This window comes from Vibrio sp. 10N.239.312.D08, from assembly GCF_041466145.1.
Taxonomy (GTDB): domain Bacteria; phylum Pseudomonadota; class Gammaproteobacteria; order Enterobacterales; family Vibrionaceae; genus Vibrio; species Vibrio crassostreae_C.
This window is the reverse complement of record NZ_JBFSSD010000023.1, coordinates 1-57,671: the sequence shown is the minus strand read 5'-3', so window position 1 is coordinate 57,671 and position 57,671 is coordinate 1. Positions and strand designations below refer to the sequence as shown.

The 57,671-nt window shown below is 45.1% G+C and carries 43 protein-coding genes and 2 tRNA genes (1 of these 45 running past the window's edge); 18 read left to right on the top strand and 27 right to left on the bottom strand.

Annotated elements, in window-relative coordinates; all coding sequences use genetic code 11:
* The 17 genes from AB6D58_RS13735 to rlmE all read right to left on the bottom strand — a co-directional run.
* Positions 1–253, bottom strand: the start of a protein-coding gene (locus AB6D58_RS13735) for an MATE family efflux transporter (RefSeq protein ID WP_136981643.1). The gene continues 1,085 nt to the left of window position 1, outside the view; 253 of the gene's 1,338 nt are visible here — the first part of the coding sequence; its start codon is at positions 251–253; the stop codon falls past the left edge of the window.
* A gap of 89 nt (positions 254–342) precedes the next feature.
* Positions 343–750, bottom strand: a complete 408-nt coding sequence (locus AB6D58_RS13730) for a MarR family winged helix-turn-helix transcriptional regulator (protein WP_017056675.1) — start codon at positions 748–750, stop codon at positions 343–345.
* A gap of 153 nt (positions 751–903) precedes the next feature.
* Positions 904–1,827 carry a lipoprotein NlpI gene (gene nlpI, locus AB6D58_RS13725; protein ID WP_372157549.1) on the bottom strand — a complete coding sequence of 308 codons (924 nt, stop codon included), beginning with the start codon at positions 1,825–1,827 and terminating at the stop codon, positions 904–906.
* A 124-nt stretch (positions 1,828–1,951) separates the two neighbouring features.
* A complete protein-coding gene (gene pnp / locus AB6D58_RS13720; RefSeq protein ID WP_019819855.1) occupies positions 1,952–4,072 on the bottom strand; it encodes a polyribonucleotide nucleotidyltransferase in 2,121 nt (706 codons plus the stop codon).
* Positions 4,073–4,450: 378 nt separating this feature from the next.
* The gene (gene rpsO, locus AB6D58_RS13715; RefSeq protein ID WP_010436144.1) at positions 4,451–4,720 is read right to left on the bottom strand and encodes a 30S ribosomal protein S15; all 270 of its coding nucleotides are present in this window, start codon (positions 4,718–4,720) and stop codon (positions 4,451–4,453) included.
* Positions 4,721–4,933: 213 nt separating this feature from the next.
* Complete coding sequence (gene truB, locus AB6D58_RS13710) at positions 4,934–5,887, bottom strand: tRNA pseudouridine(55) synthase TruB (protein ID WP_017059233.1); 954 nt, start codon at positions 5,885–5,887, stop codon at positions 4,934–4,936.
* Positions 5,887–6,300, bottom strand: a complete 414-nt coding sequence (rbfA, locus tag AB6D58_RS13705) for a 30S ribosome-binding factor RbfA (RefSeq protein ID WP_017065964.1) — start codon at positions 6,298–6,300, stop codon at positions 5,887–5,889. The genes truB and rbfA overlap by 1 nt, the downstream gene beginning before the upstream one ends.
* Positions 6,301–6,434: 134 nt before the next feature.
* On the bottom strand, positions 6,435–9,125 hold the full coding sequence (gene infB / locus AB6D58_RS13700; RefSeq protein ID WP_017059231.1) for a translation initiation factor IF-2: 2,691 nt from the start codon (positions 9,123–9,125) through the stop codon (positions 6,435–6,437).
* 22 nt (positions 9,126–9,147) lie between these two features.
* Positions 9,148–10,635, bottom strand: coding sequence for a transcription termination factor NusA (gene nusA / locus AB6D58_RS13695; protein WP_017059230.1), 1,488 nt, complete (start codon positions 10,633–10,635; stop codon positions 9,148–9,150).
* 35 nt (positions 10,636–10,670) lie between these two features.
* On the bottom strand, positions 10,671–11,126 hold the full coding sequence (gene rimP, locus AB6D58_RS13690; protein ID WP_004738265.1) for a ribosome maturation factor RimP: 456 nt from the start codon (positions 11,124–11,126) through the stop codon (positions 10,671–10,673).
* Positions 11,127–11,360: 234 nt separating this feature from the next.
* Positions 11,361–11,437 (bottom strand) — tRNA-Met (locus AB6D58_RS13685).
* A gap of 53 nt (positions 11,438–11,490) precedes the next feature.
* Positions 11,491–11,575 (bottom strand) — tRNA-Leu (locus tag AB6D58_RS13680).
* Between the two features lie 16 nt (positions 11,576–11,591).
* Positions 11,592–11,924 carry a preprotein translocase subunit SecG gene (gene secG, locus AB6D58_RS13675; protein WP_017059392.1) on the bottom strand — a complete coding sequence of 111 codons (333 nt, stop codon included), beginning with the start codon at positions 11,922–11,924 and terminating at the stop codon, positions 11,592–11,594.
* Between the two features lie 294 nt (positions 11,925–12,218).
* On the bottom strand, positions 12,219–13,559 hold the full coding sequence (gene glmM / locus AB6D58_RS13670) for a phosphoglucosamine mutase (protein WP_017059393.1): 1,341 nt from the start codon (positions 13,557–13,559) through the stop codon (positions 12,219–12,221).
* Between the two features lie 21 nt (positions 13,560–13,580).
* A complete protein-coding gene (gene folP / locus AB6D58_RS13665; protein WP_102393175.1) occupies positions 13,581–14,411 on the bottom strand; it encodes a dihydropteroate synthase in 831 nt (276 codons plus the stop codon).
* Between the two features lie 88 nt (positions 14,412–14,499).
* A complete protein-coding gene (gene ftsH, locus AB6D58_RS13660) occupies positions 14,500–16,467 on the bottom strand; it encodes an ATP-dependent zinc metalloprotease FtsH (protein ID WP_017068905.1) in 1,968 nt (655 codons plus the stop codon).
* A 107-nt stretch (positions 16,468–16,574) separates the two neighbouring features.
* Positions 16,575–17,204, bottom strand: coding sequence for a 23S rRNA (uridine(2552)-2'-O)-methyltransferase RlmE (gene rlmE / locus AB6D58_RS13655; protein ID WP_017059396.1), 630 nt, complete (start codon positions 17,202–17,204; stop codon positions 16,575–16,577).
* Between the two features lie 114 nt (positions 17,205–17,318).
* On the opposite strand from rlmE, the gene yhbY reads away from it, so the two are divergent.
* The gene (gene yhbY / locus AB6D58_RS13650; protein ID WP_004738252.1) at positions 17,319–17,615 is read left to right on the top strand and encodes a ribosome assembly RNA-binding protein YhbY; all 297 of its coding nucleotides are present in this window, start codon (positions 17,319–17,321) and stop codon (positions 17,613–17,615) included.
* A 125-nt stretch (positions 17,616–17,740) separates the two neighbouring features.
* On the opposite strand, the gene greA is transcribed toward yhbY, so the two are convergent.
* On the bottom strand, positions 17,741–18,214 hold the full coding sequence (gene greA / locus AB6D58_RS13645; RefSeq protein WP_017059397.1) for a transcription elongation factor GreA: 474 nt from the start codon (positions 18,212–18,214) through the stop codon (positions 17,741–17,743).
* A 513-nt stretch (positions 18,215–18,727) separates the two neighbouring features.
* On the opposite strand from greA, the gene AB6D58_RS13640 reads away from it, so the two are divergent.
* The gene (locus tag AB6D58_RS13640) at positions 18,728–19,807 is read left to right on the top strand and encodes a porin (RefSeq protein ID WP_102319905.1); all 1,080 of its coding nucleotides are present in this window, start codon (positions 18,728–18,730) and stop codon (positions 19,805–19,807) included.
* Between the two features lie 112 nt (positions 19,808–19,919).
* Positions 19,920–21,347 carry a serine-type D-Ala-D-Ala carboxypeptidase gene (gene dacB / locus AB6D58_RS13635; protein WP_372157547.1) on the top strand — a complete coding sequence of 476 codons (1,428 nt, stop codon included), beginning with the start codon at positions 19,920–19,922 and terminating at the stop codon, positions 21,345–21,347.
* A 125-nt stretch (positions 21,348–21,472) separates the two neighbouring features.
* Here dacB and AB6D58_RS13630 read toward each other — a convergent pair whose 3' ends face one another.
* Positions 21,473–22,318 carry a magnesium transporter gene (locus tag AB6D58_RS13630; RefSeq protein ID WP_372157545.1) on the bottom strand — a complete coding sequence of 282 codons (846 nt, stop codon included), beginning with the start codon at positions 22,316–22,318 and terminating at the stop codon, positions 21,473–21,475.
* Positions 22,319–22,724: 406 nt separating this feature from the next.
* Positions 22,725–23,912 (bottom strand): tyrosine--tRNA ligase, encoded by a 1,188-nt coding sequence (tyrS, locus tag AB6D58_RS13625; protein ID WP_017059402.1) that lies wholly within the window; start codon positions 23,910–23,912, stop codon positions 22,725–22,727.
* 129 nt (positions 23,913–24,041) lie between these two features.
* Here tyrS and AB6D58_RS13620 point away from each other — a divergent pair, with 129 nt between their 5' ends.
* On the top strand, positions 24,042–25,331 hold the full coding sequence (locus AB6D58_RS13620) for a peptidoglycan DD-metalloendopeptidase family protein (RefSeq protein WP_065584911.1): 1,290 nt from the start codon (positions 24,042–24,044) through the stop codon (positions 25,329–25,331).
* 84 nt (positions 25,332–25,415) lie between these two features.
* Here AB6D58_RS13620 and AB6D58_RS13615 read toward each other — a convergent pair whose 3' ends face one another.
* From AB6D58_RS13615 to erpA, 3 genes are all read right to left on the bottom strand, one after another.
* Positions 25,416–28,508 carry an efflux RND transporter permease subunit gene (locus AB6D58_RS13615; RefSeq protein ID WP_372157543.1) on the bottom strand — a complete coding sequence of 1,031 codons (3,093 nt, stop codon included), beginning with the start codon at positions 28,506–28,508 and terminating at the stop codon, positions 25,416–25,418.
* A 10-nt stretch (positions 28,509–28,518) separates the two neighbouring features.
* Positions 28,519–29,643, bottom strand: coding sequence for an efflux RND transporter periplasmic adaptor subunit (locus tag AB6D58_RS13610; RefSeq protein WP_372157541.1), 1,125 nt, complete (start codon positions 29,641–29,643; stop codon positions 28,519–28,521).
* Between the two features lie 271 nt (positions 29,644–29,914).
* Positions 29,915–30,256, bottom strand: coding sequence for an iron-sulfur cluster insertion protein ErpA (gene erpA / locus AB6D58_RS13605; protein WP_004734539.1), 342 nt, complete (start codon positions 30,254–30,256; stop codon positions 29,915–29,917).
* A gap of 296 nt (positions 30,257–30,552) precedes the next feature.
* On the opposite strand from erpA, the gene hemL reads away from it, so the two are divergent.
* Positions 30,553–31,848 (top strand): glutamate-1-semialdehyde 2,1-aminomutase, encoded by a 1,296-nt coding sequence (gene hemL, locus AB6D58_RS13600; RefSeq protein ID WP_010436060.1) that lies wholly within the window; start codon positions 30,553–30,555, stop codon positions 31,846–31,848.
* Positions 31,849–31,988: 140 nt separating this feature from the next.
* On the opposite strand, the gene AB6D58_RS13595 is transcribed toward hemL, so the two are convergent.
* Positions 31,989–32,114 (bottom strand): hypothetical protein, encoded by a 126-nt coding sequence (locus AB6D58_RS13595; RefSeq protein WP_004734537.1) that lies wholly within the window; start codon positions 32,112–32,114, stop codon positions 31,989–31,991.
* A gap of 76 nt (positions 32,115–32,190) precedes the next feature.
* Between AB6D58_RS13595 and AB6D58_RS13590 the strand changes: the two genes are divergently transcribed.
* The 13 genes from AB6D58_RS13590 (at position 32,191) to AB6D58_RS13530 (ending at position 53,337) form a co-directional block, all read left to right on the top strand.
* The gene (locus AB6D58_RS13590; protein ID WP_017059406.1) at positions 32,191–33,276 is read left to right on the top strand and encodes an AI-2E family transporter; all 1,086 of its coding nucleotides are present in this window, start codon (positions 32,191–32,193) and stop codon (positions 33,274–33,276) included.
* Between the two features lie 110 nt (positions 33,277–33,386).
* Positions 33,387–34,409: a 16S rRNA (guanine(1207)-N(2))-methyltransferase RsmC gene (rsmC, locus tag AB6D58_RS13585; RefSeq protein ID WP_372157539.1), complete on the top strand. Its 1,023-nt coding sequence runs from the start codon at positions 33,387–33,389 to the stop codon at positions 34,407–34,409.
* A gap of 216 nt (positions 34,410–34,625) precedes the next feature.
* Complete coding sequence (locus AB6D58_RS13580) at positions 34,626–38,015, top strand: response regulator (protein ID WP_136977818.1); 3,390 nt, start codon at positions 34,626–34,628, stop codon at positions 38,013–38,015.
* A 711-nt stretch (positions 38,016–38,726) separates the two neighbouring features.
* Entirely contained in the window at positions 38,727–40,409 is a 1,683-nt protein-coding gene (locus tag AB6D58_RS13575) for an ABC transporter substrate-binding protein (protein ID WP_017056650.1), read from the top strand.
* A 169-nt stretch (positions 40,410–40,578) separates the two neighbouring features.
* A complete protein-coding gene (locus AB6D58_RS13570) occupies positions 40,579–41,565 on the top strand; it encodes an ABC transporter permease (protein ID WP_017059409.1) in 987 nt (328 codons plus the stop codon).
* Positions 41,566–41,567: 2 nt separating this feature from the next.
* Entirely contained in the window at positions 41,568–42,593 is a 1,026-nt protein-coding gene (locus AB6D58_RS13565) for an ABC transporter permease (RefSeq protein ID WP_017056648.1), read from the top strand.
* Positions 42,594–42,595: 2 nt separating this feature from the next.
* Positions 42,596–43,579, top strand: coding sequence for an ABC transporter ATP-binding protein (locus AB6D58_RS13560; protein ID WP_048605693.1), 984 nt, complete (start codon positions 42,596–42,598; stop codon positions 43,577–43,579).
* Between the two features lie 87 nt (positions 43,580–43,666).
* Entirely contained in the window at positions 43,667–44,662 is a 996-nt protein-coding gene (locus AB6D58_RS13555; protein WP_136973785.1) for an ABC transporter ATP-binding protein, read from the top strand.
* Between the two features lie 98 nt (positions 44,663–44,760).
* The gene (locus AB6D58_RS13550; RefSeq protein WP_372157537.1) at positions 44,761–46,482 is read left to right on the top strand and encodes a glycoside hydrolase family 9 protein; all 1,722 of its coding nucleotides are present in this window, start codon (positions 44,761–44,763) and stop codon (positions 46,480–46,482) included.
* A 2-nt stretch (positions 46,483–46,484) separates the two neighbouring features.
* Complete coding sequence (locus tag AB6D58_RS13545; protein WP_372157535.1) at positions 46,485–47,369, top strand: BadF/BadG/BcrA/BcrD ATPase family protein; 885 nt, start codon at positions 46,485–46,487, stop codon at positions 47,367–47,369.
* Between the two features lie 12 nt (positions 47,370–47,381).
* On the top strand, positions 47,382–49,316 hold the full coding sequence (locus tag AB6D58_RS13540) for a beta-N-acetylhexosaminidase (protein ID WP_372050858.1): 1,935 nt from the start codon (positions 47,382–47,384) through the stop codon (positions 49,314–49,316).
* 128 nt (positions 49,317–49,444) lie between these two features.
* Entirely contained in the window at positions 49,445–51,850 is a 2,406-nt protein-coding gene (locus AB6D58_RS13535; protein WP_123962098.1) for a GH36-type glycosyl hydrolase domain-containing protein, read from the top strand.
* A gap of 74 nt (positions 51,851–51,924) precedes the next feature.
* A complete protein-coding gene (locus AB6D58_RS13530) occupies positions 51,925–53,337 on the top strand; it encodes a phosphoglucomutase/phosphomannomutase family protein (RefSeq protein ID WP_372083289.1) in 1,413 nt (470 codons plus the stop codon).
* 150 nt (positions 53,338–53,487) lie between these two features.
* Here AB6D58_RS13530 and AB6D58_RS13525 read toward each other — a convergent pair whose 3' ends face one another.
* The 3 genes from AB6D58_RS13525 to AB6D58_RS13515 form a co-directional block, all read right to left on the bottom strand.
* On the bottom strand, positions 53,488–54,516 hold the full coding sequence (locus tag AB6D58_RS13525) for an ABC transporter ATP-binding protein (RefSeq protein ID WP_372154977.1): 1,029 nt from the start codon (positions 54,514–54,516) through the stop codon (positions 53,488–53,490).
* Positions 54,516–56,141, bottom strand: a complete 1,626-nt coding sequence (locus AB6D58_RS13520) for an iron ABC transporter permease (protein ID WP_017059418.1) — start codon at positions 56,139–56,141, stop codon at positions 54,516–54,518. The genes AB6D58_RS13525 and AB6D58_RS13520 overlap by 1 nt, the downstream gene beginning before the upstream one ends.
* A gap of 244 nt (positions 56,142–56,385) precedes the next feature.
* Positions 56,386–57,399: a Fe(3+) ABC transporter substrate-binding protein gene (locus AB6D58_RS13515; protein ID WP_017059419.1), complete on the bottom strand. Its 1,014-nt coding sequence runs from the start codon at positions 57,397–57,399 to the stop codon at positions 56,386–56,388.
* Between the last annotated feature and the right edge of the window lie 272 nt (positions 57,400–57,671).

The following is a 57,671-nucleotide window of genomic DNA, read 5'->3' as shown; positions in this document are numbered from 1 at the left end:
GCTTAGCGCCTTGAGTATCTTTTTCACCTTGGCGAATCGAGACAAGCGCACCTGTGCCCACACCCACCAACATACCAATACCAAGAATCGAACCAATCACAGGCCACGCAACATTGATACCTGCAAGTCCATCAGCCCCCACATAGCGGCCAATGAAGATGCCATCCACCACTTGGTACAGGCCATTAACCAACATGGCCGCCACGGTAGGGATTGTGTATCGCCAAAATTGACGACTAATTGAGTTACTCATTTCTTACTCTACTTTCATTTGTGAGTCGCATATCAACAAGATATGACTCGAAAAATTAGTTAACAAGGCTAACTAAATATCTAAATTATTTACTTTAAAGCTTTATTTAATAATAGGTTTAACTGCTGAGATTCTTGCTCAGACAAACGGCTTTCCAGTATCTGTGCCATGACCTGATAGATCTTACTTTCTTCTTCCAAGCCGACTTCCGCTTTGCTGGTCAGTACGACCAACTTAGACCTCGCATCTTCGAGCGAAGCTTTACGCTCAACGAGACCTTTTCTCTCTAACCTTTGAACCATAGTAGTTGCTGAAGGCTTGGTTACTTGCATTTCAATCGCCAGATCTGTCAATCGGATCGGTTCAGGAGAGGCTTGAATGACCTTCAAATAGTCATATTCATTGAAGCTCAATTGGCAAATAGGATCTTCATTTACCTGAGTGCGCCATATCTTAGAGGCGAAGCGCTCAATCTTTTCTAAATTCTGGTTCAGCATACTCACCTAATCAAAGAATGGCATTTAGTTAGCAAGACTAACTATTTTAGTGTTGTTTAAATAAAAAGCAATCAAAACGAGATGAAGATCATAAAAAATGAGCATAAAAAAACCGCTGACAGGCAGCGGCTTTTCGGAATCAAAATGTGTTGCTTACTTAGCGTTAGCCTCTTCTTCGGCCTCAGCTAACTTAACTTGTGCTAAGTGCTCAGCTTTAAGCGTGGTGAAGATACGGCTTAACTCTAAGAAAGAGTAACGGTGTTCTACGTATTCATACACGTTAAAAGAAACCGCTAACTTGTACAAAGAGATAGCATTCGCGTAATCACCATTCATATGGTAACGCTTAGCAAGGTAGAAGTACGTCTCTGTTAGACGCTGCGCAAGTAACGTGTTGTCACGAGTACCGGTTAAGATCGCCTTGAAAGCCTGCTCTTCAGTAATGTCATCAAGCATAATCGCGACTAATACCCAACCCCACTGCTCATCACGGCTCTCGTAACGTTTTTGCAAATCAAGCTTAGCCTGCTCTGGCGTCAGCTTATGCTGAATGATGTACAACCACAGAGCGCGAAACGGATCGCTAGGATCGTCGGCATAGTGCTTCATCATCTCTTCATTGGCTAAGTCGTAACGCTCGCCATAGTAAAGCGCGATAGAGCGGTTTCTTTCTGCGTAAGAGTTTGCAGGATCAAGCTCTAACGTAGAATCAAAAGATTCATAAGCCGCATCAAACTCCCCTACCTGCGTAAAGTAAACACCCAAAAGATTGAAGATATCAGGTTGAGCTGGGTTCAATGAAAGAGATTGGTTGAAGTCGAGACGCGCGAGATCACGCAGGCCAACACTGTCGTAGTAGTTACCACGTTCAAACAGCATCTTAGCTCGAACTTCATCGTTCAAATCTGGGCGCTGTAATAACTGACTAAGACGTGCAATTTGAACTTCTTGCTGAACGCTTGGTTGCAGTGGCACAGCCATCGGTGGATAAACCCAACTTGAGGTGTTATCTGATGTTGTCGCACAACCTGTTAGTACAAGCAGTAAACACATACTCGCGGTTTGAAACCATTTCACAAATAATTACTCCTGTTATGACCGCAATAAAAAAGGGGAGCGATATGCTCCCCTTTATAACATGCTTTGTTGACGATAGGTTAGAAATCACTAAAAAGCGATATCACCATCGACACACTGAGAATTACTCAGCAGCAGGTGCTTCGCCTTCAGCTGGCGTTTCAACTGCTTCTTTCATGCTTAGACGTACACGGCCTTGACGGTCAATTTCAAGAACCTTAACAGGAACTTCTTGACCTTCAGTTAGGTAGTCAGACACTTTCTCAACGCGCTTGTCAGCGATTTGAGAGATGTGTACTAGACCATCTTTACCTGGAAGGATAGTAACGAATGCACCGAAGTCAGCTAGACGAGCAACTTTACCTTGGTAAATGCGGCCAACTTCAACTTCAGCTGTGATCTCTTCGATACGACGGATAGCTTCTTTAGCAGCTGCGCCTTCAGTAGCAGCAATCTTGATTGTGCCATCGTCTTCGATTTCGATTGTAGTACCAGTTTCTTCACAAAGAGCACGGATAACTGCGCCGCCTTTACCGATAACATCTTTGATCTTATCAGAGCTGATTTTCATTGTGTGGATACGTGGAGCGAATTCAGAGATATCTTCACGAGCACCAGAGATAGCTTCATCCATTACAGAAAGGATGTGCTTACGTGCACCTTGCGCTTGGTTAAGTGCAATTTGCATGATCTCTTTAGTGATACCTTCGATCTTGATGTCCATTTGAAGTGCAGTGATACCAGCGTTAGTACCTGCTACTTTAAAGTCCATGTCACCTAGGTGATCTTCGTCGCCAAGGATGTCAGAAAGAACAACGAAATCGTCGCCTTCTTTAACAAGACCCATTGCGATACCCGCAACAGAAGCTTTGATTGGAACACCAGCATCCATAAGAGCTAGAGATGTACCACATACAGAAGCCATTGAAGAAGAACCGTTAGATTCTGTGATTTCCGATACAACACGAACTGTGTATGGGAATTCTTCAACAGAAGGCATTACTGCTTGGATACCACGTTTAGCAAGCTTACCGTGACCAATTTCACGACGCTTAGGAGAACCAACGAAACCAGTTTCACCTACACAGTATGGAGGGAAGTTGTAGTGTAGAAGGAAGTTGTCTTTCTTCTCACCCATCAGGCTGTCGATGATTTGAGCATCACGTTGTGTGCCAAGCGTTGCAGTAACAAGTGCTTGAGTTTCACCACGAGTGAATAGAGAAGAACCGTGTGTACGTGGAAGAACACCAGTACGTACGTCTAGCGCACGAACCATGTCTTTTTCACGGCCATCGATACGTGGGTTGCCAGCGATGATGCGGCTACGTACTACGTTTTTCTCTAGAGAACCAAGCATGCCGCGGATTTCGCGCTCATCTAGGTTTTCGTCTTGTGCAATTAGAGCTTCAACAACGTCGTTCTTGATTGCGCCAACTTGCTCGTAACGAGCCATTTTCTCAGTGATCTGGTACGCGTCAGATAGACGTGTTTCAGCAAGTTCAGCAACTTGAGCTTTAAGCTCTGTGTTAACTGCTGGTGCTTCCCAGTTCCAAGATGGAGTTGCAACTTCAGCAGCAAACTCGTTGATTGCTTTGATTACAACTTGTTGTTGGTCGTGACCGTAAACAACAGCTGAAAGCATTTCTTCTTCAGATAGGTTATCTGCTTCAGATTCAACCATAAGTACTGCGCCTTCTGTACCAGACACAACTAGGTCTAGTTTAGAGTTTTCAAGCTCAGTATTTGATGGGTTAAGAACAAGTTCGCCGTCGATGTGACCAACACGTGCAGCACCGATAGGACCATTGAATGGAGCACCAGAGATAGCAAGCGCAGCAGATGTTGCGATCATAGTGATCATGTCTGGGTTTACGTCAGGGTTGATAGAAACAACCGTAGCGATAACTTGAACTTCGTTTTTAAACGCACTTGGGAAAAGTGGACGAATTGGACGGTCAATCAGACGAGCTGTTAGTGTTTCGCCTTCAGAAGGACGACCTTCACGCTTGAAGAAACCACCAGGGATTTTACCCGCAGCGTATGTACGCTCTTGGTAGTTTACTGTTAGTGGGAAGAAGTCTTGACCTGCAACTGCTTCTTTCTTAGCAACAACAGAAACGAATACTGAAGTATCGTCCATAGTCGCCATTACAGCAGCAGTAGCTTGACGTGCAATTACGCCCGTTTCTAGAGTAACGGTGTGGTTACCGTACTGGAACGATTTTACAACTGGTTTTTCAAACATTGTATATCCTTAGCTCTAAAGTCAGACTTTAGATTAAGTGAATAATGACTCAAGACATTACCAATCGCGACTAGTGAAAAGGGACTTAGGATGGTGACTCTTTGTATGTGTTCATACGCCGAATTAAGACCAAATCCGCCTTTGAATAGTCGCGACCTATTGGCCGACATCTGTGACTGTAATCTCTTGAGAGGTTGATTGCCAAACGCTGAAAACGCTATAGGCGGGCGTAGTATAAACTATTTTTATTAGGAGATATATTTCCTATCAGAAAAAGCCAGATGATATTCTGAGCATCCAGCCTAGCATTTTCTTACAGGCACAAAAAAAGGAGCATAAATGCTCCTTTTCTTCAAACTGTCTTTGCAGACATCGCTATTAGCGACGTAGGCCTAGACGCTTGATTAGGTCTTGGTAACGAGCAAGGTTTTTGCCTTTCAAGTAATCAAGAAGCTTACGACGGCTAGAAACCATACGTAGTAGACCACGACGGCTGTGGTGATCGTGTTTGTGCGCTTTGAAGTGACCTTGTAGGTGGTTGATAGAAGCAGTAAGTAGTGCTACTTGTACTTCTGGTGAACCTGTGTCGCCTTCAGATTGTGCGTATTCTGCAACGATTGCTGCTTTAGTTTCTGCATTCAGAGACATAATTCTCTCCTGATAAGAGTAAGTTTATATTTATAGCAGCCAATCTCTGATTCAGCCGCTACGCGAGCCGAGGATTATAGGGAAGTTTGTCAGTTGGTGCAATAACAATCGAACCCATTAAAAACGAAAAAAGCGAACCACCTAAATTAGGCGTTCGCTTTCTATCTTATTTGCTCGCTTTTCACGACTCAGCGCTAAGATCCGATGTAAGCGCTACGCTTGTGGCTCTTCATCTCTGAAAACAACCAAACGCTTCGGTGCAACTCGGCCATCTTCAGCAATCTGAGCTACGCCGACAAACAGCTTCTCTTCGCCACTTGTCATACGAACCGTGCCTTCAGTTGGCGCACCAGCAACCTGAACTGGCATACCGTGCTGAACTAGGTCAGTCAGTTCCGCGTTCAGGTTTACTTCTGGTAAGTCTTCAACGGCAGTGTCCATTGGCATCAGCAGTGGATCAAGCAGCTCTTTCGGTGCAATTTCTTGCGCCTGTGCTTGCTCTAAGATCTCGTTTAACTGCTCCAAAGTCACCATACGCTCGTATGGGTACTTCGCGACACCTGTACGACGAAGCATGGTCACGTGAGCACCACAACCTAGCATCTCACCAAGATCGTCGGTAATTGTGCGGATGTATGTGCCTTTCGAACAATGCACTTCCATTTCAACTTCATCACCTTCAAAGCGAAGCAGTTCAATAGAGTACACAGTGATCTTACGAGACTCACGAGGAACCTCAATACCTGCACGTGCGTATTCGTACAAAGGCTTACCTTGATACTTCAATGCCGAAAACATTGATGGTATCTGATCGGTTTCACCCTTGAAGCTCGCAATGCAACGCTCAAGCTGTTCTTGAGTCACGTTAACATCACGTGTCTCTACCACTTCACCATCAGAGTCAGAGGTATTGGTACGCTCACCAAGCTTAGCGATAACAACGTAGCGCTTATCAGAATCTAGAAGAAACTGAGAGAACTTCGTCGCTTCACCAAGACAAATTGGCAGCATGCCAGTCGCAAGAGGATCCAGAGCACCGGTGTGCCCTGCCTTCTCTGCAAAGTAAATACGCTTTACTTTTTGCAGTGCATCATTAGACGAAATACCAGTCGGCTTATCTAATAGAATTACCCCGTTGATAGGGCGACCTTTACGACGGCGAGCCATTACTCTTCGCCCTTAGACTGAGTTTCGTCAGTGCGGCCAGCTTCTTCTTGCTTACGCTTGTCGTCGTTCAGAACTTCACTTACTAGGTTAGACATACGCATGCCTTCTACTAGTGTGTTGTCGTAAGTAAAACGAACTTCAGGCGTTAGACGGTGGCGAATACGCTTACCAAGAGCCATACGAACTGGCACTTCATGCTCTTTAAGAGCTTTAAGGCATGATTCCGGTGTTTGCTCACCAACACATAGGAAAGTCACGAACACTTTTGCGTAAGCAAGGTCACGAGACACTTCTACGTCTGAGATAGTTACCATACCAATACGTGAGTCACGAACTTCACGTTGTAGGATAAGCGCAAGCTCTTTTTGAAGCTGCTGAGACACACGTTGTGTGCGGCTAAATTCTTTTGACATTTTCTTTTCTCACTTAGAAAGATGGGGGGCTTGGTAATAACCAGCCCCCCATGGTGTATTCAACAACCGATTACTTATTACCTTTACTAGTAATGTTAGTAACCTTAGTCAATATGTCGAGTCGTACAGACTGATTAGTCTAGAGTACGTTTAACCTCAACGATTTCGAATACTTCGATCTGGTCACCAACGCGAACGTCGTTGTAGTTCTTAACGCCGACACCACACTCGTAACCGTTCTTAACTTCTTGTACGTCATCTTTAAAGCGACGAAGTGACTCTAGTTCACCTTCGTAGATAACAACGTTTTCACGAAGTACGCGGATTGGGTTGCTACGCTTAATCGTACCTTCAGTCACGATACAACCAGCGATTGCACCAAGTTTAGGCGACTTAAATACGTCACGAACTTGTGCAAGACCAATGATCTCTTGACGGAATTCAGGAGCAAGCATACCGCCCATCGCCTGTTTAACTTCGTCAATTAGTTGGTAAATGATTGAGTAGTAACGTAGATCTAGGTTTTCGTTCTGAACCGTGTTACGCGCAGTTGCGTCAGCACGAACGTTGAAACCAAGGATGATAGCGTTAGAAGCTGCAGCAAGCGTTGCATCAGTTTCAGTAATACCACCAACACCAGAACCTACGATGTTCACTTTCACTTCGTCAGTTGACAGTTTCAGTAGAGAGTCAGCAATCGCTTCTACAGAACCTTGAACGTCAGCTTTAAGTACCACGTTAAGCTCAGCAACTTCGCCAGCCGTCATGTTCGCGAACATGTTCTCTAGTTTCGCTTTTTGTTGGCGAGCTAGTTTAACATCACGGAATTTACCTTGACGGTAGTTCGCAACTTCACGTGCTTTACGCTCATCACGTACAACAGTCGCTTCATCGCCTGACGAAGGAACACCAGAAAGACCTAGAATTTCTACAGGAATAGATGGACCTGCAGTTTCGATGTCTTTACCGTTTTCATCACGCATTGCACGAACACGGCCGTACTCTTGACCACAAAGAACGATATCGCCTTTGTTTAGAGTACCAGACTGTACTAGTACTGTTGCAACTGGACCACGACCTTTATCAAGACGAGATTCAACAACAACACCAGACGCCATGCCTTCTTTAACCGCTGTAAGTTCAAGAACTTCAGACTGAAGAAGGATAGCTTCTAGAAGACCATCGATGTTTGTACCCTGTTTAGCAGAGATGTGAACGAAGATGTTCTCACCACCCCATTCTTCAGGGATAACGTCGTATTGAGCTAGCTCATTCTTAACGTTGTCTGGGTTTGCACCCTCTTTATCGATCTTGTTCACAGCAACAATCAGAGGAACGCCTGCCGCTTTCGCGTGCTGGATTGCTTCGATTGTTTGTGGCATTACGCCATCGTCTGCTGCAACTACAAGTACAACGATATCTGTCGCTTGAGCACCACGAGCACGCATAGCTGTAAACGCCGCGTGTCCAGGAGTATCAAGGAAAGTGATCATACCGTTGTCAGTATCTACGTGGTAAGCACCAATGTGCTGCGTGATACCGCCAGCTTCGCCAGAAGCAACGTGTGCTTTACGAATGTAATCAAGTGTTGAAGTTTTACCGTGGTCAACGTGACCCATGATAGTAACAACAGGAGCACGACCTTCAGCGATAGCATCGCTATCACGGTCAGCTAGTACTGCTTCTTCAAGTTCGTTTTCTTTACGTAGGATTACCTTGTGACCCATTTCTTCAGCAACAAGTTGTGCTGTTTCTTGGTCGATCACTTGGTTGATAGTCGCCATAGCGCCCATCTTCATCATTACTTTGATAACTTCAGTTGCTTTAACTGACATTTTGCTAGCCAGTTCAGAAACAACGATAGTTTCGCCGATAGCAACGTCAGATTTAGCAACAGTTGCTGACTTATCGAAGCCTTGCTGCATTGAAGTTGGTTTAGCAAGCTTACCTTTACCGCCACGACCACGCTGGTTACGACCACCACGGTTGTTTGCAGGTTGGTTAGCAGGAGCTGCTTTCTTCTTGCGACGACGAGGTGCTTTCTCATCTTTCTTATCTGCCGCATCTTCAGCTTCACGAGCGTAAGTAGAAGTAGTCACATGGTAATCCGCAGATTTCTCTTGCTCTTTCTTCTTCTTCTCTTCTTCAGACCAACGTTCTTGGTTCTCTTCTGCTAACTTACGAGCTTCTTCAACAAGCTTAGCTGCTTCAGCTTCTGCTTTACGAGTTGCTTCTAGCTCTTGACGAGCTTTAAGTTCATCCGCTTCTTTTTTCGCTTGTGCGTTAGCGTCTGCATTTTTTGAATTCATGTCTTTTTTAGCCTTTTCAGCTTGTGCGCGTTGAGCCTTCTCTTCAGCTTCACGTTTTGCATCCGCTTCACGTGTTACTTTTTCTTCAGCTTCGCGCTGTGCTTTCTCTGCAGCATCACGTTTCGCTTGCTCTTCAGCATCGCGTTGTGCTTTCTCTTCCGCTTCACGATTAGCTACTTCCTCAGCTTCACGTTTCGCTTCATCTTCAATAGTGCTGCGCTTCACGTAAGTACGCTTTTTACGTACCTCTACTTGAACATCCTTACTCTTACCGCCTCCAGCGGCAACACTTAGCGTGCTGCGGGTCTTGCGTTGAAGAGTTAAACGAGTCGGTTCTGTTTCGCCTGAAGTATCGCCGTGCTCCTTTTTAAGGTGCGTTAGCAATGTTTGCTTCTCTGAATCAGTCACTTGATCCGACCCTGCTTTCTTCATGCCTGCATCAGCAAGTTGTTCAATTAAGCGGTCAACTGGCGTACCAATCTCTTCACTCAGTGCTTTAACTGTTAATTGTGTCATACCGCTTTCTCTCCTTGCTGAATTATTCTTCGTCGCCGAACCAACAGATGTTACGCGCAGCCATAATTAGCTCGCCTGCACGCTCTGCAGTTAGGTCTTCGATGCCTTCTAGTTCATCAACGCCTTGGTCAGCTAGGTCTTCCAGTGTCGCAACGCCTTTTGCTGCTAGCTTGTAAGCCATTTCACGCTCAAGACCTTCAAGTGCAAGTAAGTCTTCAGCAGGCTCAACACCGTCGAAAGTTTCTTCTTTCGCTAGCGCTAGAGTAGTCAGTGCGTCTTTTGCGCGGTTACGTAGTTCTTCAACGATACCTTCGTCTAGACCGTCTACTTCAAGAAGCTCGTTCACAGGAACGTATGCTACTTCTTCAAGCGTAGAGAAGCCTTCTTCAACAAGCATTTGAGCAAAGTCTTCTTCAATGTCTAGGTGCTTCATGAAGTTTTCAATAGAAGCAACTGCTTCTTCTTGGTGCTTCTTCTCAAGATCAGCAACAGTCATTACGTTCAGTTCCCAACCAGTAAGTTGAGACGCTAGACGTACGTTTTGACCGCTACGGCCAATCGCTTGTGCTAGGTTATCCGCTTCAACAGCGATATCCATAGAGTGTGCGTCTTCATCAACGATGATTGAAGCAACATCAGCAGGAGCCATTGCGTTGATTACGAATTGAGCCGGGTTATCATCCCAAAGAACGATATCAATACGCTCACCACCAAGATCGTTAGAAACAGCTTGTACACGTGCGCCACGCATACCAACACACGCACCAACTGGGTCAATACGTTTGTCGTTTGTTTTCACAGCGATTTTAGCACGAGAACCGGCATCACGTGCAGCACCTTTAAGTTCAATTAGCTCTTCACCAATCTCAGGCACTTCAACACGGAATAGTTCAGCTAGCATTTCTGGCTTCGAACGAGTAACGAAAAGCTGGAAACCACGAGCTTCTGGTTTAACTGCGTAAAGAAGACCACGAACACGGTCACCTGGACGGAAGTTTTCACGAGGAAGTTGGTCATCACGAAGGATTACCGCTTCAGCGTTGTTACCTAGGTCTAGAATAATAGTGTCACGGTTAACTTTCTTAACTGCGCCAGTTACTAGCTCGCCTTCGTTATCGATGAACTGCTCAACGATTTGAGCGCGTTCAGCTTCACGTACTTTCTGTACGATAACTTGCTTAGCCGTTTGAGTCGTAATACGGTCAAACGTTACTGATTCGATATCATCTTCAATGAAACCGCCAAGTTCGATCTCTGGGTCATCGTACTTTGCAGCTTCAATAGAGATTTCTTTTGTTGGGAATTCAACTTCCTCAACAGCTTCCCAACGACGGAAAGTTTCGAAATCACCCGTTTTACGGTCAATTTCAACACGAACTTCAATTTCTAGTTCGCTTTTCTTTTTTGTTGCCGTTGCAAGCGCGATTTCAAGCGCTTCAAAAATACGCTCACGAGGAACTGCTTTCTCATTTGAAACAGCTTCTACTACCGCCAAAATTTCTTTGTTCATTAATCTAGCCTCTTAAGCTCTTCTCTCTAGGAGAACTAAAATTTAGGGATCAGGTTAGCTTTCGCAATATTGCTCAGGACGAATTCTTCTTCTTGTCCTTCAACCAATACTTTCACTGTCTCGCCTTCGATAGATTGGATATCACCTTTCCATTTACGACGGTTGCCGACAGCCATTTTCAAAACGATGCTTACCTCGTGACCAATAAATTGTTGGTAATGCTCTGCTTTGAACAGTGGTCTCTCTAAACCTGGTGAAGACACTTCAAGGTTATAAGCCACTGAAATTGGATCTTCAACGTCCATTACGGCACTTACTTGGTGGCTAACTTCAGCGCAATCATCTACATTGATACCGTTTGGTGAATCGATGTAAATACGTAGCGTTGAGTGCTCACCAGCACGAATAAATTCTAATCCAACTAACTCATAACCTGATGCTGCTACTGGAGCGTCAAGCATTTCAGTAAGTTGTCTTTCTAAACCAGTCATTTAACCACTCCAGAAACAAAAAAAGGGCTCAAAGCCCAATTTAAATTCCAAGCAAACATTATCTAAATACATTTACAAATGCTTAGATAACAAAAAACCCCGTATAAGCCGGGGTTTTTGTTGCTGGACCCTTATATGTTAAGTGCCATCACATTCGATATCGCACCTAACTCACAGTGAGGTTCACACTGTGCAAACTTGCTACCAATACAAGCTATATAATAGCATTGAAATTGGTTGCGGGAGCCGGATTTGAACCGACGACCTTCGGGTTATGAGCCCGACGAGCTACCAAACTGCTCCATCCCGCGTCCGACTTGCGAGCATTATACGCCCAACAAGATGTTTTACAAGTTTGTAAACATGGTGCCGAGAGAGGGACTCGAACCCTCACACCCTAAGGCACTAGCACCTCATGCTAGCGTGTCTACCAATTTCACCATCTCGGCATCAAATCTTTACAGATTATTGTGGAATTTCGTCGCCTTGCGCCGGAACTTCACTCACTGCATCATCAGCTTGTTGAATCACCTGACCTTGGGTCGGGTCGATCCATTGTGACTCAGTTTTATGTGTAGACATATTACCAAGCACTAAGCTAAGGATAAAAAATGTAGTTGCAAAAATTGCAGTCATTCGGGTAAGGAAATTTCCTGAGCCACCAGCACCAAACACAGTGTTTGAAGCGCCAGCACCGAAAGAGGCTCCCATATCTGCGCCTTTACCTTGTTGAATCAACACTAGGCCAATTACACCAAGCGCTGCCAACAGGTAAATCACAAGTAGAACTGTAAACATTTTTCCACCTATGTTCCTAATTGTTGAGCCAGCGCCGTTCAAAAAACTATTTTTAAGAACAAGGCTAGCGACCTCCTAACTGAAGGCCGAGCAATACTAGCGAATGCGACGATGGCTGACAAGGAGAATTTGCTAAAAAATAAGCCTTTACCAAGTGAATGGTCAAAAAAAGGTCAAAAGCGACACAAAACTCATTTATGTCTCTTTTGACCGTTATATCTTTTGACCGTGATATAAGTCAACCACTTCTAATCACAAGCGCTATTCGCTGCGCCAGCTAAGTAAAAGGTTAAATTAGCAGTTTGCTTTTACTGCATCTGCAATCTTAAGCGCTGATGCTTGAACAAGCTCTGCATCTTCGCCTTCAACCATGACACGCAGTAGTGGCTCGGTACCAGACTTGCGTAATAGTACACGGCCTTTCTCGCCAAGCTCTGCTTCTACTTCAACAACCGCTGCTTTTACCGCTTCGGCTTCTAGTGGGTTTGAATCTCCGCTGAAACGAACGTTTTCTAGAACTTGAGGGTACAACGTCATGCCCTGAGACAACTCATTCAGTGTCATTTCGCTATCAACAACTGAAGCCAAAACTTGCAGAGCAGCAACGATAGCATCACCCGTCGTCACTTTATCTAGTAGGATAACGTGCCCCGAGTTTTCAGCGCCGATCTTCCAGCCTTTAGCAAGAAGCTGTTCCATTACGTAACGGTCACCAACAGCAGCACGTACAAACGGAATACCTAACTGCTTAAGGCCGTTTTCCATACCCAGGTTGGTCATTAGTGTACCAACAACGCCGCCTTTCAACTCACCGCGACGCAGTGCATCACGAGCAATAATGTAAGCGATTTGGTCGCCATCAACTTTGTTGCCTAGCTCGTCAACCATGATGATACGGTCACCATCACCATCAAAGCCAAGACCTAATGCCGCTTTTTCTTCAAGCACTTTTGCTTGCAGAGCACGTACATCCGTCGCACCGACTTCGTGGTTGATGTTAGTACCGTTTGGCTCAACACCAATCGCAACGACCTCAGCACCCAGTTCTTTAAATACAGCAGGCGCAATGTGGTAAGTCGCACCATGTGCACAATCGATAACGATCTTCATGCCAGCTAATGTCATTTTATGTGGGAACGTACTTTTACAGAACTCGATGTAACGGCCAGCCGCATCGTTCAAACGTACTGCTTTACCTAGCTCTGAAGAATCAACACATTCGATGTCTTTATCCAACTCTGCTTCAATTGCCAACTCGATATCGTCCGGCAGTTTTGTTCCCTCAGAAGAGAAGAACTTGATACCGTTATCGTAGTATGGGTTGTGTGATGCAGAGATAACAATACCGGCTTCAGCGCGGAAGGTTTGAGTTAGGTAAGCCACAGCAGGTGTTGGCATTGGGCCAGTAAACGTAGCCTGAAGACCAGCAGCAGCAAGGCCAGCTTCTAGCGCTGACTCAAGCATGTAACCAGAGATACGAGTATCTTTACCAATGATGACTTTCTTTGTGCCTTGCTTCGCAAGAACACGACCCGCAGCCCAGCCAAGCTTCAGAACAAAATCAGGTGTAATCGGGTACTGGCCTACTTTGCCACGCACACCATCTGTGCCGAAATAACGTCTTTTATCAGACATAGTGATTTTCCTTAATTATATTTAGTGATTGTTGTTCATCACTTCGATTATTTTCATCGCTTCCAGTGTCTCCTCGACATCATGAACGCGAATAATTTGTGCGCCTTTCATCGCGGCAATCGTCGCGCAAGTGACGCTTGCGACCATGCAGTCGGCCGGAACCTTGTCTAGCAATTTAAAGATCATCGATTTTCTCGACATCCCCGCTAAAACAGGTAAGCCTAACGAATGAAACTTTTCAAGGTGCGCTAATAGGTGGTAATTATGCTCAATGGTTTTACCAAAACCAAAACCAGGATCCAGAATCAGCTGATCTTTTGATATACCAACAGCCTCACAAGCCTCCACCCTTTCTTTTAAGAACGCTTCAACATCCATTAGGACATCATCGTAATTAGGGTTAGCTTGCATGGTTCTTGGCTGACCTTTCATGTGCATCAGGCAAACGGGCACATTAGCATCGGCGGCCGCTTCTAAAGCTCCGGGCTCTTGCAGTGCGCGCACATCATTGATCAAATCAGCCCCCGCTTCAACAGCTTGGCGCATCACTTCCGCTTTACTGGTATCAATGGAGATCCACACATCAAACTTAGCGCGAATTGCTTTAATGGCAGGAATAACGCGAGCGAGCTCTTCTTCTAAAGGAACGTCAGGCGCTCCCGGGCGAGTTGATTCACCACCAATGTCAATAATGCTAACACCAGCTTGAATCATTCGCTCTGCTTGCAGTAAAGCATTATCTAATGAATTGAATTTTCCGCCATCAGAGAAAGAGTCAGGCGTAACATTGAGGATACCCATCACATGTGGGCGGTCTAAAACGAGCGTTTTATTATGTGCTTTTAATATCATGGAAGGTGGGTCTTAAAGGTAAAAACATCTAGGGCTAGAAACAGAAAAACCCTGAGCGTACTCAGGGTTTTAATTTATAACTTAGCGATTAAGAATCTTTGTTTTGAGCATCATCTGTTTCAGATTTAACTTCTTCAACTTTCGACTCTTCAGCTTTTGGTTCCGCTTTAGCTTCTTCTGCCTTAGCTTCAGGTTTTGCTTCTTCCTTTGTAGGTTCAGCTTTTACCTGATCACCCCAACCAGCTGGATCACGAATCTCTTGCTTACGCTCCATCAAGTCATCAATTTGACCTGCATCGATCGTTTCGAACTTCATTAGAGCGTCTTTCATCGAATGCATGATATCCATGTTATCTTCAAGAATCTTCTTAGCTCTATCGTAGTTACGGTCGATAAGGATACGAATCTCTTCATCGATAAGCTTAGTCGTGTCATCAGAAACGTGCTTAGCTTGGCTCATGCCGCGACCTAGGAAAACTTCACCTTCTTCTTCTGCGTAAAGAAGAGGACCCAATTTCTCAGAGAAGCCCCACTGCGTAACCATCTTACGAGCAATATCAGTTGCACGTTCGATATCGTTAGACGCACCAGTTGACACTTTGTCTTTACCGTAAATAAGTTCTTCAGCAAGACGACCACCGTACAGGCTAGAAATCATAGACTCTAGATGTTGGCGAGACATGCTCACACGATCTTGCTCTGGCAAGTACATGGTTACACCAAGCGCACGACCACGTGGAATGATTGACACCTTGTACACTGGATCGTGTTCAGGTACCAAACGACCAACAATTGCGTGACCCGCTTCGTGGTAAGCCGTTGACTCTTTCACTTCTTCAGACATAACCATTGAACGGCGCTCTGCACCCATCATAATTTTGTCTTTCGCAAGTTCAAACTCAACCATAGATACATTGCGCTTGTTACCACGAGCAGCAAATAGCGCCGCTTCGTTCACAAGGTTCGCAAGATCTGCACCAGAGAAGCCTGGAGTACCACGAGCGATCAGCGACGGTTCAACATCACCTGATAGTGGCACTTTACGCATGTGTACTTTAAGAATCTGTTCACGACCACGTACATCCGGTAGACCAACCACAACTTGACGGTCAAAACGACCAGGACGAAGTAATGCAGGGTCTAGTACGTCTGGACGGTTAGTCGCAGCGATAACGATAATACCTTCGTTACCTTCGAAACCATCCATCTCAACCAACATTTGGTTCAGTGTTTGTTCACGTTCATCGTGACCACCACCAACACCAGCGCCACGTTGACGACCTACAGCATCAATTTCATCGATAAAGATGATACAAGGTGCCGCTTTCTTCGCTTGTTCGAACATGTCACGCACACGAGATGCACCAACACCAACAAACATTTCAACGAAGTCAGAACCAGAGATAGTAAAGAACGGTACTTTCGCTTCACCGGCAATCGCTTTTGCAAGCAATGTTTTACCCGTACCAGGAGGACCAACCAACAGGATACCTGTCGGGATCTTACCACCTAGCTTTTGGAAGCGGCTTGGGTCACGAAGGTAGTCCACAAGCTCTTTCACGTCTTCTTTTGCTTCGTCACAACCAGCAACATCAGCAAACATGGTTTTGATTTGTTCTTCGCTCATCATTCGAGCTTTACTCTTACCGAAAGACATCGCGCCTTTACCGCCGCCGCCGCCTTGCATTTGACGCATGAAGAAAATCCATACACCAATCAGTAAGATCATTGGGAACCATGAGATGAAGATAGTGCCAAGCAGGCTCTGCTCTTCAGGTGGTGTACCCTGAACTTTTACGTTTTGATTAATTAAGTCATCAAGTAGCTTTTGATCATAAACAGGCATGTAAGTTACATACTTAGAACCACCACCACGACGTGTGAAAGTGATTTCGCTGTTATTGAACTGTGCGTCTTGAATCTGGCCTTGGCCAACTTCCTGTACAAACGTGGTGTAATCTACTGCTCTGCCGTTACTTTCCCCAGGGCCGAAGCTCTGGAATACCGACATCAACACTACCGCGATAACAAGCCACAGAATTAAATTTTTTGCCATGTCACTCAAGGTGTAAGCCTCTCGATAACTAATTGTAATTAAAGGTAGGGTACTACAGTTTGTAACCTGTAGCCATGTTGTTAACTCTCACTCTTGGAAGAGAATCGTTAACCTTTGTAACCAGTGGCTACGATAAACACTTCACGAGATCGAGCTCGAGAAGAGTCGGGTTTTCTAACTTTTACTGTTTTAAACATCTCGCGGACGTCCTTAACGTATTGGTCAAACCCTTCGCCTTGGAATACTTTTACAACAAAACTACCATTGGTAGCTAGAACTTGTCGACACATATCCAAAGCTAATTCAACTAAATACATAGCTCTTGGCTGATCCACAGAATTGTTGCCTGCTATATTAGGTGCCATATCTGACATCACGACATCAACCATGTTTGGTTGTATACGTTCCAACAAGGCATCTAGCACAGCTTCTTCGCGGAAATCGCCTTGTAAAAAGCTAACACCAGCAATCGGATCCATTGGTAACAAGTCACACGCAATGATTTGTCCGTTGTCTCCAACAATCTTAGCAGCATATTGAGACCAACCGCCAGGTGCTGCACCCAAATCCACAATGGTCATCCCAGGAGACAGCAATTTATCTTTCGTTTGAATCTCTTCCATTTTGAAATAAGCACGTGAACGATAGCCTTTCTTTCTTGCTTCATTTGCGTACTTGTCGTCGAAGTGTTCCTTCAACCAACGGCCTGAACTGGCCGAGTGTTTCTGTTTGCTCATTGGATACCTAAATTGGAGGAAAGTACTAATTGCTGAATAAATTATAGTCTTCAGCTTTAGATGGCGTTAAAATAGGTTTTTTCAACCCTAATAGTAAAGAAAATTGGCCGCGTAATGAACCTAAGTACCAAACAAAAGCAGCATCTAAAGGGCCTAGCTCACAGTTTAAAACCTGTTGTGCTAATGGGCGCAAATGGACTTACTGAAGCTGTTCTAGCGGAAATCGAATTAGCTCTAGACCACCACGAACTGATCAAGATTAAAGTTGCATCAGAAGACCGTGAGACTAAGCAACTGATTATCGATGCAATTGTACGTGAAACTAAAGCTGAGAAAGTACAGACTATCGGTAAAGTTCTAGTACTGTTCCGCCAGTCAGAAGCACGTAAAATCGAGATTCCACGTAAATAAGCGAGTTTGATATAAGCTAACTTCACTAATAGGAAGCCACAGCGCTTATCTTTTAGTGTAGCGTGAGAAACGAAAAAGGTCGCATTTAGCGACCTTTTTACTTATCAGAAACAAAGAAAATTCAATTAGATATATTCTACTTTGTCGATTTCGAAGTCTTTGTCACCACCAGGGGTAGAGATCATGACTTCGTCGCCTTCCATTTTACCGATAAGACCGCGAGCAATTGGCGATTTCACAGAAATGCGACCCGTTTTGATGTCTGCTTCGTCTTCTGAAACGATTTGGTAGCGGAACTCATCATCGGTATCCACATCAATCAGTGTCACTGTCGTACCAAAGATAATCTTGCCCGTATTATCCATTTGCGTTACATCGATGATCTGAGCCAGTGATAGCTTATATTCAATATCACGGATCTGAGCTTCACAAATACCCTGCTCTTCACGAGCGGCGTGGTATTCAGCATTCTCTTTCAAGTCGCCCAGTTCACGAGCTTCACCAATAGCTGCTGAGATAACAGGGCGTAGCTTAAGTAGGCGATCTAATTCGTCACGTAGCTGCTGAGCGCCACGTACTGTCATTGGAACCTTTTCCATTTTTTACCTCTATGCCAAAACTTTCTTTGGCGAACATAAATACACCCAACGTATTTATTGGGTAGTAGAAACAAAACGATTTGGCTTAGTGTAAACAAACTTTATGGCTAAATCATCTTTATTCCACTTTGCGTTATAAAAGCTGTATCTAGGTCTAAATTACAGATATCACAAAAATGAATAATAACGCCCCAATCAATAAGACAACAAGAAAATACCTAAAAAAACAAAAAACAAACAAAATAAACACAGATCACACTTTTATAAAAGAAACATTAAAACAACAACTTAAATAACAACAAATATAATAAAACAGTGTTCATTTTTTGGTTTTATATCATTTTACTAACTGGCTATGGAACTTTAGAGGTAAAAAGTAACCCATGGATTGCACTGGCATTTTTCAGACTTCTGTTCTAATCATGATTATGAAGCCTGATTAATAGAGGCAATACACAAAAGGGTTCAAATCCTTAATAAAACTTCTATGGACAGTAATTAGGAAATAATAACATGAACAAGACTATGATCGCGCTTGCTGTATCTGCTGCAGCTCTTGCTACTAACGCAGTGGCAGCCGACGGTAAACAAGCTGGTGATATTGCCGGTACTTCTGTATACAGCTCAAACGGCACTTCTCTAGAGATCGGTGGTCGTGCAGAAGCTCGTCTATCGATGAAAGATGGCAAAGCTGACGACAAATCACGTGTACGTCTTAACTTCCTAGGTAAAGTTGAAATCCAAGACGGCCTATACGGTGTTGGTTTTTACGAAGGCGAATTCACAACTGCTGAAAACGGCGGCTCTACTGATAACAACGACGGCGACATCACTAACCGTTACACATACGCTGGTATCGGCGGTACATTCGGTGAAGTAACTTACGGTAAAAACGACGGTGCGCTAGGCGTAATCACTGACTTTACCGATATCATGTCTTACCACGGTAACTCTGCTGCAGACAAAATCGCAGTAGCTGATCGTTCAGACAACATGCTTTCTTACAAAGGCCAATTCCAAGACCTAGGCCTAAAAGCAAGCTACCGCTTTGCTGACCGTTCTGAAACTAGCGGTGAGTTCAACGACAACGGTAAAGATGGCTACTCTCTATCTGCTATCTACGCAATCGGTGATTCTGGCGTTAAGCTAGGTGCTGGTTACGCAGACCAAGATCAATCTAATGAATACATGCTTTCTGCATCTTACCGCATGAGCAACTTCTACTTCGCTGGTGTATTTACTGATGGTGAAAAACAAGCAGTTTTTGAAGATGCACAAGGTGACGTTTTTGAGTACAGCAACAAATCTGTAGACTACACAGGTTACGAATTTGCAACTGCATACACGCTAGATAAGACAGCGTTTACTCTAACGTACAACAACGCAGAAACTGACGGTGAAACTTCTGCAGATAACGTTGCAATTGATGCAACTTATTACTTCAAGCCTAACTTCCGTACTTACATCTCGTACAACTTCAACCTAATCTCTGAAGGCGACAAGATCGGTACAACAAACCTAGTGAAAAACGGCAAAGCAAGCTCTGCAGACGCTGAAGACGAAATCGCTCTAGGTCTACGTTACGACTTCTAATTCTGATTACCTAATTGATTAATTAGTTAATTGAGAATCAAAACGCCCGCTACCTAGCGGGCGTTTTTTATATCTGTATACTTGAAAACATCAGCCATCCAAGAAATCTTCTATGCGCCTTCTATCCACTCTACTTCTATGTAGTTTTTCCATTAGCGCTTTATCTGTTAACGCATACGCCCCGCTAGATACACTGCCCGATGGTAGTAGTACGAGTTTGATCATCAAATCGTTAAGCAATGGTTCAAGCGAGCTTAATACCAATAGCGATGACTTTTATCCACCAGCCAGCACGTTAAAACTGGTGACGGCTTTAGCGGCCAAGCTAGAGTTGGGAGATGACTTTCATTACACGACTAGCATTCTTCGTTCTGGCAATGATTCAATCATTTCATTTAGCGGCGACCCAACACTGCAACGTGAGCAGCTAAAAAGCCTGTTAACTCAATACGCTAAGTCTCAATCCAGAACCATCAAGGGCAATTTATATCTGGATAACACAGCTTATACCGGCTATCAGCGAGCGGTGGGGTGGCCTTGGGACATTCTAGGGGTTTGTTACAGCGCGCCTTCTAGTGCAATGACCTTAGACAGCAACTGCGCACAAGCCTCTATTTATACAAAAGATAATGGTGCGACACGCGTTTATATTCCCGCTCACTACCCGATAGACGTTACAACCACTGCCGCCACGGTAACTCGCTCTGGGCAGAAGGCGACACAATGCGACTTAGAGCTAATAACGACACCAGATAACGCTTACAAGCTCTCTGGTTGCTTGGTTGAGCGTAAAAAGCCACTGCCACTCAAGTTCGCGATTCAAAATCCAGAACTTTACACCTATCAAGTCGTTACATCGCTTCTCAAAGAACTGAAAATAGAAGTAAAAGGTGATGTGATTATTGGTAAAAAAGCGAAAGCAGACAAAACCACGTTAGTCGCTAGTCACAACTCAGAAAAGCTTCCTGAACTGCTCGATATCATGCTCAAGAAGTCGGATAACCTTATCGCAGATAATCTAACTAAAACGCTAGGAGCGACATTTTATGTTCAACCGGGTAGCTTCAATAACGGTACTGAAGCGATAAAACAGATACTGCTGACCAAGGCTAATATTGACCTCAGTAAAGCTCAGCTCGTCGATGGTTCAGGGTTATCCAGAAATAACCGAATGAGGTCACAGACCATGGCTCAAGTGCTTCGTTATATCTGGGAAAACGATCAACAGCTCAACCTGATTGAGGCTATGCCTACATCTGGCACTGATGGAACGCTCAAATACCGTCAAAGCATGAGAAAAGCACCGATTCAAGGCAACATTATCGCCAAAAGTGGTTCTCTATACGGCAGTTACAACATGGCGGGATACGGATTAGATAAGGCGGGAAAACCAAGCTCTCTGTTTGTGCAGTTTGTTCGTGATTACTTCCCTGAAGAACAAGATCCAGACAAACCAGTGGAAGCACCTATCACCCAGTTTGAACGTGCTTTCTACAAAGATGTGGTCGAGTTCAGTCAAACACAAAGCAAATCTAAGTAATGCTTAGCTCTGTGTAAACTTCTACTCAAACAATAAAAATGGCGCTGAAGACCTTCAATCTGCAGCGCCATTTTTGTTTCTCAGATGTATTTAGCTATTTTTATAGGTGCCTATTTTTATAGGAGCTAAGCGATACCGAGGAATGAGTTCACCACAGTGAAGTAGATCCACATTCCTGAGATATCCACTATCGATGCAAGTACTGGACTTACTAACACCGCTGGATCAAGCTTAAATAGCCTAGCGACTATCGGTAACCCGCCGCCGAGCACGGTTGATATGGTCACCTGAATAAACAACGCTACCGCAATCGCTAACGCAATCATGTTGATGTCATAGCCACCTGTCGATTGGTTTTCGCTAAATAGCAGAATACGTCCAATCATCACTACAGCAATCGCTAGAGCTAGACAAATAGCAACTCTAAACTCTTTCCACAGAACATTAGCCCATTGGCGTTTTTTTAACTCACCTGTGGCTAAGGCTCTGATAACCAAAGTCGCGGCTTGTGTTCCGGTGTTACCACCAGCAGCAGCAATTACCGGCATGTAGATTGCCAAAAGTACCAACTGACTGAGAATGTCTTCATACTGAGCAATGATAAGCCCTGAGACGATTCCCAATAGTGCTAACGAAATAATCCAACCGATACGCTGCCTGACGTGGCTCATGACGCCAGTCGAAAGGTAACCCTGTTGAGGTTCTACCTCAGAGTAGATCAGCCCTAGTTGGTGAGCTAGATGTCGAGAGCGCTTCTCAAAGCCCTGCTCTTCTAGCTCACTAAGTAAAGTCTGAATCGTACTCAAAGAGCATTGCCCCAGCACTAGCACCGCATCTTCGAGCGGCATTCGATTCAAAAGATTAATTTGTTGTTCACGTCCGTACTGTTGAAATGCATTCGATACAGCTTGGATGTCTTGCTCTGTGTACAAAGCTTCGATAGATAAAAAAGTGTTGTTCATTACCGTCATGGCGAATCTCCCGATTGGCAAAGGTAACGACCATCAAAACAAATAGCATAAGTTTATAGATTTATAGATTTATAGATTTATAGATTTATGCGCACCAAGAGCTGAAAGCTACTGGTGTGTCTACTTGTTAGAATCTAGTGTGTGGAAAAGAATGAGGGGGAAAAACAAAGATACCCTACCCGAACGGCAGGACAATAGATCAATACCGAGACAGGTTATTCTTCTCCATTCAAACTAGGAGGATGGTCGGTATTGTTCATAAAAATCTCCAGAATTACTGTCAATATGACAGCGCGCATAGTGTAGCAATAGCCGTTCAAAAACTTCGTCAAATTCCTGTCAATAAATAGGGGGCAATAAAAAAGGCATCCGTAGATGCCTTTTCGTTAAATCATTGGATTTAATATTACTTAATAGTAATACGAGCAAACTTACGCTTACCTACTTGGTAAACGGCAGTACCTGCTTCAGGTACGAATTTGCTGTCTTCAATCTTCTCGCCTTCAAGCTTAGCAGCGCCTTGCTTGATCATACGCATCGCATCAGAAGTAGAGTTTACAAGACCCGCTTCTTTTAGAACGTTCGCAATCGGTAGGCCGGCTTCGAATTCAAATTCAGGCATTTCATCAGGAACTTGGTTCTTAGCAAAACGGTTAACGAACTCTTGCTCAGCGGCTTCAGCATCTGCTTCACTGTGGAAACGCGCAATGATCTCTTTCGCTAGAAGTACTTTAACGTCACGCGGGTTCTTACCTGCATCAACGCCAGCTTTCAGTTCCGCAACTTCTTCAAGAGGACGGAAAGACAGCAGCTCGTAGTAGCTCCACATTAGATCGTCAGAGATAGACATGATCTTACCAAACATCTCGCTTGGTGCTTCGCTAATACCGATGTAGTTATGCGCAGACTTAGACATCTTCTTAACACCGTCTAGACCAACAAGTAGTGGCATCATTAGTACCGCTTGTGGTTTTTGACCTGCTGCTTTTTGCAGTTCACGACCCATTAGAAGGTTAAACTTCTGGTCAGTACCGCCAAGCTCAACGTCGCTCTCTAGTGCAACAGAGTCGTGACCTTGTAGAAGTGGGTACATGAATTCGTGGATTGCGATCGGTTGACCACCAGCGTAACGCTTTTTGAAGTCATCACGCTCAAGCATACGAGCAACAGTTTGGTTAGAAGCAAGACGAATCATGCCTTCAGCGCCAAGCTCAGATAGCCATTCAGAGTTGAAACGAATTTGCGTCTTCGCAGGATCTAGAATCTTGAATACTTGCTCTTTGTAAGTTTCAGCATTCTTCAATACGTCTTCGCGGCTTAGCGGTGGACGTGTTGAGTTTTTACCTGATGGGTCACCAACCATTGCAGTGAAATCACCGATAAGGAATGTCACTTCATGACCAAGCTCTTGGAAAGCACGAAGCTTGTTAAAGATAACCGTATGGCCTAGGTGGATATCTGGAGCTGTTGGATCGGCACCCAGCTTAATGCGTAAAGGACGACCTTCTTTTAGTTTTGCAATCAGTTCGTCTTCTGGAATCAGTTCTTCTACGCCACGTTTGATCTCGGCTAGTGCAGCTTCAATACTCGCCATTCTTGTTCACTCCCACAGATTTGGCAAAAATACATTAATTAGACATCTTACTTGAATAGCGATGTATTTTGAAACCAGTTACACTATTCCGTCGTCGATTTTCATAATATTTACAGAACGAACCGGAACATGTTGTCTATTTTTGCACGCCTTCCTATTTTGCACCGGGCTTTTATCGCATTTTTTAGTGCCATAATTTTCGTCGCGATTTTCTTACTCCCCGACGTCAACAGTTTGCGTGACGATTCGGGCGCTTTAGTTGTGGGAAAACATTACCCACTGACTATCAATGCCTCTGCACTTATTAGCTCAAGTGACGCTCCACCGACGGCAGTGCTCAATTGGGAGAAATACACCGTTCGCTCTGGCGAAAGCACCTCTGTTTTATTTGAACGTATTGGCCTCTCATACCGTCTGCTGATCACGCTACTCAATACCAATAATGATATTAAGAAGCAGCTGTCTAATCTAAGACCTGGTGATGTCTTGCAGTTCGGCTTTGATGAAAACAACGACCTTATTCAGTTAAAACGACAACTTAGTGCGTTTGAAAGCTTCAAGATCACTAAATCTGGCGATTCGTTCTCATCAAGTTTCGACAAAAAAGAAGTGGTATACCAATACAATTATGCCGAAGCCAACATCACCTCTAACTTCTGGAACGCTGGCGTCAGCGCAGGTTTAACCGCAAACCAAATTATGGAACTGGCCGGCATCTTCGGTTGGGATATCGACTTTGCGTTAGATATTCGTAAGAACGACAGCTTCAAAATCTTATACCAAGAGAAAGTGGTTGAAGGTGAAGTAGTTGGTCGCGGTAAGATCATGGCAGCCGTATTCAAAAACCAAGGCGATTCATTTACCGCGGTATTGGATGATAAAAGCGGCAACTACTTCGATGAAAATGGTCGTGCGATGAAGAAGGCGTTCTTGCGCTCACCAATTGATTTTCGTCGCGTAACATCGAACTTTAACCCTACCAGGAGACACCCAGTAACCGGTAAGATTCGAGCTCACCGCGGTACTGACTACGCAGCCCCTGTTGGCACGCCTATCTGGGCAGCCGGTGACGGTATTGTTCAGAAGTCAGGTTACAACCAATTCAATGGTAACTACGTGTTCATCCGCCACAGCAACACCTACATCACCAAGTACCTGCACATGAAGCGACGTATGGTGAAAACCGGTCAGCGCGTAAAACAAGGCCAAACCATTGGTACTTTGGGCGGTACAGGCCGTGTGACTGGCCCGCACTTACATTATGAATTCTTGGTTAATGGCGTACATAAAAATGCGCGTACCGTGAAATTGCCTCAATCCAAATCGTTAACTGGTAAAGCAAAAGCAACCTTTATTGCCAACTCAGAGATTCGATTAAGAAACCTTGAGCGATACGGTCAGTTACTAGCGACTAACTAGGCGTTTGTAGCTTCACTGCAAAATAGAAAAATGCAAAGAGCGCCCATCAAGGCGCTCTTTTTTATGTTCACATACCACAACTAGCTACTGTTTTTCAGGTTTGTTGTTCCGTCCAAGCATTAACAAACAAGGGGTTAATACTAAAGTCAGCACCGTGGCAAACGCCAAACCACCAGCAATAGCGGTCGCAAGCTGTGACCACCATTGTGTACTTGGCGCGCCAAACTCTATCTTTTGATTAATCAGGTCGATGTTCATCTCTAACACCATCGGCATTAAGCCTAAAATGGTGGTGACCGTCGTGAGCATTACAGGTCTTAAACGTTGAACACCGGTTCTTAGAATCGCATCTCGCTTATCCAAGCCTCTTTTAATCAACTGGTTATAGGTGTCGATCAGCACGATATTGTTGTTCACCACGATACCTGCCAGTGCAATCACTCCAATACCAGACATCACGATGCCAAACGGGCGCTGGAAGATAAGCAAACCAACAAACACACCAACCGTTGAGAACAGCACCGCACTCAGAATCAGGAATGCTTGATAGAAGCTATTAAACTGAGTAATCAGAATCAACGCCATTACCGCCAAAGCAACCAAGAAAGCACTTTGTAAGAAGGCTGAAGAGTTTTCTTGTTCTTCGTTTTGACCACGGATACGAAATTCTACGCTACTCGGTAGCCCCAATTCACTCAATGCTTGCTCAATCTTTGGCAGCTCGAGTGCAAGGTTATAACCCTCTTCCATATCCGCCATGATGTTCACCACACGCTTACCATCAAGGCGTTTAATCGTATCTTGCTTATGGTCGGGAACAATCTGAGCAAAGTTGGTGATCGGCACCAAGCCTGCAGGTGTTTTGACTCTCAGCTGGTCGAAGCGCCCGATATCACGCTTATCATTAGGGTAGCGCACCAAGATATCGACCTCTTCTGAAGAGTCATCGGGCAGATAATCACCAATCTTGAGACCATTAGTCACGAATTGAACGGTATTACCCACCAAAGTCGCATCAGCAGCAAAGCGCGCGGCATCGTCGCGGCGAATATCCACCTTCCAATCGATGCCGTCTTTACTCGCGGTATCACTGATATTGGTCAGTGCTTGATTGCCATCTGCCCAACCTCTCACAATTTTTGCAGCCTGATTAAGTTGCTCTGGCGTTCGTGCCGACAGCTCAATCACTAAGTCATTTTCAACCGGAGGCCCAGCATCAGGGAACTTATATTCAATCTCAACACCAGCGTATTGATCGGTTTGTACCTTCAACTCATCAATAATCGCCTTAACGCTGCGTCGATATTGCCAGTCAACCGGGGTAATTGAGATCAAACCAATCTGGTCGTCACCACCAGTACGCGTGTAAACGGTATCGAACTCATCATGATTGAGCATCATCAGTTCAATATCACGCATGATGTCATCCTTTTCTTGGATAGACAGATCCCCATGCGAGCGAACTTTGACATTAAAGAATGGCGGATCAACTTCTGGGAAGAACTCTGCACCTAGACCCGCTTTTGAATAAGTAAAACCAACTGCAACCGCGAGCAGTATCGCACTGAACAAAATCTTAAAGGGGTGTTTAATCGCTAAAGAAAGCGTGTGGTAGTAAGCCTTGGTTAAACCAGTAGCCTGTGAAAAGTCACCATTATGCAGTGCGACCATTCGAGCTTGGCTTTTAGACGATACGTATTGAGGTTTGCCAATCAAACCGCCCAGCACGGGCACAAACAACAACGCCATGATCAATGATGCAGTTAAAGTCGCGATCAGAGTTAGTGGTAAGAACTTCATAAATTCGCCCGTCACATCAGGCCAAAACAGTAACGGAGCAAATGCGGCTAAGGTTGTGGTAGTCGATGCGGTTATCGGCCACGCCATCCGTTTCGCTGCATCTCGGTAAGCGGCTTTGCGCCCTTCACCCTCTTGCATTCGCCTGTCTGCAAATTCGGTCACCACAATCGCACCGTCTACTAGCATCCCCACCGCCATAATCAGAGAGAACAGCACTACGATGTTGACGGTTAAGCCAAACACCGAAAGAACCAATAACCCGGTTAGGAATGAGCCTGGAATGGAAATACCCACTAACAAAGCGGTACGCACACCAAGAATCGCGATGATAACGATCACCACCAGAATAATGGCGGATAAGATATTATTTTGCAGATCATTAAGCATGATCTTCACATCTTTAGATTCATCCCAGGTGTATTTGACCAACAGGTTATTTGGCCATTCCGCTTGCTGCTGAGCACCAGCCATTACCGCTTTGACTAGCTCAACGGTTTCGATGATGTTCTCACCTGCACGCTTCTTGATATCCAACACCACCGCAGATTTGCCATCTAAACGAGCAAAACTTTCAGGATCTCGAAACGCTCGACGAACCGTAGCGACATCGCCAAAAGTGACCACCTGCTTGCCATCCACTTTAATAGGCAACTCAAGCACGTCTTTTAAGGAGTTAAATACCGAAGGGACTTTGACAGAAAAACGTCCGTAGCCAGTATCAACAAAACCTGCGGCCACCACTCGATTGTTCAGAGCGATCAGATTATAGATATCCGCTTGATCTAAGCTGTAGCTCTCCATCAATAACGGATCGACAATGATCTCGACGATGTCAGCGCGATCGCCCGCAATATCGACTTCAAGGATTTGGCGATAGCTTTCTAATTTGTCTCCAAGCTCTCGGGCAATTTGCACTATGGTGCGCTCAGGAACGGTACCGAATAGCACAACAGACAAAACAGGTTGCTCAGAAGCCAGCGTCACCTCATTTACGGTCGGTTCGTCACTGTCTTCTGGTAGTTTTGGTTTAGCCAGATCAACCGCGTCACGCACATCGGCCATTGCTTTGGTGAGATCGACGCCAACATTAAACTCCAACACAACAGAGGCATGCCCTTCTGCTGCGGTTGCTGTCATCTCTTTTACGCCTTCAATCGACCTCAGCTCTTGCTCAATAGGTCGAACCAATAAACGTTCTGCATCCGTTGGCGAGATCCCTTGGTGCCCGACCGAAACATAGATAATTGGGATGGTAATGTCTGGGCTCGATTCCTTAGGTATCGTGATATAGGTGACGACACCGGCTACAAGGATTAACGCTAAAAGGGAGAGCATTGTTCGAGCACGAGACAAGGCTGCATCAATAATTGAATACATCGGTTATCTCCTACTCTGCGGTTACGTTAGAGAGTTCAGCGACTTGCTCAACAGCAATCACCGAATCACCATCACGCACAAACCCTTGGCCTACTGTGATGATATCGACGCGTTGACCTAGCCCCGTGAGCCACACTCCATCTTGTTCGGCCTTTACTAGCTGAATGCCTACAAACTTCACCGTTGGTGAGTCATCGACTGAAACCAAGGTTTTGACCCCGAGGTTACCCGCCTCATCCAATGCCAGCATCGCCGGTGTTATCTTGATTGCGTCTCTTGTTTCTAGGTTGAGTTTTACTTCGGCACTGACACCTGCAGGTAATAGGCCTTTGGAGTTATCGATTTCAATCTCGATTGGAAAAGTATTAGTAGAAGCAGAAGAGATTCGAGAAACATAACGTAAGCGGCCTTCCGCTTCTTCTCTTCCCAACAAGCGAACCAAGGCAGACTGATTAACTAACAAATGCTGGATATGACGTTCACTGACATCGGCTTCGATGACCAGAGGATCGAGGTCAATCACGCCAGCAACAGGATCGCCAACACTAACGAAATCACCGAGCTCCACCATCAAATCTTGAACCACACCCGAAAAAGGCGAAGTAATCACAGTATTCTTTAAAGCCAATTCCGCATTGCGCTTCATGGCCTTTGCTTCCGTTAGTGAAGCCTCTGCGGTGGTGTAGGCGATTTCGCCTTGCAGTCCTCTTTTCTTCAGTGACTGCGCCGCTTTGAACTCTTTCTGCTTCAAGCGATATAAAGCCGAGGCTCGCTCTAGTTGAATCTCTAAATCACCCTTATCTATCTGGGCAATGGCTTGTCCTGCTTTAACCATATCCCCCTTAACAACGTTCAATCTGACAATCTTGCCCGCGACTTCTGCACCTAGACGAGCATGCCTATCGGGCGCAGTTCTTCCATAGAGATCAATCGTTTTAAAGGTCGGTGATGAGGTGAAGGTTTGAAAGGAAACCTTAGCCAACGGAATTTCTGTTGCTTTTTTCTCAGGCGACTCTTCTGCTTGCCCTACGCCTAAACCAAGCCAGATCGACAACAACACGACTAGAGTCAGAGAAACCAGCCACGGCTGCTTCAATTTCTGAAAAAGTGGTGAGTTAGAAAATAGAGTGGGCATAACAAATCCTTTTGTCCGATGTCATTCAGGCGCGCTAGTTGGCTTAATAGCGTGATGTGCAACTTCCTTATGCACAAAGGTAACCTTAACAGACCAATCCTCAACGAAGTTGGACGCTATCGACAGTTTAAAAAATATGCCGTGTACTAAAAATGAGAGGAATGCTTTGAAAAGTAATAAGTTACTAAGTAAAAACAAAAACGCCGAACATAAGTTCGGCGTTTGAAATGTATCTAATACAGCTTTGAGCTCAAGTTATTTTCAACTCATGCTATACGCTGAATGATGCGCCACAACCACATGTTGTTGTAGCGTTCGGGTTGTTCACAAAGAAGCGTGCGCCTTCTAGGCCTTCAGTGTAATCAACCATGCCGCCCATTAGGTATTGTAGGCTCATTGGATCAACAACCAGCGTTACACCGCTGTTTACAATTGTAGTGTCGCCATCATTTACTTTTTCATCAAATGTGAAGCCGTATTGGAAACCGCTACAACCACCACCTGTAATGTATACACGCAGTTTTAGTTCTGGGTTTTCTTCTTCAGCAATTAGCGTTTGTACGCGGGTAGCTGCTGCATCAGAAAAAGACAATGGGATATTTACTTCGCTCACGACAACCTCTCTTACCTGTGTCAAAAACAACATGATACAAATCTAATTCGAGACCATAGTTGTTGAGTATTTTCTTATATTCCGGTGATTATCTAATACCTGACTGAAACGTTCAAGTATTCACCACAGGATCGGTCCTTTTACTGCTGTAAACTCGCCAATATCTAACAATTAAAACGTGTAACCACACAAAACAACCAGATTCGGGTGATTATCTGGGCGAAAGCATTCCTAGTTGGATTAGGGATAGGTACAATGCGTGCCAATTGGTCCGACAGTCAAAAGAGGATATATCAATGACCAAATCAGCAGAGCTGTACGAAAAAGCACAGCAAACCATTCCTGGTGGCGTAAACTCTCCAGTTCGTGCATTCAATGGCGTAGGTGGTTCTCCAATCTTCGTTGAACGCGCTGATGGCCCACTTATTTTTGATGCTGATGGTAAAGCGTATATCGATTACGTTGGCTCTTGGGGTCCAATGATCCTTGGTCACAACCACGCGGTTATTCGTGACGCAGTTATTGCAGCAGCTCAACGCGGCCTTAGCTTCGGTGCTCCAACCGAAACTGAAATCAAAATGGCTGAACTGGTATCTGAGATGGTTCCATCAATGGAACAGCTACGTATGGTGAGCTCAGGTACAGAAGCAACAATGAGCGCGATTCGTCTAGCTCGTGGCTTCACTGGTCGTGACAAAATTCTTAAGTTTGAAGGCTGCTACCACGGCCACGCAGACAGCCTACTTGTAAAAGCTGGTTCTGGCGCACTGACTTTAGGTCAACCAAGCTCTCCAGGCGTACCGGCTGATTTTGCGAAACTAACGCTAACAGCAACCTTCAACAATCTAGATTCAGTACGTGAAATCTTCGCAGCAAACAAAGGCGAGATCGCTTGTATCATCGTTGAGCCAGTAGCGGGTAACATGAACTGTATCCCTCCTGTAGAAGGCTTCCACGAAGGTCTACGTGAAATCTGTGATCAAGAAGGTGCATTGCTAATCTTTGATGAAGTAATGACAGGTTTCCGCGTTGCTGAAGGTTGTGCTCAGGCTTACTACAACATCAAGCCAGACCTAACGTGTCTTGGTAAAGTGATTGGCGGCGGCATGCCTGTCGGTGCTTTCGGTGGTCGTAAAGACGTGATGCAATACATCGCACCAACTGGCCCTGTTTACCAAGCGGGTACGCTTTCAGGTAACCCTGTTGCAATGGCTGCTGGCTACGCATGTTTGAACCTTCTACGAGAAGAAGGCAACGAAAAGCGTCTAGCTTCAAAAACTAAGCAGTTGGCAAAAGGCTTCAAGCAACTTGCTGACAAGCACGGCATCCCGATGCTAGTTCATCAAGTTGGCGGTATGTTTGGTTTCTTCTTCACTGACCAAGAAACTGTGACGTGCTACGAAGATGTAACTAAGTGTGATGTAGAACGCTTCAAGCGCTTCTTCCACCTAATGTTAGATCACGGTGTTTACCTTGCACCTTCAGCATTCGAAGCAAGCTTTACTTCTCTTGCTCATGGTTCAAAAGAACTTGATGCAACACTAGAAGCTGCTGACCGCTCTCTTGCGATCATTGCTGCTGAAAGCAAATAATCGAAAGCACTTTATAAGTCGCTAACCGATTGAATTTAGGGCTGCATTAAATGCAGCCCTTTTTTATATATCGCGCTCACCAGCCACAAATATGACAGCTTATTTAGCCGTCGACTAAGGCTAAAGCTGAACCAAAAGCATTAACGTTCCCAGAAAAGGAAAACCAACAACATCAAGGTACCAAGGAACATTCTGAACCAAGGGATCTCTTTTTTTGTTTGCTGTTCTTCGTCTTGGCATTTCTTATCTTTATTACAGCATCCCATTATCAAAACTCCTCATTGCTAACTCTCTGTTTTGCAGCCATTATAAACTCAGAACGCAAATATAGAGACCATTACCGTGTCAGAAAAACTCAAAATCAATTCCAGCCACTGGGTGATCATCATTGCCCTACTCGCGGCGGCTTATGCTTGTTACTTGCTTATCGAGCCATACGTTAACTCTATCGTGATGGCCTTTATCATTTCACTATTGATGTTCCCAATCCATGAGTGGCTTGAAAAAAAGCTCCCGAATAAAGAAAACATCGTCTCTCTGCTGTCTTGTATCATACTGACCTTCATTATTGTTATCCCTTTATTGGCAGTATTCGCAGCAATTGTTCAGCAAGGTTCTCTGTTCTCTCAGAATACTTACCAATGGGTGACCCACGGTGGCATTCAGACTCTGTTTGCTCATCCGTTAGTGGTCAAAGCGCTGTCATTTGTGAATAACTACCTGCCTTTCGACAACATTGAGCCCCAAGCCATCGCACAAAAAGTCGGTGAGTTTGCGACCAGCTTTGGTTCTAAGCTAGTTGGTATCAGTGCCAAAATCTTAGGTGACGCAACCAATTTCTTGATGGATTTCTTCTTGATGCTGTTCGTTTTGTTCTTCTTATTAAGAGATCACGACAAAATCATCAGTGTGGTTCGTCATATTCTGCCGCTGTCTCGTAGCCAAGAAGACAAACTTCTAACAGAGATAGAACAAGTATCTAAATCAGCAGTAATGGGCTCATTCTTAACCGCAATCGCGCAAGGTTTTGCCGGCGGTTTAGGTATGTGGATTGCCGGTTTCCCAGGTCTATTCTGGGGTACTATGATGGGCTTTGCCTCTTTCATCCCAGTTGTGGGTACCGCATTAATCTGGATTCCAGCAGCAACCTACTTGTTCCTAACTGGTGATACCACGTGGGCGATTTTCCTAACGGTTTACTGTGTAGCGATTGTTGGTTCAATTGATAACCTTCTGCGTCCGCTGCTAATGCAAGGCAGTGCAGGCATGAATACCCTGATGATCTTCTTCTCACTATTGGGTGGTATTCAACTGTTTGGCCTAATTGGTCTTATCTACGGACCATTGATTTTTGCGATTACCATTGTCCTATTCAACATCTACGATGAAGAGTTTAAGGACTTTTTAAACCAGCAAGACAAGAGTTAACGAACTTGACGTCAACTTGATTGGCGAACCCGTATTAAACACTTCAAGCTTTGGGCGGATTATGCGAAAATCCGCCCTCATTTTTTGCTAACGATTCAACAGAGTGTCCTATGTCAGCTTATATTGCACCAAGCCAGATTGCTCAACGCCAACTCGCCTACTTTGAAGGCAAACATGTTTTAGTTGCCGGTGAGGCAGAAGACTTGTTCCCTGTTGAGTTAGCGAAGCATTGTGAATCTGTCTCTGTGTTTACTTCTAATTACAGCTACTACCGTCAATTAGAAGGCTACAACACCATCCAACGTTTTTATGGTGCGGAGTTTACCGAAGAGACCAAAGCCGACTTAGTGATGTTGTACTGGCCAAAAGCCAAAGCGGAAGCGGAATTTTTGTTGGCGATGCTATTTGCCAAGCTAGGCAAAGACACCGAGATCGTCGTGGTTGGTGAAAACCGTTCAGGCGTGAAAAGCATCGAGAAGATGTTTGCTCCTTACGGCAAAGTTGTTAAATACGATTCAGCGCGTCGTTGCTCTTTCTACTGGGGTCAATGCTTCGAGCAACCACAAGCGTTCAACCTGCAAGACTGGTTTAAGACCTACACGGTTAACATTGGTGAGCAATCACTTACGGTAAAAAGCCTTCCTGGCGTCTTCAGTCACGGTCAATTCGATGTCGGTAGCCAACTTCTGTTGGATACTCTGCCAAAACTAAAAGGCAAGGTACTGGATTTTGGCTGTGGTGCAGGCGTATTGGGCGCGGTGATGGCATCTCGTAACCCAGATATCGAGCTAGAAATGTGTGACATCAGTGCATTTGCCGTGGCATCAAGCCAAGCAACGCTAGAAGCGAATGGTTTAACGGGTAAAGTATTCGCTTCAGATGTCTATTCTGATACCGCACAAGACTACCAGTTCATCATCAGTAACCCACCATTCCATTCAGGTTTAGACACTAGTTACAGCGCGACTGAGACCTTGCTTGCTCAGGCTCCTAAGCATTTGAAGCGTTCTGGTGAGATGATTATTGTTGCGAATAGTTTCTTAAAATACATTCCAATTATTGAACAAGCGTTTGGAAAATGCGCGACTCTAAATAAGACCACTAAATTCGCGATCTATCACGCAAACAAATAACCTATCTAGCACAGCGCAGGGTCATTATCTGCGCTGTCTGTTCATATTTTTGTCAAAACTCAATAAAAATGAGCTTTTGCACACGCTTTAAATACCACTTACTTGTCAAAGTAAAAAAACTCGTTAATTTCGTTAAATTGGAACCCGTTAATTCTATTCTCTGTACTTGTTTTCGCCCCTTTTAGCAGTACATCAAAGGAAAGTAGTACCCAATTTATGTTTAGATTCTATCGTAAGCAGAAGTTTAAGCGCCTTCAAAATACCCTAATGCTGGCATTTCTTGTCCTCAGTATTACCCCTGTGACACTTATCGCGATATTTTTCCTCCAATCGCACAGTCAGGATCTCCAGGAACAAAGCACCTCACACCTTGTTTCGGTTCGTGATACTAAGCAGCAGCAAATTGTCGATTACCTACAAGCTCAAGAATCCCAAGTGATGGGCTTTGTTCGCTCAGAATTGGCCAATGCCAGTGGCGGGCGATTTTATGGTTTGATCAATGCATTTCAACGATTGGGGTTAGATATTGACGAGGCACGCAGTAATGCACAGCAGCGCTATATTCAAGGCTCTGGCGATCAAATCAAAACGTCGATCCTCCCTGAATCCAGCAGCTTTATTGGCAGCGAGCGTTATCGCCTGCTCCACAAGCGCTACCATAATGCTTACCTAGAACTGCTTAAACGCTCTGATTTTGACGATATTCTCTTAGTTGATATCAACGGTAACGTCGCTTATTCCGTCTTTAAAAATGACGATTACGGCACCAATCTACTGACAGGAAAATACAAGGACTCCAACCTAGGTATTACCTTTCAACGACTAGCCAAAGACGTAACCGACCGACGCAAATCTAACGAAGATTACACGCCGGTTATCGTTTCTGACTTTAAAGACGAGAATGGCAAACAGACCGCATGGCTAGGCGCACCTATCGTTCAACAAGGCTACCTACACAGTTACGCGATGTTTAGGCTACCAATCAACGGCATTACTAAGTTGATTGCGGATCTCAACAAGAGTTCGAATATTCAAACGCTGCTTGTAGGTGATGATCACCTGCCGCGTAGCCTTGCTCATTCACAAGAATCTATCAACTTGAGCCTAGATGTTGTCGATAAAGCATTGGCTGGCGAAACAGCGGTTGGCACCTTCGACAACACCCTAGATCAAGCGATCATCGCGGCATATACGCCAATTGAACTGAAATACGCAACATGGGCTCTTGTCGTAGAGCTGCCAGAGAAAGAGGCGTTTGCCCGTATTCATCAGTTAGAAAAGATCTTCGTGATCGTGATGCTAACGGCGATCATTCTGGTAGTCGTTGCATCGCACTATCTGTCTAACTTCATCACATCCCCACTGCTTAAACTGACGTGGGCTGCCGAAAAAGTATCGGCGGGTGATCTCGATGAAACCATGATCAATACCGAGCGCAAAGATGAGATAGGCCGACTCGCGGTGAGCTTCGAAAGAATGCAGCGATCTATTCGTGAAAAAATGCAGCTCATCAAAAGCCAAAACGATGAGCTTGAGGACAACCTTAAGACCATTCAAAAGCAAAACGAAGAGTTACAACTGGCAAATAAACTCAAAGATGAGTTCTTAGCGACTACTTCACATGAATTGAGAACACCACTGCATGGCATGGTGGGTATCGCTGAAGCGTTGATATCTGGAGCTAACGGCCCTATTCCTGCTAATCAGAAATATCAGTTGGATATCATCATCAATAGCGGTCAGAGATTGGCGACCTTGGTTGATGATCTGCTTGATTATCACAAGATGCGCTATGGCAGCTTAGATATTAAGAAATCAGCCGTTGATTTGTCGGCAGCCACCAGCTTGGTCCTAGAGTTGTCTCATCACCTATTGGGCAATAAGCCAATCCGTATTATTAACCAAGTCCCAAGTGATTTAGGTCTGGTTTCATCGGATCCTCAACGACTTGAGCAAGTGATGTATAACTTGGTCGGCAATGCCATCAAGTACACCTCAGAAGGTAAAATTGTTATCTCTGCCAGCGTTATCGATGACAACATTCGTGTACAAGTTGTCGATACTGGCCAAGGTATACCGGCCGAGTACCTTGAGCACATCTTTGAGCCATTGATTCAAGCAGGCCAAGATGCGAGTAACTACCGCCAAGGTGCAGGGCTTGGATTATCGATCAGTCGTCAGTTGATCGAGCTAATGGGCGGTTCACTGTACGTTAGTAGCCAACCAATGCTCGGCACTACGTTTAGCTTTACCCTGCCCCTAGCTACTCAAGATGAGTTAGACAGTTACAACGAATCAGGTCACTACTCGCACTTCCAAGCGCCTGATTTAATTGATAACAGCCAACAAGAAAATAGTGTTATCAGTGAAAACCCAGATGGCCCGTTATTGGTTATCGCCGATGATGAGCCGGTTAACCTGCGAGTATTAGACAGCTTCTTGAAGTTAGAAGGTTATCGAGTACGTACTGCATGTGATGGCCCTGAAACCATTGAACTGATTGAGAAAGAGAAGCCAGAGCTGCTTCTACTCGACATCATGATGCCAGGAATGAGCGGCTATCAGGTTTGTGAAGCACTGCGTAAGCAATACGATCATGCTCAGTTGCCAATCATCATGCTAACGGCACTCAACCAAGCAGAAGACCGTGTTCGAGGTTTCGAAGCTGGCGCCAATGACTACTTGTCTAAACCGTTCAACAAACAAGAACTAGCGGCTCGAATTACAGCACATCTATCAGCAAGCAAAGCTGAACAGAGACGCCTTGAAAACGACCAACTGCAACTCGAGCTCAAACATAGAGCGATGGTTGAGGCTAACTTGTTAGAAACTCAAGGCCGCTTATTAGAGCAACTAGAATCGGCACCTGAAGCCATCATCTGTATTCGTGACGACCAACGTATTCGCTTTGCTAACGAAGCTGCGGCGAAGCTATTCAGACGCGGACAAGAACAACTTAAACGCTCAATGGTCGACGAGATCATTGCGCCTAAATACCTTAAGGTAGAACAAGCCCACTACTGCGGTGATATTGATATCTATATAGACGATACACGTCAGCGCATACCAAGTGACATCCTTAAGCTGCCTGAAGGCTCAGGGCTCGACACCATGTATATCTTCAATGTAGGTGGTGGTGTTAACTCAAACCGAATCAATAACCTTGAAACGGCGGTTGAGGCTCTCTCTAGTTATGCCTTTGAAGGCGACAAAGATAAGTTACAGCAGCTGAAAGAGCTTGGCGGAGAATTTACTCGTCTTGCTGACAAGGCAACCGGTGAAGGTAAAAACAAGCAAGAGTTAATGCGTGAGGTACTGGTCGATGCGATGACGAATGCCATCATCTACTGGGAATCGGTGACTGGTGAAACCAAGTTTGCTTTCGCCGAGAAGAGTGGCTTGTGGCGCGTCTACTTAGACCGCAGTACGCTGCAAACTCGAACGCTAGACAAATACCTACGCGTAGAAACCCTACCGAAAACGCCTCGCTGGCGAACGGTACTGAGCTCAATCGAATTCATTCTGGAACACTGCAAAGAACAGACGCCAGAAAGAACCCATATTGAGATGCTGAGGGATAAACTTCAGAAACTACTGACCAGTTAAACCCTGAACCAACATCACGATACTTTGAATAATGGAGCCCACCTAGCGTGGGCTTTTTTGTACGCCTTATAATCACAAAAAGTAGAATCCCATCGCTTGCAACGCACTTTTTTTACGCCCTTAAACAAGGAAGAATTCACGCCAATCACGTACAGTGTGAGCTCGTAACCGTCAGTACTTTTCGTTCTATTCTCAATCATATCTGACCGTTATCTGACTCTTTGTTGCAGTTTGAGAAGCGAGTCACAACAGAACGGCAGATTTAATTTTCTAGGGAAATTTAACGTAAAACTGGCAAGTGACCGAGATCTACAATTATACCAACTTAGGGTAAAGCATTATAATAAAAAGCCTTTAAAGTTAGTGACCACTTACAACCTGCAAGAACCTCAAAACCAAATGCGAGTCACATCACTTTAACAATTGCGTACAAAAAACCACCAAAGCAACCTATTTTGACGTTAATGACGTGGGGTTGTGTGTTTTTAACGTTTTTGACGGGAAACGAGTTTGATTAATTCATCGATAAGGTGTTTTCTTACTCCTGCCAAAGGCCTACAGGCCACTCTTACCACTTCTCAGAATCAACGATGAATCTGGAGCAACGAAGAAGAGGTAGGCCTTTAACCAGAGTGTGTATCTACTAAACAATTTAGCGACAGATAACATTCAATCCATTAGTGAAATGAAAGCAAATAGTAAGGAACAGCTATGCTTGCCAATATAAAAAAAACAGCAATAGCAACAGCAATTATTGCAACTGCTACAACAGGTTTTGCATCAGTAGCAACCGCTGCAGAACGCAGTGAACTGACCGTTCACCCGAAAGAGTACACTACATTCGTACGTAACTTTAACCCGTACCTTGGTGCTACTAACCTACATACTACAACTGACTTCATGTATGAGCCGCTAGTAGTATTTAACGAAATGCACGGTAACACTCCAGTGTTCCGTCTAGCTGAAAACTTCAAGATGTCAGATGATCTGATGAGCGTTGTTTTCGACATTCGTAAGGGTGTTAAATGGTCAGACGGAGAAACTTTCTCTGCTGATGATGTTGTTTTTTCTTTCAACCTTGTAAAAGAGAAGCCAGAGCTTGACCAATCTGGTATCAACTCTTGGGTAACTTCTGTAGAAAAACTGAACGACAACCAAGTTAAGTTCACACTAACAGAAGCAAACTCAAACGTACCTTACGAGATTGCTAAAGTACCTGTAGTACCTAAGCACATCTGGAAAGACGTTAAAGATCCATCAACGTTTACCAATGAGAACCCGGTAGGTTCTGGTCCATTTACAGAAATCGATACGTTTACAGCGCAACTATACATCCAGTGTGCAAACCCGAACTACTGGGATGCAGACAACCTAGATGTTGACTGTCTACGTGTTCCACAAATTGCGAACAACGACCAATTCCTAGGTAAAGTTGTAAACAGTGAAATGGACTGGACGTCTTCTTTCGTTCCAGATATCGATCGTACATACGCAGCAGCTAGCCCTAAACACCACTACTGGTACCCGCCAGCAGGTACACAGGCATTCATCGTTAACTTCAAGCACCCTGATGCTGCGAAGCATGAAGCATTGAGCAACGTTGACTTCCGTCGTGCTTTCTCTATGGCTCTTGACCGTCAAACTATCATCGACATCGCATTCTACGGTGGCGGTACTGTAAACGATTTCGCATCGGGTCTTGGCTACGCGTTTGAAGCTTGGTCTGATGAAAAAACTCATGACAAGTACAAAGGCTTCAACACTTACAACGCTGAAGGCGCGAAGAAGCTTCTTGCTGACGCTGGCTTCAAAGATGTAAACAAAGATGGTTTTGTTGACACTCCATCAGGCAAGTCTTTCGAACTAATGATTCAATCGCCAAACGGCTGGACTGACTTCAACAACACAGTTCAACTAGCGGTAGAACAGCTAAACGAAATCGGTATTAAAGCAAAAGCTCGTACACCTGACTTCTCTGTTTACAACCAAGCAATGCTTGAAGGTACATACGACGTAGCATACACAAACTACTTCCACGGTGCGGATCCATACACGTACTGGAACAGTGCTTACAACTCATCACTACAATCTGGTGATGGTATGCCTCGTTTCGCAATGCACTTCTACAAAAACGACAAGCTAGATGGTCTTCTAAACAGCTTCTACAAAACAGCTGATAAGAACGAGCAGCTAGACATTGCACACGGTATCCAGCAAATCATCGCTGCAGACCAAGTGACAATCCCTGTGATGTCTGGTGCTTACATGTACCAATACAACACAACTCGCTTCACTGGTTGGTGGAATGAAGAAAATCCAAAAGGCCGTCCAAACATTTGGGCTGGTATTCCAGAGCGTCTACTTCATGTACTGGACCTAAAACCAGTTAAATAAGTAATCGTTCAATCCTTGCGGCGTAACCTCTTACGCCGCTTATAAAAATCCCCACACTCTCAATTGAAAGTATGGCGCTAGTCGTCAGGGGGTTTTTCGTTCCAAATTTCGCTAGGAGCGACCTGAATCCAGAAACAGGGAAACAATCTGGGTGAGTAAGGTGTGAGTTATGGGTTATTTTTTAAGACGTTTGTCATTTTATTTTGTCGCGCTATTAGTTGCTGCGACGTTAAACTTTATTATTCCAAGAGCAATGCCTGGTGACCCAGTTACCATGATGTTTGCGAACGCTTCTGTACAAGTTACTCCAGAGCGTATTGCTGCAATGAAAGAACTATTAGGCTTCGTTGATGGTGGCTACTTAGTTCAATACGTGGCGTACATGAAGAACATTCTTAGCTGGGAACTTGGTACATCAATTCAATTCTACCCACTTTCTGTAAACACACTGTTGGGTGGAGCATTCGGTTGGTCGCTTTTCTTAGCCGGCACCGCAGTTATTCTTTCTTTCTCGATTGGTTCAATCCTAGGTATTTTCGCAGCGTGGAAACGCGGCAGTAAGTACGATGCCTTCGTAACGCCAGGGATGCTGATTCTACAAGCCGTTCCTCAAGTTGTTATCGCGATGATTGCACTATTTACCTTTGCAATTGGCTTGAAGTGGTTCCCAACAGGGTATGCCTACACCGCTGGTACTATACCTGATTGGACAAGCTGGGCATTCATTAAAGATGTCGCTTACCACGCCTTCTTACCACTGTTCTGTGCTTCTGTTGTTCAAATTGGTGGCTTCCTAGTAAACATGCGTAACAACATGATCAACCTATTAGCCGAAGACTACATCACCATGGCGAAAGGCAAAGGCCTGAGCGAAAACCGAGTGGTATTCAACTACGCAGCTCGTAACGCGATGCTACCTAGTGTGACAGCCCTGTCAATGTCGCTAGGTATGGCAATCGGCGGTCAGTTAATTATCGAAATCATCTTTAACTACCCAGGTCTTGGCAGCGTACTTTTCAACGCAATTAACGCTCGTGACTACCAAGTACTGCAAGGTCAGCTGCTTATCATGACGCTATTCATGCTGTTCTTTAACCTAGTTGCAGACATGCTTTACGTTGTTCTTGACCCTCGTCTTCGTAAGGGTGGTAAATAATCATGAAAGACTTTTTAAAACTCATTTGGCGTAACCCGATGGCCCTAACAGGCGTCATCATCCTAAGTATTTTTATTCTTGGCGCGATTGCAGCTCCATTAATCACCAAACATGTACCAGACAAGCGTACAGGTAACCCACACGAATATCCTGGTTTCGTGGTGAAGTCTGCACAAACTAACCCTGATGGCTGGGTTGCTCAAAATCTAGCAGACGACCGTCGTACATTGATCATGTCTAAAAAGGCAGACCACGTACTAGGTACAACTCGTATGGGTCGTGACGTTTGGTCTCAAGTGGTATACGGCGCACGCGTATCTCTTGCTGTAGGTTTTGGTGCGGGTCTAACCGTATGTTTACTCGCAACTGTTATTGGTGTTTCTGCAGGTTACTTCGGTGGCCGTGTCGATGACGTTCTAACAGCCGCAATGAACATCATGCTGGTAATCCCTCAATACCCATTACTGTTCGTAGTAGCAGCCTTTATCGGTGAGGCAGGGCCACTCACCATAACCTTGGTTATCGGCTTTATGTCTTGGGCTTGGGGTGCCCGTGTTGTTCGCTCCCAAACCTTAGCACTGCGTGAAAAAGAGTTTGTAAAAGCCGCTGAAGTTTTGGGTGAATCTTCATTCCGCATCATCTTCGTAGAGATTCTGCCAAACCTTATCTCTATCGTTGGCGCAAGCTTCATCGGTTCGGTGATGTACGCAATCATGATGGAAGCAACCATCTCGTTCCTAGGTCTTGGTGACCCGAACACAATCAGCTGGGGCATCATGCTTTACAACGTTCAAACCTCTTCATCAATGCTGATTGGCGCTTGGTGGGAACTGCTGGCTCCTTGTATCGCACTGACACTACTTGTAACTGGCCTTGCTCTACTTAACTTCGCGGTCGATGAAATTGCTAACCCGCAACTGCGTTCTCACAAAGGCATGAAGCGTTGGAAGAAACTAGCAGCTCAAGACAAAGAAGAACGTGAACCAGAACTACCACCACAAAATGCACTTTGGAGCGGAGATAAATAATCATGTCTGAACCACTAATTTCTATCCGCAACTTATGCGTGGATTACATCACAGAGTCTGGCGATGTTCGTGCGTGTAACAACGTAAGTTTCGACATCGCTCCAGGTGAAGTCTTCGGTCTAGCTGGTGAATCTGGCTGTGGTAAATCAACGGTCGCTTTCTCTCTTATGCGTCTTCATAAGCCGCCCGCTTACATCAGTGGTGGTGAGGTTATCTTCAACGGTGAGAACATCCTTGAATACAGTGATGACCGTATGCAGTCGTTCCGTTGGAGTGAGATGTCGATGGTATTCCAGAGCGCGATGAACGCACTCAACCCAGTACTACCGATGGAAGAGCAGTTCTGTGACGTAATCATGCGTCACACCAACATGACTCGCGAGCAAGCTAAGCAGCGTGCTGAAGGTCTACTTGAAATCGTCGATATTCACCCGAGCCGATTGAGTGACTATCCTCACCAATTCTCTGGCGGCATGCGTCAGCGCTTGGTTATTGCTATCGCGTTAGCACTGAATCCAAAGCTGATCATTATGGATGAGCCGACAACCGCACTTGATGTGGTTGTGCAACGCGAAATCCTACAAAAGATCTATGCACTAAAAGAAGAATTTGGCTTCTCAATTCTGTTCATCACCCATGACTTGTCATTGATGGTCGAGTTCTCTGACCGCATCGGCATCATGTACTCAGGTGAGCTAATCGAAGTAGCTAACTCTCAAGATATTCTAGAAAACCCTTACCACCCTTACACCAAAGGGCTGGGAAGTTCTTTCCCTCCACTGACAGGGCCAAAGACAAAGTTAGCAGGTATTCCGGGTAACCCTCTGAACCTGTTAGAGATCCCTGAAGGGTGTCGTTTCCAAGCTCGTTGTGACCGTGTACATGAAACGTGTACCAAGGTGCCAACCAAGCTGCGTTCTATCGACCCGGGACATTTGTCTAACTGCCACCTGTACGGTGACCCAATAGTACAAAGGAAGCTATAGCTTGCACGCTAACTCAGCGTGAATAACGAACAAGGCGGCTCGACCGCCTAAAAACAAGCAAAGCGAATAAGGATTCTGGAGACAATTATGAGCAAAGATTTCGGTCAATTATTGGTAGAAGGCAAGAATGTCGTAAAAGACTTCCCAATAAGCAGTACCACCATTCAAACCCCAATGATGCGTGCGATTAACGACGTGTCATTCAAGATGTACAAAAGCCGTGGCCTAGCAGTGGTTGGTGAGTCTGGTTCAGGCAAATCAACAACCGCAAAAATGATCGCAAAAATGTACGCACCTTCAGGTGGCATGATCGAATACAAAGGTCGTGATATCCAAGAGATCTCAAGCAGAAAAGATCTTATGCACTACCGTGAAGGTGTGCAGATGGTATGGCAAGACCCGTTTGGTTCATTGAACCCAACACACAATATCTTCCACCACATTGCTCGACCACTGTTGATCCACAAGAAGGTAACCCCGGGCAATAAGAGAGAACTAGAAGAACGTGTTTACGATCTTTTAGAGCAAGTGGGCCTGATCCCACCAAAAGAGACGGCGAAGAAGTACCCTCACCAACTGTCTGGCGGCCAACGTCAACGTGTCAACCTAGCCCGCAACATCGCGGTAGGTGCCGAAGTTGTACTAGCCGATGAGCCAACTTCAATGCTTGATGTATCGATTCGTGCCGGTGTTTTGAACCTGATGGAAGAGATGAAGTTCGAGAAGCAAATGTCTCTGCTTTACATCACTCACGATATCGCAACCGCTCGTTACATCGCTGAAGACCTTTCGGTGATGTACGTGGGACACATGGTGGAATGGGGCGATACCGATGACGTGATTGCTAACCCTCAGCACCCATACACCCAATTGCTTGTTTCGGCCGTTCCAGATCCTAAGAAGTCGATCCACGAGCAACTTGCAGGCAACAAAGGTGAGATTCCTCTGTGGACACCAGTATCAGCAGGCTGCCCATTTGCAGGCCGATGTACTCACGCAATGGATAAGTGCAAAGAGCAGCTACCAGGGGTTACGCAGCTCGCTGATAACCACTTTGTGCGCTGTTACCTACACGAAAGCTAAGCAATAAAACCCAAGTTAGGGTCTTCGGACCCTAACTATTTATATCCAAAACATTCAAGTACCTAGCCAATAGAAACTAGGACTGTCGGAGAATATTGATGCTGTTATTGACCAACCATATTGGCTATGAGTCCACAGGCCCGAAGCAAGCTATCCTACAAACTAAGAAAGCTCGCCTATCAAGCACTACGGCTCTACTCGTCTGTGCTGACAACCATATGACTGTCGGAAATTTTGATGTGGTTAAACAAGGCCGCGTAGCAAATTGGCATCAAGGGCAATTCTTCACTATTGATTTCAGTTCAGTCACTGAATCTGGTCGCTACTACCTACGTTTTGACAACCTGCGTTCAGAAGTATTTGAGATTGGTAGCAACCTATTAATGAACCACACGTTTTCTGATGTGCTTCATTACTTTAAGTCACAACGCTGTGGCGGGATTTTCGACAAAAAAGATCGACAAGCACAAATTCTAGGTACCGACCGATACGTCGATGTCCACGGTGGATGGTATGACGCATCAGGTGATGTCAGTAAGTATTTTAGCCACCTGTCTTATGGTAACTACCTAAACCCACAACAAATTCCGATGGTCGTTTGGAACATGCTAAAAAGCGTACGCTTGACTGGCCATAACCCAGACTTCCCGAAATTCTCCATGACTCGTCTAACGGAAGAGGCTCTGTTCGGTGCCGACTTCTTAGTGCGTATGCAAGACGCTGACGGATACTTCTATATGACGGTATTCGACAAATGGAGCAAAGATATCAACCAACGCGATATCTGCGCTTATGCGACTCAAGAAGGTCATAAATCAACGGACTTACAAGCGGGCTACCGACAAGGTGCAGGTGTTGCTATCGCAGCATTAGCCGCAGCTTCTGAGCTTGAAATCTCTGGTAGCTACTCGAGCCACACATACCTTGAAATGGCGGTTAAGGGTTACTGGCATCTAAAAGAGTACAACTTCCAGTATCTAAACGATGGTGAAGAGAACATCATCGATGAGTATTGCGCCCTACTCGCAGCCAATGAGCTGTATCGCGTAACACAAGACCAGCAATACCTATCAGAAGCAAGAACTTGGGCGACTCGTTTAATCTCTCGTCAGCAATCCGATGATTCATTTGAGCACTTCTGGTCGGCAAACTCTGATGGCTCTCGTCCATACTTTCACGCAGCTGAAGCCGGTCTTCCTGTGATTGCACTATGTGAATACATCGACAACGAAACCGATGCTGAATTAAAAGAACAGGCGCGCACAGTTGTTGAACAAGCTTGTCAGTTCGAAATCAACATCACCGACAAAGTCACCAACCCATTTGGCTATCCAAGACAATACGTTAAATCTGTCGATGGTGATAAACGTGATGCCTTCTTCGTCGCTCAACAGAACGAAACCGGTTACTGGTGGCAAGGCGAGAACGCACGCCTTGGCTCACTCGCAACCATGGCTTACCTAGTTCAACCGCACATTAAAGATAGCGAACTTCAAGAGCGCTTAATCCAGCTTTCACAAAATAGCCTTGATTGGATCTTGGGCCTCAACCCATACCACATGTGCATGCTCGATGGTCATGGCCATAACAACCCAGACTACCTACCTCAGCTTGGGTTCTTCAATGCGAAAGGCGGTATCTGTAATGGCATCACAGCTGGTTTTGAAGATGAACAAGACATTGCGTTCAATCCACCAGCACAAAAAGATGACATGCTTCAAAACTGGCGCTGGGGTGAGCAATGGATCCCTCATGGTGCGTGGTTCTTATTAGCAACCGCTGCACAGTTCAACTTCTTAGCTCAGCGTAAGGAGCAATAATAATGACTCTTTACTACGTCGGTATTGATGGTGGTGGTACTTCTTGTCGTGCTCGTATTCGTGACGCTCAAGGTAAACAGATTGGTGAAGCGAAAAGTGGCAGTGGCAACATCCTTTTGGGTGTTGATGTTGCGATGAGCTCAATTATTGATGCCATCACAAAAGCGGCACAACAAGGGCAACTCAACTCAGACCATTTTTCAAATATGCATGTTGGCCTAGCGCTGGCTGGCGCTGAGCAAAAATCAGCATGGTTCGACTTCATGGCTCAACCACACCCTTTCGCAAGCATGACACTAAATACCGACGCTTATGGCGCTTGCATTGGTGCTCACAATGGCCAAGACGGCGCAATCATGATCGGTGGTACGGGTTCTTGCGGTATCTTCCTAAAAGACGGTGAGCAATATGTGGTTGGCGGTCGTGAATTTCCGATTTCAGATCAAGGCGGCGGCGCAGTCATGGGCTTACGTTTGATTCAACAAGTCTTGCTTGCAGAAGACGGTATTCGCAACAAAACCCCGCTGACTCTACATGTGATGAATCACTTTAATAATGATGTGGATGCCATTGTCGAATGGTCAAAAGGTGCTATTCCAAAGGATTACGGTCAATTCTCACCAGTTATTTTTCAACTCGCTAATGAAGGTGACGAACTGGCTATCGAGATGCTCAAGCAAACCGCCGCTGATATCGAAATGTTTGTACTAGCACTGCATCACAAAGGTGCGGACAAGGTATGCCTGATGGGAAGTATCGCAGAGCGAATTCTCAACTGGCTATCACCACCAGTACAGCAATGGATCGTTAAACCTCAATTCGACGCTATCGAAGGCGCATTGATGTTTGCCGGGAAACCACAACACAACTTGTATCAACAGGCTTAGCAGGGAAGTTATATGAATTATCGCATCGACTTAGCTGTTCTTTCTGAACAAAAAAATAACTGCCGATTTGGCCTTACGGTACATAACTTAAGTGACCTCGACGTAACAGATTGGTCTCTGCACTTTGCATTTGATCGATTCATCCTTCCAGAAAGTTTATCGCAAGGTGAACTGACTCAAGTTGGAAGCTTTTGTTCGTTCAAACCAAGTTCGTCAGTGTTAAAGGCGAACAACCATTACTACCTTGAATTCAGCATTCAAAGCGCCCCATTCCGTTTTTATTCTGACGGTCTAAACGATGCCTTTATCCAAACGCATCACCAAGGCGAAACCTCGGTGCTGCCAGTCGCGATATCACCTATTGTTCTGGCGTCACCATACCGTGAACGCAATCAGATACCTGAAGTGAACGCTGCTGAGGTGGCATTAATTCCTCAGCCGAATCAGTTCGAACTTAAGCAAGGTAGCTTCGCGTTAAATAGTAAATGCAAAATTGAGGTTCAATCTCACCTTGCAGAGAAGGCCAGCGCTTGGTTACAACAAGAGTTACTGATTACGTTCGAGCTAGCGATTTCAACAGAACTCTCACCAGAAGCGAGCGGAGACATTCTACTTCGTAGCAACCCAACTTTAGATGAAGCCGAGTACAAGCTAACAATCACAACTCAACAAGTGGTCGTAGAATCAGGCAGTCAATCAGGCTTCACTCATGCAGTAGCTAGCTTAATCCAATTAGTTCAACAACAAAATGCTGAACGCTTCTCTGTGCCATGTTGCAAAATCGCCGACCAACCTCGTTTCAAATACCGCGGCATGATGTTGGACTGTGCACGTCACTTCCACTCGGTGGAGCAAGTGAAACGTTTAATCAACCAGTTGGCGCACTACAAATTCAACGTTTTTCATTGGCACCTAACCGATGATGAAGGTTGGAGGATCGAGATAAAGAGCCTACCTCAACTCACTGAAATCGGTGCTTGGCGAGGTCCTGACCATGCATTAGAGCCACAATATACCCATATTGCTGAAAACTACGGCGGCTTCTACACCCAGCAACAGATTCGCGAAGTGATTGAATACGCAGAACAACGCAGCATCACGGTTATCCCTGAGATCGATATCCCGGGACACTGCCGTGCAGCAATCAAATCACTGCCTGATATGTTGGTAGAGCAAGCAGACACTACTCAATACAAGAGCATTCAGCACTACAACGACAATGTGTTAAATCCAGGTTTACCGGGCACTTACCAGTTCTTAGATGCGGTTATTGAAGAAGTCGCAGAGCTATTCCCTAGCGAATTGATTCACATGGGCGCAGACGAAGTACCACCGGGCGTATGGACTAACAGCCCTGCAGCTCAAGCGCTGATGAAAGAACATCAATACCAAGACAGCAAAGATTTGCAAGGTCACCTATTCCGCTATGCCGAGAATAAGCTTAAGCAACTCGGCAAACGCATGGTGGGCTGGGAAGAAGCTCAGCACGGCGACAAGGTGAGCAAAGAGACCATCATCTATTCATGGCTCAGTGAAGAAGCGGCTGTGAACTGCGCTCGCCAAGGCTTTGATGTGGTATTGCAACCTGCACAATTTACCTATCTCGACATGACCCAAGATTATGCACCGGAAGAGCCGGGCGTAGATTGGGCTGCCGTTATCCCATTAGAACAAGCTTATACCTACGAAGCGCTTGCTGAGATATCCGACACCGACCCAATTCGTAAGCGGATCCGCGGAATTCAGTGTGCTCTATGGTGTGAGATCGTCACCAACCAAAAGCGTATGGATTACATGGTATTTCCAAGAATTAGCGCTTTAGCTGAAGGATGTTGGACACATAAAAACAACCGAAACTGGCTAGATTACCTGTCTCGCCTAAAGGGTCACTTGCCGCTACTCGACAGACTCAATGTTGACTATCGCAACCCTTGGAAAGCTCAATAAAACAAAACCAAAGCAACACTCACATCGAGCGCTTGCTAACTCAAATTAAGGTGCTCAGTCAGATAAGACTCAGCATCACTATTTAAAAATTAGCTGCATAGATGCAGTTTGTTAAAAAGGAAATGACAATGAAATACGGCTATTTCGATAACGACAATCGCGAATACGTCATCACTCGCCCTGATGTACCAGCACCTTGGACCAACTACCTAGGTACTGAAAAGTTTTGTACCGTGATTTCGCACAATGCGGGCGGTTACTCGTTCTACAACTCTCCGGAATACAACCGTGTTACTAAGTTCCGTCCAAACGGCACCTTTGACCGTCCTGGACACTATGTTTACTTGCGTGATGATGAGACGGGTGATTACTGGTCTATCTCTTGGCAACCAGTGGCCAAGAGCCTAGATGAAGCGAACTACGAGGTTCGTCACGGCCTGTCATACTCAAAGTTCAAATGTGAATACAGCGGCATTACCGCAACCAAAACGCTATTCGTACCTAAAGGCGAAGATGCAGAAGTTTGGGACGTTGTGCTAAAGAACAACACTGATAAGCCACGTACTATCAGCACCTTCTCATTTGTTGAGTTCTCGTTCAGCCACATCCAATCGGACAACCAGAACCACCAGATGTCTTTGTACTCTGCGGGCACGTCTTACCAAGAAGGTGTGTTGGAATACGACCTATACTACAACACTAACGATTTTGAAGGCTTCTACTACCTAGCTTCAACTTTCTCACCAGACAGCTACGATGGCCAACGTGATAACTTCCTTGGTATGTACCGTGATGAAGCAAATCCAATTGCGGTTGAAAACGGTAAGTGTTCTAACAGCGCTCAAACTTGTTACAACCACTGTGGTTCTCTGCACAAGCAATTTACGATTCAACCCGGTGAAGAAGTTCGCTTTGCGTATGTACTCGGTATCGGTAAAGGCAACGGTGAACGCCTACGTGAGAAGTACCAAGACACAGCAAACGTAGACGCCGCTTTCCAAGGCATCAAAGATCACTGGGACGAGCGTTGCAACAAATTCCAAGTTAAGTCGCCAAACGAAGGCTTAGACACAATGATCAACACGTGGACGCTATACCAAGCGGAAACCTGTGTGGTTTGGTCACGCTTTGCATCATTCATCGAAGTTGGCGGTCGTACTGGTCTTGGTTACCGTGATACGGCTCAAGATGCTATTTCAGTACCCCATGCCAACCCACAAATGACCAAGAAACGTATTATCGACCTGCTTCGCGGCCAAGTGAAAGCGGGCTACGGTCTACACTTGTTCGATCCTGACTGGTTCGATCCAGAGAAAGCCGACGTTGAGCCATCAAAATCACCAACAGTTGTTCCAACACCGTCAGATGACGACAAGATCCACGGCATTGAAGATACCTGTTCTGATGATCACCTATGGATCGTTCCAACCATCATCAAGTACGTGATGGAAACCGGTGAGCACGACTTCTTCGATGAAGTGATTCCATACGCAGACGGTGGCGAGGCGACAGTTTATGAACACATGAAAGCGGCACTGAACTTCTCTGCTGAATACGTGGGGCAAACTGGTATTTGTAAAGGTCTACGTGCTGACTGGAATGACTGTTTGAACCTAGGTGGCGGTGAATCTTCAATGGTGTCATTCCTACACTTCTGGGCGCTACAAGAATTTTTAGACCTTGCTAAGTTCCGCAATAACGATGCTGATGTTGCTAAATACACAGAAATGGCAGCGAACGTACGCGAAGCGTGTGAAACTCACCTTTGGGATGACGAGGGTGGTTGGTACATCCGTGGCCTGACTAAAAATGGCGACAAGATCGGTACTGCACAACAAGCTGAAGGCCGTGTACACCTTGAGTCAAACACGCTCGCAGTTCTGTCTGGTGCCGTTTCTCAAGAGCGCGGTGAGAAAGCGATGGACGCAGTAGATGAGAACCTATTCTCTGAATACGGCTTACACCTAAACTCCCCTTCATTTGCAACACCAAACGATGACATCGGTTTCGTGACTCGCGTTTACCAAGGCGTAAAAGAGAATGGCGCAATCTTCTCTCACCCGAATCCATGGGCTTGGGTAGCAGAAGCGAAACTTGGCCGTGGTGACCGTGCGATGAAATTCTACGATGCACTTAACCCGTATAACCAAAACGACATGATTGAAACACGTTACGCAGAACCATACTCGTACGTGCAGTTCATCATGGGTAAAGACCACCAAGACCACGGCCGCGCAAACCACCCTTGGTTAACCGGTACCTCTGGTTGGGCTTACTTTGCGGTAACCAACTTCATTCTTGGTGTTCGTACTGGCTTTGAAGGATTAACGGTTGATCCATGTATCCCGACAGATTGGCCAGAGTTCGAGGTTACTCGTCAATGGCGTGGCGCAACTTACAACATCACAGTGCAAAACCCGAATGCAGTAAGCAAAGGCGTTGCTTCTATCACTATCAATGGTGAGTCAGTTGAAGGTGCAATCCCAGTACAAGCAGAAGGCAGTGAGAACGATGTTGTCGTTGTTCTAGGCTAGTCACTCAATTTAACGAACAGCTCTTGTCTCAAGTCTTTACAGGCTTGAGACAATGAGACTAAAAGGATTTTCTAATGATTAAATTTGGTACAGGTGGCTGGCGCGCCTTCATTGGTGAGGAGTTCACTAGAGAAAACGTCCGTTTGGTAGCGCAAGCACTCGCTAACATCATCAACAACGAAGATGCAGCCAAGAATGGGTTTGTGATCGGCTATGACCGTCGTTTCCTTTCCGATAAAGCCGCATGTTGGTTTGCAGAAGTACTTGCGGCGAACAACATCAAAGTAAGCTTCATCGATAAGTTTGTTCCAACACCTATCGTGATGTTCCAAGCAAAAGAGATGGGATGCACCTACTCGGCGTGTATTACCGCCTCTCACAACCCAGCCGATTACAATGGCATCAAGGTATTCATTGAAGGTGGCCGTGATGCTGATGAGATCATCACAGAGAAGATCGAACAGCAAATCGCAACACTGACCAACGAAGATATTATTCGTGTCGATTTCGAGCAAGCATTAAACGACAAAGAAATCGAGATCATCAACCCGATGAACGACTTTGTTGATTCAATCATCAACTTCATCGATATCGATTCGATCAAGAAAGCTAACCTACGTGTACTGATTGACCCAATGTTTGGCGTTGCAAAAAATGCTCTGCAAACCGTGCTGATTAACGGTCGCTGTGATGTCGACGTCATCAACGATGGCAAAAACCCAGATTTTGGTGGCTTAATGCCGTCGCCAAATGCTGCAACGCTGTATCGCTTGAAGCACTTAGTTGCAGCAGAAGGCTATGACATTGGTATTGGTACTGATGGCGATGCTGACCGTTTGGGAATCATCGATGAGAAAGGTCACTTCATTCACCCTAACGAAGTGCTACTCCTACTTTACTACTACTTGCTGGAATACAAAGGCTGGAAGGGCTCTGTCGTTCGTAACATCGCAACCACACACCTACTGGATAAAGTGGCGGCAGATCATGGTGAGAAGAGCTTTGAGGTTCCTGTAGGCTTTAAGCATATCAGCTCACAAATGGAGGCCGATGACTCTCTGATTGGTGGCGAAAGTTCAGGTGGTTTAACCATTCGTGGTCACATCAAAGGTAAGGATGGCGTATTTGCTTCAAGCTTACTGGTTGAGATGATCAGTGTGACAGGCAAGAAGCTGTCTGAATTACTTGATGAGATTTACTCTAAATATGGCTATGCCTACACCGCAGAAGGCGATTATAAGTTTAAACCTTCAGAGAAAGAAGCGCTCTACACTAAGATCTACGTCGAGAAGCAACTGCCTGAATTTGAATACGAAATTGAAAGAGTCAGCTATGAAGATGGTGCCAAGGTGTACTTCAAGAATGGCGGCTGGGTCATTGCTCGCTTCTCAGGAACAGAGCCGTTACTACGAATCTTCGCAGAAATGGAAGATAAAGACACTGCAGAACGTGTTCTTCAAAAAGTGAAAGACTTCCTCTCTCTATAGGCTTATAGAGTGCAGCAGTTTTGTATGGGACTTAACAAATCACTGCCTTGTTAAAGCCTATAAGTGAAGAACTCTTGCCCAGTACTTTGATTAAAGTGCTGGGCTTTTTTATCGCGATTCTTGTAACGATTAGTATCGCGTTATATCTCTTTAAAAAGCCAATACGCCTTTGGTATCGACTTTTACGTTGACCGGCATACCCACTTCAAGTGCTTCTGACGAGGTTGCTAATAACTTCTGACCATGCGCTTCGATTACATAACGACAGTGATCACCCATAAATTGCTGTTCTAGCACCGAAATAGCACTATCTTGCTCGTAACTTGCTTGGATATGCTGGGGCCTTAGCAGAAGCTCACATGTATTGCCGAACTCAATCTCCGTTTGCGGTTTGGCTTCAACCATACCCAAACTGGTTTCAAATTCATGCTCCGAAATACGCTGTGCATTGAGGTAGCTACCGCCACCCAAAAAGTCTGCAACAAACTTACTTGAAGGATGGAAATACAACTCAGATGCCGAACCATACTGCTCAATCACACCATGGTTCATTACTGCCATTTTATCTGCAAATGCGAACGCTTCTTCACGGCTGTGAGTTACGAAGATAGCTGTAACACCCTGCTTCTTAAAAATCTTGCGAATCTGAGAAATCAGCTCATGACGAACCTGAGTATCGATGTTTGAGAATGGTTCATCTAACAGTAGCAAGTCTGGCTTGTACGCCAAAGAACGAGCAATAGCGACACGCTGCTGTTGACCACCTGAAAGTTGATGTGGGTATCGTTCACCATACTCACCTAAGTGAACCAGCTCCAGCATCTCTTGAACTTTGTCTTTCTTTTGCTGCTCAGAAAGGTCTTTCAAGCCAAAGCCGACATTCTGGTTTACCGTCAGATGCGGAAACAGGGCGTAATCTTGGAAAATCATACCAATGTTACGCTGCTCTGGTGGCAACCAATTCTCGCCATCATCAATGGTTTGACAGTTCAAACTCATCACACCGCTACTTAATGGAAGTAAGCCTGCAATCGCCTTCAGTAAGGTCGTTTTACCGCAGCCACTCGCACCAAGAAGACAAACAATTTCACCATGCTCAACTTCTAACGAGAGCGCTTCCAAAATGGTTTGCGACTCATACTTACAAGTCAGATCTTTAATTGATAATGCACAACTCATTAGTTTTTCTGCTCCAAGGAACGGTTTACGATGATCAGAGGAATTAAACCCACCAACACCAATAATACAGCAGGCATCGCCGCCAATTCTAGGTGCTCATCTGAGGCATAGTTATAAACATAAGTCGCCAATGTCTCGAAGTTGAAAGGACGCAGCAGCAATGCCGCATTCAACTCTTTCATTGATTCGATAAACACCAGTAAGCCAGCGATCAATGCGCCACGTTTAATCAAAGGTAAATGAACACGACGTAACATCTGGTTGGTATTGCAGCCCATGGTTTTAGAAGCCATATCCAATGAAGGGGATACTTTGCTCAAGCTGCTTTCAATACTGCCAATTGCCACTGCTGAGAAACGTACGACCATGGCAAAGATTAGCGCGAACATGGAGCCAGAGAAGATCAAACCAGGTCGCCCCCACTCCATCACTTTCGCAATGTCATTGACCAAGTGATCCATGAACAAAACAGGTACCATCACACCAATCGCTAACACGGTGCCTGGGACGGCATAGCCCATCGAAGCGAGGCGCATATAAGCCTGATTCTTCTTACTCGGACTAACGCGTTGATTAAAGTTAACAATCATCGCGATAATCACGCCAATAATCGCAGCAGCTACCGAAACGTAAAGGCTGTTGATGGCATATTCTCTGAATTCAGGGGTCCAGCTTTGAGCAAAATATTTGTAGGCGTAAATAATGAGCTGGCCAAGAGGGAATAAGAACGCAACGCAAACTAATCCCCAGCACCAGAATAGTGCCAGCCATTTTTTCCAACCAGAAAGGTCGTAACGAAAATCTTCGCGGCTGCTGAACTGATTCTGGAATAGCTTCTGCTTACGGCGACTGTATCGCTCTGAGCTCAACAGTAGGATCACGATAACCAGCATGATTGCCGATATTTTCGCAGCTGCCGTTAAGCTTGAGTAGCCTAGCCAAGTATCATAAACCGCAGTCGTTAAAGTATTTACCGCAAAGTAACTCACGGTACCAAAGTCACCGATAGTTTCCATCGCAACAAGCGATAAACCGACCGCCATTGATGGACGAACAAGTGGTAAGGAGATACGACGGAAGCTTTCCCAAGGCGAGCATTTTAGCAAACGAGCAGATTGTAATAAGGAGACGTTTTGCTCCATAAATGCCGCGCGGCACAGCAAATAAACATAAGGATAGAGAACGAGAGACAGAACAATAATAGCGCCGGATAAGGTTCTAATATCTGGGAACCAATACTCACCGGGTCCCCACCCAGTAAGATCTCGCAGTAGAACCTGAACAGGGCCGGCAAAGTCGAACCAATCGGTAAAGATATAGCCAACAATATAGCCTGGCATTGCTAATGGCAGGACGAGTGCCCACTGCAAAACACGCTCTCCCGGAACACGGCACATTGCCATAACCCAAGCCGACGGAATACCAAAAACTAAAGACAGGAACATGGTTCCTATGACTAAAACCACCGTATTGTAGGCATAGGTAGGCATCACTGTGGACATCAGATGAGAAAATAGCTCATCTGTTTCTCCAACAGCCGTCGTAAAAATCGCTAAGATCGGTAAGACCAGTAATACAGCAATAATGCCGCTACTGGTGTTCCATAAATAATTCTTTTCTTTCATCGCCTAACTACAACGAGGCTTAATGAAACACAAATGCATTTGCAAATACATCTCATATCCTTTTAATGGTGGGGTTATTTATACCCATATACTCTAATGACTTCAAGGTGAGATGCTAATAACTCAAGGGATCAACGGGGTGCTTTGTATCAAAAAGTGATTTTCCAATAACAAACAACCCCAAGTAGCCAAAATGGCGACTTGAGGTTGTCATTTTACTTAGGCCGAAGCCTACCGTAATAAATTATAGATCGAACTTAACTTCGTCTAATAGCTTGATTGCAGCCGCGTGGTGGTTTGCAATTTCGTCTAGAGAAATAGTATCCGCTTTGAACTCGCCCCATGAAGCAACAAGCTCAGAAGGTTTAACGTCTGCTTTCACTGGGTATTCGTAGTTCACTTCTGCGTACATGCTTTGTGCTGTGTCACCAGATAGGAATTCCATCAGCTTAACGGCATTCTCTTCATTTGGAGAGTATTTAGCCATTGCCATACCAGAGATGTTTACGTGAGTACCTGTAGTCTCTTGGTTAGGGAAGTTAATGTAAACAGAGTCAGCCCAAGCTTTTTGCTCTTTATCATTAACCATCTTACCTAGGTAGTAGCTGTTACCAAGAGCAACATCACATAGACCTTCTTTAATCGCTTTAACTTGCGCGCGGTCGTTACCTTGAGGCTTACGTGCTAGGTTTGCTTTTACGCCTTCTAGCCATTCTTTCGTTTCAGCTTCACCTTTGTGAGCAATCATCGAAGATACTAGAGAAACATTGTATGGGTGCTTACCACTACGAGTACAGATTTTGCCTTTAAATTCAGGCTTAGTTAGATCTTCGTAAGTGAACTCTTCACCTAGACGACCAACACGGTCACGTGAAGAATAAACGCTACGTGTACGAGTTGTTAGAGCGAACCACTCGTTATCTGTATCTTGGTATTGAGCTGGGATGTTCTTTTCAAGTACATCGCTCTCTACAGATTGAACTAGACCTTGTTTAGTTAATTCAGATAGACGGCTGATATCTACAGTTAAGACAACGTCAGCTGGGCTGTATTCACCCTCTTGAGCTAACTTCTCTGCTAAACCTTTTTTAGCAAACTTAACGTTTACTTTAATACCAGTCTCTTTTGTGAACTCTTTGAACATTGGCTCAACAAGGAAAGGTTGACGGTAAGAGTATACGTTTACTTCTTCCGCAGCCATTGCTGTCGGGGCAATTACACCACACGCTAGAGCTGAAAGTGTTAGCAGTTTCTTCATTGTAAAATCCTTTATATCGAAATGATAATGTCTATCAGTTGCGTTATTATATTCATCATTAACATAATTACAATGACGACCAACAAAAAATCCGTCTACTCAGACCATTCAAACTCTCACTTTTGTAACAAACCATTTCAACTTTGTGTCTTGTCGTTCCCCTTAAACAATGAGCCTAACTTCAACGTTCGTGTTTATATATTGTGCAACCGTAAATAATCGAGTAGGAGGAGGCCTCGCAGCCTCCGTCCTCTCACACCACCGTACAAGCG

Excerpts from the sequence above, each read along its gene's own strand:
- AB6D58_RS13515 (WP_017059419.1), bottom strand. The coding sequence starts at position 57,399 with ATGAAGAAACTGCTAACACTTTCAGCTCTAGCGTGTGGTGTAATTGCC.
- AB6D58_RS13595 (WP_004734537.1), bottom strand. The coding sequence starts at position 32,114 with ATGGGATGCTGTAATAAAGATAAGAAATGCCAAGACGAAGAACAGCAA.
- yhbY (WP_004738252.1), top strand. The coding sequence starts at position 17,319 with ATGAACCTAAGTACCAAACAAAAGCAGCATCTAAAGGGCCTAGCTCAC.
- AB6D58_RS13550 (WP_372157537.1), top strand. The coding sequence starts at position 44,761 with ATGCTGTTATTGACCAACCATATTGGCTATGAGTCCACAGGCCCGAAG.
- AB6D58_RS13565 (WP_017056648.1), top strand. The coding sequence starts at position 41,568 with ATGAAAGACTTTTTAAAACTCATTTGGCGTAACCCGATGGCCCTAACA.
- AB6D58_RS13525 (WP_372154977.1), bottom strand. The coding sequence starts at position 54,516 with ATGAGTTGTGCATTATCAATTAAAGATCTGACTTGTAAGTATGAGTCG.
- AB6D58_RS13555 (WP_136973785.1), top strand. The coding sequence starts at position 43,667 with ATGAGCAAAGATTTCGGTCAATTATTGGTAGAAGGCAAGAATGTCGTA.
- rpsO (WP_010436144.1), bottom strand. The coding sequence starts at position 4,720 with ATGTCTCTGAATGCAGAAACTAAAGCAGCAATCGTTGCAGAATACGCA.
- AB6D58_RS13640 (WP_102319905.1), top strand. The coding sequence starts at position 18,728 with ATGAACAAGACTATGATCGCGCTTGCTGTATCTGCTGCAGCTCTTGCT.
- rbfA (WP_017065964.1), bottom strand. The coding sequence starts at position 6,300 with ATGTCAAAAGAATTTAGCCGCACACAACGTGTGTCTCAGCAGCTTCAA.
- ftsH (WP_017068905.1), bottom strand. The coding sequence starts at position 16,467 with ATGGCAAAAAATTTAATTCTGTGGCTTGTTATCGCGGTAGTGTTGATG.
- AB6D58_RS13575 (WP_017056650.1), top strand. The coding sequence starts at position 38,727 with ATGCTTGCCAATATAAAAAAAACAGCAATAGCAACAGCAATTATTGCA.
- AB6D58_RS13560 (WP_048605693.1), top strand. The coding sequence starts at position 42,596 with ATGTCTGAACCACTAATTTCTATCCGCAACTTATGCGTGGATTACATC.
- tyrS (WP_017059402.1), bottom strand. The coding sequence starts at position 23,912 with ATGGCGAGTATTGAAGCTGCACTAGCCGAGATCAAACGTGGCGTAGAA.
- AB6D58_RS13535 (WP_123962098.1), top strand. The coding sequence starts at position 49,445 with ATGAAATACGGCTATTTCGATAACGACAATCGCGAATACGTCATCACT.
- pnp (WP_019819855.1), bottom strand. The coding sequence starts at position 4,072 with ATGTTTGAAAAACCAGTTGTAAAATCGTTCCAGTACGGTAACCACACC.
- nusA (WP_017059230.1), bottom strand. The coding sequence starts at position 10,635 with ATGAACAAAGAAATTTTGGCGGTAGTAGAAGCTGTTTCAAATGAGAAA.
- rsmC (WP_372157539.1), top strand. The coding sequence starts at position 33,387 with ATGTCAGCTTATATTGCACCAAGCCAGATTGCTCAACGCCAACTCGCC.
- folP (WP_102393175.1), bottom strand. The coding sequence starts at position 14,411 with ATGATATTAAAAGCACATAATAAAACGCTCGTTTTAGACCGCCCACAT.
- AB6D58_RS13520 (WP_017059418.1), bottom strand. The coding sequence starts at position 56,141 with ATGAAAGAAAAGAATTATTTATGGAACACCAGTAGCGGCATTATTGCT.
- AB6D58_RS13630 (WP_372157545.1), bottom strand. The coding sequence starts at position 22,318 with ATGACGGTAATGAACAACACTTTTTTATCTATCGAAGCTTTGTACACA.
- secG (WP_017059392.1), bottom strand. The coding sequence starts at position 11,924 with ATGTTTACAGTTCTACTTGTGATTTACCTGTTGGCAGCGCTTGGTGTA.
- infB (WP_017059231.1), bottom strand. The coding sequence starts at position 9,125 with ATGACACAATTAACAGTTAAAGCACTGAGTGAAGAGATTGGTACGCCA.
- truB (WP_017059233.1), bottom strand. The coding sequence starts at position 5,887 with ATGGCTCGCCGTCGTAAAGGTCGCCCTATCAACGGGGTAATTCTATTA.
- greA (WP_017059397.1), bottom strand. The coding sequence starts at position 18,214 with ATGGAAAAGGTTCCAATGACAGTACGTGGCGCTCAGCAGCTACGTGAC.
- AB6D58_RS13730 (WP_017056675.1), bottom strand. The coding sequence starts at position 750 with ATGCTGAACCAGAATTTAGAAAAGATTGAGCGCTTCGCCTCTAAGATA.
- hemL (WP_010436060.1), top strand. The coding sequence starts at position 30,553 with ATGACCAAATCAGCAGAGCTGTACGAAAAAGCACAGCAAACCATTCCT.
- AB6D58_RS13620 (WP_065584911.1), top strand. The coding sequence starts at position 24,042 with ATGTTGTCTATTTTTGCACGCCTTCCTATTTTGCACCGGGCTTTTATC.
- AB6D58_RS13545 (WP_372157535.1), top strand. The coding sequence starts at position 46,485 with ATGACTCTTTACTACGTCGGTATTGATGGTGGTGGTACTTCTTGTCGT.
- rlmE (WP_017059396.1), bottom strand. The coding sequence starts at position 17,204 with ATGAGCAAACAGAAACACTCGGCCAGTTCAGGCCGTTGGTTGAAGGAA.
- AB6D58_RS13530 (WP_372083289.1), top strand. The coding sequence starts at position 51,925 with ATGATTAAATTTGGTACAGGTGGCTGGCGCGCCTTCATTGGTGAGGAG.
- AB6D58_RS13580 (WP_136977818.1), top strand. The coding sequence starts at position 34,626 with ATGTTTAGATTCTATCGTAAGCAGAAGTTTAAGCGCCTTCAAAATACC.
- rimP (WP_004738265.1), bottom strand. The coding sequence starts at position 11,126 with ATGACTGGTTTAGAAAGACAACTTACTGAAATGCTTGACGCTCCAGTA.
- AB6D58_RS13540 (WP_372050858.1), top strand. The coding sequence starts at position 47,382 with ATGAATTATCGCATCGACTTAGCTGTTCTTTCTGAACAAAAAAATAAC.
- glmM (WP_017059393.1), bottom strand. The coding sequence starts at position 13,559 with ATGTCTGATAAAAGACGTTATTTCGGCACAGATGGTGTGCGTGGCAAA.
- dacB (WP_372157547.1), top strand. The coding sequence starts at position 19,920 with ATGCGCCTTCTATCCACTCTACTTCTATGTAGTTTTTCCATTAGCGCT.
- AB6D58_RS13610 (WP_372157541.1), bottom strand. The coding sequence starts at position 29,643 with ATGCCCACTCTATTTTCTAACTCACCACTTTTTCAGAAATTGAAGCAG.
- AB6D58_RS13615 (WP_372157543.1), bottom strand. The coding sequence starts at position 28,508 with ATGTATTCAATTATTGATGCAGCCTTGTCTCGTGCTCGAACAATGCTC.
- AB6D58_RS13570 (WP_017059409.1), top strand. The coding sequence starts at position 40,579 with ATGGGTTATTTTTTAAGACGTTTGTCATTTTATTTTGTCGCGCTATTA.